The following is a 55,880-nucleotide window of genomic DNA, read 5'->3' as shown; positions in this document are numbered from 1 at the left end:
GCTGGTCCACGTGCAACATGTCGCGATTGCCGGACAGCAGCGCGTAGGCGCCCCACGGGCCGCGGGTCACGATGACCAGCGCGGGGCCGGCCGCGATCCACCGGCGCATCACGTCCTCGACGGGCTCGTCGGGGTGGAGCCACGCGATGTCCTCGTCGCTGGCCTTGACCACGTCGGCCAGGCCGATGAGCTCGGTGACGCGCGGGAGTACGTCCGACGGTGCGCCCATCAGCGCGGGCCGGATGTTGGGGTCGTAGGACACGGTGGCGTGTTCCCGGATCCGGCCGACCACGTCGCGCACCCCGTCGGCGCCCGGGGCCAGGGTCGCGGCGAAGCTCCCGGTGTGCAGGTGGCCGTACCGTTCGAGCTCGCGGACCTCCGGCACCTCCCAGGTGAGGTCGAACTCGTAGGTCGCGCGGCCCTCCGCGTCGAGCTGCGCGTAGGCGAGCGGGGTGTTGGGGGCGGCGTCCGTGCCGGGCACGACGTCGACGCCGGCGCGGGCCGCGGTCTCGGCGATCCGGGCGCCGCGCACGTCGCGGCCCCACCAGGACAGGATCGACGCCGGATCGCCGAGCGCGGACAGGCCGCACGCGACGTTGAACAGGCTGCCGCCGACGTGTTCGGTCGGATCGGCACCCTCGCGCAGGACGACGTCGACGAGAGCCTCGCCCAGGCAGAGGGTTCGATCGGTCATGTCAGTGTCCCTTCGCGGCCGGCGGATCGGAGACCGCGTCGTCCGGGTCCGAATCCAGCCCCAGCCTGTCCGCCATCTCCTCCAGCGGGATGCCCTTGGTCTCCGGCATAACCTTTATCACCCAGAGCAGCTGCAGCACCATGAACCCGAAGAAGATGGAGAACGCGACACCGCCGCCGAAGGCGCCGATGATCGGCGGGAACGCGAAACTGGTGATGGCGGCCCACACCCAGTGCGTGAGGCTGCCGAGCGATTGGCCCTGGCCGCGGATGCGGTTGGGGAAGATCTCCGAGAGGAACACCCAGATCACCGCGCCCTGACCGAAGGCGTGCGAGGCGATGAACACCATGAGGCCGAGCAGCACGAGGATCGACGAGGTGCTGTTGAACGAGCGGCCGTCGCTCTCGTAGTAGAACATCACCGAGGCCATGAACCCGAGGGAGATCAGGTAGCCCACCGAGCCCACGAGCATGAGCCTGCGCCGGCCCAGCCTGTCGATCACGGTGAGCGCCGCCATGGTGGCGATCAGGTTCATCACGCCGACCGCGACCGACATCAGGTACGCCGCGTTGGTGCTGGCCCCGGCGTCCTGCATCACCCGCGGCGCGTAGTAGAGGATCGCGTTGATGCCGGACATCTGGTTGAAGAACGCGATCGCGATCGCCAGCAGGATCACCTTGCGGTGGCCGCGGGTGTAGAACCGGGCCTTGCCGCGGCCGGATTCGGCGGCCAGGGACTCCTCGATCTCCTGCATCTGCTCGTCGGCCTCGGCCTGGGTCGAGCACAGGCGCTCCGATGTGGCGCGGGCCGCGGCGATGTCGCCGCTCGCGGCGAGCCAGCGCGGGGTCTCCGGCACCGTCGGCAGCATGACCAGGAACAGCGCCGCGGGCACCACCATGACCCCGAGCATCCAGCGCCACGCGTTCGGGTCGTCGCCCATCACGGTGCGGATGATCGCGTTCGACGCGTACGCGACGAGGATGCCGAGCACGATGTTGAACTGCACGAGTCCCACCAGGCGTCCGCGGTGTTTGGGCGGGGCGATCTCCGCGGTGTAGATCGGGGCGCACACGCTGGACGCGCCGATGCCCAGGCCGCCCAGGAACCGGAACAGCTGCAACAGTTCGACCGTCGACGTGGGCGCCAGGGCGCAGCCGACGGCGCTCACGACGTAGAGGACGCCGATCGTGTACAGGACCTTCTTGCGGCCGAACCGGTCCGCGAGCCGGCCGGTCACCAGCGCGCCGATGATCGTGCCGATCAGCGCGGTGGTCACGGTGAAGCCGAGCTGCGCGTCGGACAGCCCGTCCGGGCCGCCGAACTGCTCCTGGATCTGCTTCTCGGCCCCCGAGATCACGGCGGTGTCGAAGCCGAAGATGAGTCCGCCGGTCGCGGCGACGACGGCGCTCCGGATCACGAGTGCTTGCATGAACACGAAAGTAGGCCTCCTCCGCGTCGCCACGAGCGATAACGGATGAAACGCTCGCCAGCCCAAAGCGATCGGAAGTAAACGGAATAGAAGGGTCTGCGGGCGTGTCGCCGAGCGCAGGAGTTTGCCATGATGGAGCCCATGACGAAGCTCACCGAGAACGGCGGCAACCCTCGGATCGGCACGGCCCTGACGCCCGGCGCCACGAAGGTGCTCCTGCTGGGATCGGGCGAGTTGGGCAAGGAGGTCGTGATCGCCTTCCAGCGCCTCGGCGTGGAGACGATCGCCGTGGACCGGTACGAGAACGCGCCCGCCATGCAGGTGGCGCACCGCAGCCGCGTCATCGACATGACCGACGCCGAACAGGTGCGCACCGTCATCGAGGAGGAGAAGCCGCAGTACGTGGTTCCGGAGATCGAGGCGCTCGCCACCGACGCGCTGGTCGCCGTGGACGAGGACGGCCTCGCGGAGGTCATCCCCACCGCCCGCGCCGTCTCGCTGACCCTCGACCGGGAGGGCATCCGCCGGCTGGCCGCCGAGGAGCAGGGGCTGCCCTGTTCGCCGTACGCGTTCGCGTCCTCGCTCGAGGAGCTCCGGAAGGGCGCCCGCGAGGTGGGCTTCCCCTGCGTGGTGAAGCCCGTCATGTCCAGCTCGGGCAAGGGCCAGTCCGTGGTCCGCACGCCGGAGGAGCTCGACGGTGCCTGGGAGGCCGCCGTCACGGGCGCCAGGGTCCGCAACGAGCGGGTGATCGTCGAGGGCTTCGTGGACTTCGACTACGAGATCACGCTGCTCACCGTCCGGGTCTTCGACGCGGAGCGGGGCAAGGTCGTCACCCGGTTCTGCGAGCCCATCGGGCACCGGCAGCAGGACGGTGACTACGTCGAGTCCTGGCAGCCGCAGCCGATGAGCCAGGCGGCGTACGACGCGGCCACGTCGGTCGCGGGGCGCATCGCGACCGCCCTGGGCGACGGTGCCGCGGGCGGCCGCGGGGTGTTCGGCGTGGAGCTGTTCGTCAAGGGCGACGACGTGTACTTCTCCGAGGTCTCGCCGCGCCCGCACGACACCGGCCTCGTGACCCTGGGGTCGCAGCGGCTCTCGGAGTTCGAGCTGCACGCCCGTGCGATCCTCGGTCTGCCCGTGGACACCTCGCTCATGTCGCCGGCCGCGTCCGCCGTGATCTACGGAACCAAGGACAGCAGTTCCGTCGCGTTCGACAGCGTCTCCCGGGCGCTGCAGGTGCCGGAGACCGACATCCGGCTGTTCGGTAAGCCCGAGGGCTACGCCAAGCGGCGCCTCGGGGTCACGGTCGCGACCGCCGACACCGTCGAGGTCGCGCGCGCCAACGCCGCGGAGGCCGCGGGCCGGGTGTCCGTCGTGGACAGCGACGATCCCGTGGCGCCGGCCGCGCCCGCCACCGTCGCCGTGCCGATCCAGCGGCCGCAGCAGCAGGAGGACCTGTCCACCCGCGCGATCCCCACCCAGCAGGCCGCGGCGGAGCAGCAGCCGACCCCCGGCCAGGCGCCGGGACCGCAGATCCCCAAGCCCCCGACCGCGCCGCCTCCCGCCGCTCCGCCGTCCGCGCCCCCGACCTCCGCTTCGCCCGTCGTGCCGCCGAACGCACCGCCGCCGAACGCACCGCCGACTGCCGCGTCGCCCGTTGTGCCCCCGAGCGCTCCGCCGCCGAATGCTCCGCCGACTGCCGCGTCGCCGGTGGTGCCCCCCAATGCCCCGCCGACGGCTGCCGCTCCGGTCGTCGGGCCGAACGGGCCCAGGCCCCACGGCGCCTCGTCGCGGGTCATGCCGCCCGGGCGGCCCGCACCCGGGCCGCAGGGACAGGGGCAGGGCGACGGCGAGACACCGGCCACGGCAGTGCATCAGGCGACGGGTCGCCGTCCCACCGCACCCCGCCCGATCCAGCCGGCGCCGCGGCCCTCGGTGAGCCGGCCGTCGGACCCGGCGGGCACGCCTCCGCCGTCCGGCAAGGAGACCGACGAGTACGACCACAACCCGCCCACGTCGATGGGGATGGCCCCGAAGCGTCCGCAGCAGGGCGAGTGACCCAGCCCGGCTACGACGCCCTCGCAGCCACCTACGAGGAGACGTTCCCCGACCCGTTCTACTCGCCGCTGGAGCGGCGCGCCGTCGACGCGTTCGCCGATGCGGTGGGCGAACGGGACGGCGTGCCGCGGGTGATCGACGTGGGCTGCGGTACCGGCAACACCGCGCGTCATCTGAGCGAACGCGGCCTCACCGTCGACGGCGTCGACCCCAGCGTCGAGATGCTCGCCATCGCGCGGAACAAGCACGCGGGGATCACGTTCCACGACGGCGACCACCGGCTGGCCGGTGTGGACCTCGGCACCGTCGACGGGGTGCTGGCCCGGTTCAGCCTGATCCACGTGCGGCCCGAGGAGATCCCTCCCGTGCTCGCCGACTGGCGTCGCCGCCTGCCCGCCGGCGCGCTCCTGCTCGTCGCGGGGCAGGCGAACGACGAGGCCGGTGTGGTCGAATTCGATCACGCCGTCGCGCCGGCGTGGCGCTGGCATCCCGACTCGATGGCGGCGACCCTGGCAGCAGCGGGATTCGCCGAGGTGTGGCGCACGGTATCGAGACCCGATGCGACGCACCGATTCCCGGAGTACCACCTGCTCGCGCGCGCGGACTGAGCGTCATCCGAACCGGGTGAACGCGTCGGCCCAGTGCGCGGCGTCGAGATCGCGGGGGAGCGGGGTCCCGCGGAAGCCCTGTGCCGCCACCCATTTCCGCGCCGCACCGGCGTGCTGCGGAGCGACGCCGGCGAGTACCGCGGCGAGACCGTGGCCGCGCCCGGTGAAGACGGCGTGCACGAACGAGGAGTAGGCCCGGCGTCTCGCGACCGGCACGAGGGGGCTCGTCCGCCGGGTGATGGTGAGTAGGCCCGCGTCGACGGTGGGCCGAGGGGTGAACGCACCCGCGGGAATCCGCTGCCGGAGACGGAACTCGTACCAGGGCAGCCACTGCGCGGTCATCATCGTCGAGCCGCCGACTCCGGCGCGCCGCCGGGCCACCTCCCATTGGGTGATCAGCACCGCGTCCGTCCAGTGCGGCGCGTGCAGCACCTTGCGGAGGATGGCGGTGGTGAGGTGGAAGGGCAGGTTGCCGACCACGGTGTGCGGCTCGGGTGACAGTCGATGATCGAGGAAGTCTCGATGGATCACAGTGGTGCCGTGCAGTTCTCGGCGTAGCCGGCGGGCGTGCCGATCGTCGATCTCCACGGCGGTGAGGGGGCGACCGAGGCACGCCAGCGGCCGCGTCAGCGCCCCGCTGCCGGGGCCGATCTCGAGGATCGGTCCGTCGGTGTCCGCGACGAGGTTGACGACCGCCCTGACGGTCGCGCGGTCGGTGAGGAAGTTCTGGCCGTGCTCATGACGGCCGCCACGATACGTGGGCATGGGGAGTTCTCCGGGCTCGAGGATCGCCCGGGCAGCACGAAGCGCCGCCCAGCTGGAATGCACTGGGGCGGTGAAGCGTCGTCGGTGGAGGCTTCGCCGCCGCTACGGGCGGCCGCGCTCCACGACCGCCGCGGCCGCGGCCGCGGCTGCTGCTGCAGAACTCATGCGGGCACCATAGCCGCCGGGTGCGGCACGGTGCCATTCGTTTTCCCGGAGGGCTACCCGCGCTGGAGCCAGTAGGCCTGCGATTTGATTCGCTCCTTCGCCAGGCCGAAGTCCTTCTTCGCGACCTTGGCGATCTCCCGCGTGGCCTTGGTCTCCGCGGCGACGAACAGGAAAGCGCTGGACGGGATCCCGGCCGCGGTCACGGTGGATACCAGTGTGGCGCCGCGATCCTCGCGGGGCACCCAGGCCACGTCGTCGCCGCGGACCGCGAGCTCGCGCTCGTCCTCGTGCTGGTACTCCAGGAAGATCCGGCACGGCACCGTCGCCGCGGCGGTGAGCGAGTTGATCGCGGGGATCGACGCCGAATCGCCCACGAGCACGTACTCGGATGGTGCGGGCTCCTGCGGCACCGTCAGATCCGAGCCCATCATGGTCGCCGCGATCCGGTCGCCCGGCTGTGCGTCGAGCGCCCAGCGCGGGGCGGGCCCGTCGTGCATCGCGAACTCGATGGCGAACTCCGAGCCGTCCGGGTCGATGATCGTGTAGCCGCGCTGGACGAGCGTGCCATCGCCCTCGTCGGTCGTGGCCTCGCCGCTCTTCGGCACCCACAGCCGCACCCACATGGTGGGGAACCAGGGATTCTCCTGCAGGAACGAGCCACCGTCGAACCGGATGCGGTGGTAGTGCGCGTTGACCTTCTCCGTGGACAGCACGGTGAACACGTAGTCGTCGGCCCGCATCGCCTTGAGGATCAGGCCGGTCACTCCTCTACCCATGCAGCTGAGCCTAGCCTAATCAAATGTCGTTTGCGCTCATATGCCCCTGCGCTGGGGCGATGCGGGTTAAGCTTCCTCGATTTTTCGCTCGGTCCAGCAGAGGAGCCGCGGATGAAGATGTCCATCGATTGGAGTGCGGAGTGGGGCGCGAGTGGGTGGTGGCTGCTCAAGGCCGTCGCGATCACCGCGCCGATCTTCGTGATCGTGCTCGCCATCTGTTTCGTGAGTACCCGATGGGGGCGCCAATTCTGGCGGGTTTCCGGCGCCTACTTCACCGGACGCGATTCCTGGCGCGTCTACGCCCGCATCCTGCTGCTCCTGGTGTCGACGCTCGCGGCCGTCCGGCTGTCCGTGTTGTTCACATACTTCTACAACGACTCTCAGACGGCGCTGCAATACGCCGTGCAGGCGGTGTCCAAGGGTGATTCGCCCGCGCTGCAGGCCGCCGTGGACGGGTTCTGGCTCTCGATGCGCATCTTCGCGCTGCTCGCGGTGCTCTGGGTGGCCCGCGCGCTGATCGACCTCCTTGTGAACCAGTGGCTCGTCATCGACTGGCGCGTGTGGCTCACAGGCAGGGTGGTGGACGACTACCTCGATGGGGAGGCCTACTACCGCAACCGATTCATCGACGACACCATCGACAACCCGGACCAGCGGATCCAGTCGGACATCGCCGCGTTCGTCGGTACGTCGGTATCACTCTCCTTCGGCGCCGTCAGCGCCGTGGCCTCGATCATCTCGTTCACGAAGGTCCTGTGGGACCTCTCCGCGCCGATGACGGTGCTCGGCGTGACGATTCCCCGGGCGATGCTGTGGCTCGTGTTCGTGTACGTCCTGGTCAGTACGGTCATCGCGTTCTGGATCGGCCGACCCCTGATCAATCTCAACTTCCTCAACGAACGGCTCACCGCGGCGTACCGGTACGCCCTCGTCCGACTGCGGGACAACGCCGAGCGGGTGGCGTTCTACCACGGCGAACAGGTGGAGCGGCGCACGTTGCTGGGCCGCTTCGCCGCCGTCATCGCCAACACCTGGGCGATCGTGTTCCGCAGCCTGAAGTTCAACGGATGGAACCTCACGGTGAGCCAGACGGCGGAGGTGTTCCCCATGGCGATCCAGGCTCCCCGCGTGTTCTCCGGAGAACTCACCATCGGTGACGTCAGCCAGACCGGGAGCGCGTTCCGGCAGGTGCACGACTCACTGTCGTTCTTCCGCCTGTCCTACGACGACTTCGCGGAGTACCGCGCGGCCCTCATGCGCCTGGACGGCCTCCTCACGGCCGACGCGCAGTCCCGGGATCTGGCCCGTGTCGCGGGGACCGATGCGGACGGGGCTGTTCGGCTGGACGGTGTAGCGGTCCGCACGCCCGATGGGATCGTGTTGGTCGACGGTCTGCGACTGAGCCTGCGGAGCGGCGACACGATGGTCGTCAAGGGTGCCTCCGGTTCGGGCAAGACGACACTGCTGCGGGCGCTCGCCAGGATCTGGCCCTACTCGGAGGGGGAGGTGGCCCGTCCTGCAGGTGCCGAGACCCTGTTCCTGTCTCAGATGCCGTACCTGCCGCTCGGCGACCTCCGGACCGCGCTCAGCTACCCGGCGGAGCCGGGAATCCACGACGACGACGTGTTGCGGGAAGCGCTCGGCAAGGTCTTCCTGCCGCACCTCGCTGATCGACTCGATGATGAGGAGGACTGGGCCGCAGTGCTTTCTCCGGGGGAGCAGCAGCGCATCGCCTTCGCGCGCGTCATCCTCGCCAAGCCGCAAGCGGTGTTCCTCGACGAGGCCACCTCCGCAGTCGACGAGGGGCTCGAGCACTCGCTGTACACCCTGATCCGGACCGAAGTGCCCGATGCGATCCTCGTGAGCGTCGCCCACCGCAGCACCGTCGACCGGCACCACGCCCTGCGCCTCGAACTCAGCGGGACGGGTGCGTGGGAGTTCTCAGCGCTGTAGCTCCGCGACGAGGTCGCCGCCGCCGACGTAGGTGGTGTGGCCCGACGGGGTCTCCGCGTCGGCGGCAGCGGCGATCGCGGCGGCGAACTCGGTGACCGTGGGGAGCGGGCCGTGCGCACGGCGGGCCTCGACGGCGGCCGGGTCGCGCCGCTCCAGGAGCCGCACGATGATCGTCCCGTCGATCATGTCGCCGGAGACGACGCCGAGCCGAAGGTCCTCCTCCGCGGCGAGGTCGCGCAGGGCGAGCTCGCCCGCCAACTTGCTGGCGGCGATCGGCCCGTACCCGTCGGGCACGGGGCGCGTCCGGGAGAAGTGCGCCTGGTGGCTGGTGACGAACACGATCCGGCCGCCGGCCGTCATCGCACCCGCGGCGGCGCGTGCCATCGTCACCTGGGCGTCGCGGTTCAAGCGCATCGCGTACCCCTCGTCGGCGCCCAGCTCCAGGCCGCCGGAGGCGTTGAGCACCACCGCGTCCACGCGACCGAACCCGGCGATCGCGCCGTCGAGAAGGAGGCGCGGACCGTCGACGGCGGTGACGTCCGCCCCGATCGCGACGGCGCGCCCACCGGCTTCCCGGACCAGCTCGCAGACTTTCTCGGCGCGGCGGGCCTTCTCGCGATAGTTGACCACCACGTCGTGGCCACGGGCGCCCAGCGCCACCGCGGTCTCGGCCCCGACGCCACGCGACGCCCCCGTCACGACGATCACCTTGGACGCCATCGGACTACCTCCATGCTTCTAAAAAAGAACTGGCGCCCAGCATGGCGCTTCGAAATCAGAAGCGCAAGTAGGCTCTGCATGTGTCCGTCCGCGATGTGGTGTCCCAACGGCGCGAGGAGTCGGAGCCGGAAGTGCTCGCGACCATGGAGTTCCTCGGTCAGCGCTGGGTGATCCGCATCGTCTGGGAGCTCGAACCGGGCGCGCTCGGATTCCTCGAACTGCGCCGCCGCATGGGCAACTGCAGCTCCAGCGTGCTGGCGGCCCGCCTGGCGATGTTGGTGGAGAAGGGGGTCGTGCGGAAGCTCGCGGACAAGCAGTACGAGCTCACCTCGCGCGGCGAGGCGCTCGGGCGCGCTCTGTGGCCCGTCTGGGACTGGGCCCGCGAGAACTGACAATCCGATTCCTCCGGCGTTGTCGATCGCATACTCTTTCTGTCGACTGACGAAGGAGGGTGATGGGGGCGACGCGAATCGCGCGGCTCGCGGCCGTGGCGGTGGTGGCCGCCGGGATGGTGTTGCCGGGTGCCGGCGCAGCGGCTGTGCGTCCGGGAGCCTCGGGCGACGAATGCCGCATGTTCGAGACGAAGCCCGGCTACGAGTGCCGGTCGGGCGAGTGGCGCGTCGACCCCTCGCCGCCACGCAAGGGCAAGGCCTGCTCGTTCGGGGAGCGCGCGCCGGGGCGCGACCTGAAGTGCGTGGCCGGCCGATGGCGGGCGAACCCGACGCCGAAGGAGGGGGACCGTTGCACCGCCGTCGGGGCGAAGCGGGTCGGCGTCGGCGGGATGCTGACGTGCCGCCACGGGGTCCGCGGGCTCGCCTGGGAGTGAGGGCCGCGTTCGGAGAATCGGATTTCCGGCGCGTCCGCGGCGCGAATCAGCCGCGAACCACCGCAGAACCCGCATCCGGGAACGCGATTGGAATCATCGTGAGCGAAAGGCGCCGCCGTCCCGAAGAATCGGGACGGCGGCACCGTCGGATCTGAGCCGCGAGGGCTAGTTCTGCTCGACCTTGCTCGGCTCGGAGGCGGCCAGCATGTCGTCGCGCTCGACCACCTTCACGCGCTCGCGGCCCTCGGCCTCGCCCAGGCTGCGCTCGTGCTCGTCGAGCCGGTACCAGCCGTCCCACGTGGTGTACGGGGTCTCGTGCTCGTCCAGCCAGTTCGTGACGCCGTCGGAGGACGGGTCCGACGGGGCGTTCAGCCTGCCGGCGTGGAAGTCCTCCAGCAGGCAGGCGATCGTCTCGTTGGCGTCGCCCTTGGTGTGCCCGATGAGGCCGACGGGACCGCGCTTGATCCAGCCCGTGGTGTACACGCCCTGGATGTGCTGACCTGCGTCGACGACGCGGCCGGCTTCATTGGGGATCACGCCCGCCTGATCGTCGAAGGGGATCTCCGGCAGGTCGTTGGACAGGTAGCCGACGGCGCGGTAGACGGCGCCGAGCTCCCAATCGGTGAACTTCCCGGTGCCGCGCACGTTGCCCGTGCCGTCCAGCTCGGTGCGCTCGGTGCGCAGGCCGACCACCTTCCCGTCCTCGCCGAGGATCTCGACGGGCGACTCGAACAGGTGGATGTACAGCTTGTGCTGGCGGTTCGTGGGCTCGCGGATCGCGTAGTTCTCGAGGATCGTGGCCACCTGGTCGGTGATCTTCGACTCGCGGCGAGCCTTGGTGGAGCCCTCGTCGTAGTCGATGTCCTCGGGGTTGACGATGACCTCGATGGTGTCCGAGTGGTCGAGCTCCTTGAGCTCGAGCGGGGTAAACTTCACCTGCGCCGGGCCGCGGCGGCCGAACACGTGCACCTCGGTGGCCTTGTTCTGCTTGAGGCCCTCGTAGACGTTCGGCGGGATCTCCGTGGGGAGCAGCTCGTCGGCGGTCTTGGCGAGCACGCGGGCCACGTCGAGGCCCACGTTGCCGACGCCCAGCACGGCCACCTTCTCGGCCTCGAGCGGCCACTCGCGGGAGAAGTCCGGATGGCCGTCGTACCAGGCCACGAACTCGGCGGCGCCGAAGCTGCCGTCCAGGTCGATGCCGGGGACGTCGAGGTTCCGGTCGGCGACGGCACCGGTCGAGAAGATGACGGCGTCGTAGTGACGTCGCACGTCCTCGAGCGAGAAGTCCTTGCCGAAGTCGAGGTTGCCCAGCAGGCGCACCTGCGGCTTGTCGAGCACCTTGTGCAGGGCGGTGATGATGCCCTTGATGCGCGGGTGATCGGGCGCGACGCCGTATCGGATCAGGCCGAACGGCGCGGGCATCTTCTCGAACAGGTCGATGCTGACGCCCGGGTCCTTCGCCTCGTCGGACTTCATGAGTGCGTCCGCCGCGTAGATGCCGGCGGGGCCTGCGCCCACGATCGCTACGCGCAACGGGCGGTTCTGTTCGGTCATAGAGAGTCGGCTACCTTTGTCTGCAAACCAGCGGTTCTGTCCCCACCAGGTTAGTGCGGACTAATGGAGCGTTCCTAGTGCGGGTGTCCGATCACACCCCGTCACCAAGTGGAACGTGTTCTAGTTACAGAGGGTAGAGACAAGCATGAGCGCAGACAAGGGCACCCCCGGCGAACCCGCGGCGCGCGGCACCACCGCCACCCCGTTCCTGATCGCGCTGGTGATCGCCGTCATCGCCGTCGGAGGCATCCTGACCTGGAACTTCATCCGCCCCGCCGATACGCGGGTCAACGATTCCGGGCAGATCGCGAAGACCGTCGGCCAGTACTACGGCGCGCTGAACAAGGGCCGCTACGCCGATCTCGTCGCCAACACCTGCGCCAAGGATCGCGCCGCCGCCGACTTCCCGCAGGAGGCCGGGTACGCCGACGCCCGCAAGGCCGTCGTCGAGCGCGAGGGCGAGGTGACCCTGGACGAGAACGGCATCAAGGACGTGCAGGTCAACGGCGATTCCGCGACCGCGCAGCTGACCCTGAAGTACGAGAAGGCCGGCGAACGCAAGGAGCCGGCCACGTTCGTGCGCGAGGACGACAAGTGGAAGAAGTGCTCGTGACCTACACCGGCGACCTCACCCCGCAGGAGACCTGGCAGCTGCTCCAGGACGATCCGCAGGCCGTCCTCGTGGACTGCCGCACCGAGGCCGAGTGGAACTACGTCGGCATCCCCGAACTCTCGCAGGTCGGGCGCACCGTCGTCCTGGTGGAGTGGCAGACCTATCCCGACGGTGCGCGCAATCCCCGGTTCGTCGCCGACCTCCGGCGCAAGGGCGTCACCGACGAGACGCCGGTCGCGTTCATCTGCCGGTCCGGGCACCGCTCGATCGGAGCGGCCGAGGCGGCCACCGCGGCGGGCGTCCAGCGGGCCTACAACGTTCTCGAGGGCTTCGAGGGAGGCCTCGACGCATTCGGACACCGCGGCGTCGCGGGCTGGCGCGCCGAGGGCCTGCCCTGGCGGCAGTTCTAGTCTTGACTCCATGACGGAGTTCAATCGCCTTCCCGACGGTGTGCGGTCCGAGACTCTCGGGGTGCGCGGCGGCCTGCTGCGGAGCAACTACGAGGAGACGTCCGAGGCGCTGTACCTCAATTCGGGGTACACCTACGAGAACGCCGAGGCCGCCGAGGCCGCGTTCAACGGTGACATCGACCGGTTCGTGTACTCCCGCTACGGCAACCCGACGGTGGCGATGTTCCAGGAGCGGCTGCGCCTGATGGAGGGCGCCGAGGCGTGCTTCGCGACCGCCTCCGGCATGTCCGCGGTGTTCACCTCGCTCGGCGCTCTGCTGCAGGCGGGCGACCGGCTCGTGGCCGCCCGCTCGCTGTTCGGATCCTGCTACGTCGTGTGCAACGAGATCCTTCCGCGCTGGGGCATCGAGACCGTGTTCGTGGACGGCGAGGACCTCGACCAGTGGCGCGAGGCGCTGAGCACGCCCGCGCAGGCGGTGTTCTTCGAGACGCCGGCCAACCCCATGCAGGGCCTCGTCGACGTACGAGCGGTCTCCGAGCTCGCGCACGCCGCGGGCGCACAGGTCGTGCTCGACGCGGGGTTCACCCCCGTCGGGTACCAGGACTCGTTCGGGATGGGCGCCGACGTGGTGGTGCACTCCTCGACCAAGACCATGGACGGGCAGGGGCGCGTCATGGGCGGCGCGATCCTGGGCCGCGAGGACTACATCGACGGGCCGGTGAAGCAGCTGATGCGGCACACGGGCCCGGCCATGGCGCCGTTCAACGCCTGGGTGCTGCTCAAGGCGCTGGAGACGCTGGACCTGCGCGCCGAGCGGGTGAGCGCCAACACGCAGAGGGTGGCGGAGTTCCTCGAAGCCGATCCGCGGGTGTCGAAGGTGCTGTTCCCGTTCCTGCCCTCGCACCCGCAGCACGAGCTCGCGAAGGCGCAGATGAAAGCGGGCGGCACCGTGATCACCGTGGAACTGGCCGATTCCGCCGACGCGACCGGCAAGGACCGCGCCTTCCAGTTCCTCAACCGCTTACAGGTGATCGACATCTCCAACAATTTCGGCGACGCCAAGTCGCTCATCACCCACCCCGCCACCACGACGCATCGTGCGACGGGGCCCGAGGGGCGAGCGAAGATCGGCCTCACCGATTCGATGCTGCGCCTGTCGGTCGGCCTGGAGAACGTCGACGACCTGATCGCCGACCTCGATCGCGCCCTCGGCTGAGCCCGCTGCCGCGAGTGCGGTCGGTTTCCTGCGCTATCGGTGGGTTTCCGACCGCCTCAGAGCGTCTGGTCGTCGATGGCGGCCCGCCACGTCCTGACCGCCGCCGCCGATACGGGCGACTCCCAGCCGTGCGGCCGCGCTGCGCTGCCGATGTGGAAGGCGTCGATCCCCGCCGCCGTGAGTCGCGGCAGGTGATCCAGGCGCAGGCCGCCCCCGACGAGTGTGCGATGGGGACAGTCGGTTTCGGCGATGAGGATGTCGATGCCGTCCTCCACGCCGGTCGGCGCGCCGGCGGTGAGGATCGTGTCGAGCCCGGACAGTCCGCTGAGCTCCCGCCGCAGTGCGCCCCGATCCGCGCACCGATCGATCGCGCGGTGGAACGTCCATGGGGCGCCGCCGATCGCGTCCACGATGCGCGTGACCGCCGGCAGGTCGACCGCCCCGCCAGGCGTGAGGAAGCCGAGCACGAACTCCTCCGCCCCTGCGCTCGCCAGGTCGATCGCGCGCCGCGCCAGCCCGTCGAGGTCTCCGGACGCGAAACCGTCGGTGAGCCGGAGCATCACGCGCACGGGGACGTCCACGGCCGCGCGGACGGAGGCGACAGTGGCGGGAGAGGGGCTCAGCCCGTCGGCGTCCATGTCGGCGACCAGCTCCACCCGGTCCGCCCCGCCCTCCTGCGCCGCCACGGCGTCCCGCGCGTCCATGGCGATGACTTCCAGCAGTGTCATGCGATCACCTGTGTCAGATCGTCAACGTGAAGGGGCAGTAGGGAGAACGCGGTCGAGATGGTACCTCGCCACGTCGACCGCGCGCTCGGGTGTGTGGTGTCCGATCACCACGGCGGTGCTCAGGCCGTTGCACAGGGCGATGAGGCCGTCGGCCTCCGCGTCGGGGTCGGCGCCGGGAGCGAGCTGATCGAGGCCGGCAGCCTCGTGGAAGGCGGCGGCGACGCTCTCGCGCAGCCGGGCGACTCCCCCTGCGAGCGGCTCCGCCGCGAGGGCCGGCTCGGTCGACGCGAGCCCGCTGAACGCGGCTGACACCATGTAGAAGTCCCGGCTCGGGGCATCCGTCGGCAGCGCTTCATCGATGAAGGCCGCCAGTATCTCCCGCGGTACGGGGGATCTCCCGATCTCCGCGAGCCGCGTGCGCCAGCGGTCGTTCGACTGCTCCTCCATGCGGCGCAGCGCGCCGACGAGCAGCTGTTGCTTGTTCGTGAAGTAGTACTGGACGAGCCGGAGGGAGACGCCCGCCTCTGCGGCGACGGATCGCATCGACACCGCGTGGAGTCCCTCGCGCGCTGCGACCCGCGCGAGCGCATCCGACAGCTGCGCCCTGCGTTCGTCGTGATCGACGGTCCGGGGCATGTCCACCTCCTTCTTGATACAGTCGTATCACAGTTGTTGTGATACAGGTGACGAAGAACGAAGGGGTCGGTGACCGGATGCGCACATCTCCGCAGGTCCTTGCGGCGGCGTGCCTCGCGCAGCTGATGGTCACCCTCGACGTGTCGGTGGTCAACATCGCGCTCCCGAGCATTCGCGACGACTTCGGACTCGGTGTCGTGGGGCAACAGTGGATCGTTACCGCGTACGCATTGCCGTTCGCCGGATTCCTGCTGCTCGGCGGCCGCGTCGCCGATGTGGTGGGGGTGCGCCGGGTGTTTCTGGCGGGTACGAGCGCGTTCGTGGCCGCGAGCCTGATCGCGGGTGTCGCGCCGGGGCCGGAAGTGCTCCTCGCCGGTCGCGCGGCGCAGGGACTCGCGGCTGCGGTGCTCGCGCCCGCGACACTCACCGCGATCACCGGAACGTTCCCCGAGGGTGACCCGCGGACCCGGGCGATGGCGTGGTGGACTGCGACGAGCATCGCTGGAGGGGCCGCGGGAAACCTCAGTGGTGGCGTGCTCACCGAATTCCTCGGCTGGCGCTCCACGCTCCTGGTCAACGTGCCGCTCGGCGTGCTCGCGCTCGTACTCGCGGCGCGTGTGTTGCCGGCCGCACGCCGTGAAGGAGGGCGGATCGACACCCTTCCCGCGCTGCTTGTGACGGCCGGACTCCTCGTGCTCGCATACGGGTTGAGCACGATCGGCGGCCGCCGATGGGCTCCGGGTGTGATGGCGGTGTTCCTGGCGTCGGCTCTGTTCGCGGCGTTCGTCCGGCGCGATGGAACCGCACGGAACCCGCTGCTTCCCAGGGCCCTTCTCGCGATCCGCTCCGTTCGGCTCGGTAACGCCGGGCTCCTGCTCGCGGGTACCGCGCTGGTCCCGATGTGGTTCTTTCTCACGCTGCAGCTGCAGGTGGTGCTGGGCTACTCGCCGCTCATGTCGGGTCTGGCGTTCCTGCCGCACACACTGATTCAGCTCGGCGTCGGGTTGTGGCTCACCCCGCGCCTTCTCCGGCGTGCTCCGGCCGCACGTCTGGTGCTCGTCGGCGGCGCCCTCCTGGCCGCGGGATTCGCGTGGCAGAGCACGCTCACCGCCGGATCGACCTATGTGTCGGCGGTGCTGCTCCCGGCGGTTCTCATCGCAGGGGGAGCGGGTCTGCTCACCCTTCCGCTGTCCGTCGCCACGGTCGCGGGCGTCGCTGAGACTGACCGAGGTGCTGCCTCGGGGATCATGAACTCCGCCAAACAGATCGGTGGGGGAGTCGGCCTCGCTGCGGTCGTCGGTGCCACCTCCGCCGCTACGCAACCCGCCCAGGCTTACCAGGCGGCGTTCACCATCATGGCCGCGGTGGCGGTGGTGATCGCCGTGGGGGCCGCAGCCGTGGCCAGGGCGGGCCCGTGAATCAGCGGGGGAACGGGTCCTGGGTGCTGCCGACGAGGTCGGCGACGGAGTCGAGTACGCGGGTGGGCCGGTAGGGGTAGAGCGTCACCGACTGCTCCGTCGAGATGCCCGTGAGTACCAGGATCGTGCGGAGGCCCGCCTCGAGACCGCACACGATGTCGGTGTCCATCCGGTCGCCGATCATCAGCGTGTCCTCGGAGTGGGCGCCGAGCGCGCGGATGGCGGACCGCATCATCAGCGAGTTCGGCTTGCCCACGTAATAGGGGGAGCGGCCCGTCGCCTCCCGGATCAGCGCCGCCACCGCGCCGGTCGCGGGGAGCGAACCGTCCTTGGAGGGCCCCGTCGGGTCGGGGTTGGTGGCGATGAACCGCGATCCGCGCTCGATCAGCCGGATCGCGGTGGTGATGGCCTCGAACGAATAGGTGCGCGTCTCCCCGAGCACCACGTAATCGGGATCGTTCTCCGTGAGCACGTAACCCACGTCGTGCAGCGCCGTGGTGAGCCCGGATTCGCCCACGACGTACGCGCTGCCGTTGGGGCGCTGGTCCTGCAGGAACTTCGCGGTGGCCAGCGCCGACGTCCAGATCCGGCTCTCCGGGATGTCCAGTCCCGAGGCGAGCAGCCTGGCCCGGAGATCCCGGGGAGTCCGGATCGAGTTGTTGGTGAGCACCATGTAGGGCGTCTGCGCCTCGGCCAGTTCCGCGATGAACGCGTCCGCGCCGGGGATCAGGTGCTCCTCGTGGATGAGCACGCCGTCCATGTCCATCAGGTAGTGCCATGTGGTCATGGAACGACACTTTACGCTGGTCAGGCCTGCTGCGCCTGCCACATCCAGTGCAGCTGCTCCAGGCGTGCGGTGATCGAGATCAGCAGGTCCTGCGTGACGGGATCGGCGGATTCGGTGTCGGCGATCCGGCCGCGCAGCGCCGCCACCACGGCGGCGAGGTTCGCCACGACCGCGCCCACCACGTCGCCGTCCGGCCGCCATCCCGCCTCGAAACCGACGGTCGCGGCGGTCTTCGCCACGGTCTCCGCGCGGCCGTCCGGGCTCACGCCGATCGCGGCGGCGCGCTCGGCCACCTCGTCGACGAAGCCGCGCGAGTCGGCGACGAGCTCGTCGAGCTGGAGGTGCACCGACCGGAACTGCGATCCGACGACGTTCCAGTGCGCCTGCTTGGCGATGAGGCTCAGGTCGAGCAGGTCGACGAGGGAGCCCTGCAGGGCGTCTCCGGCGACCTTCCGGGCCTCGTCGGACAGGGTGCTGGTGATGGGGTTCGACATCGTTACCTCCTTGGTGGGGAATGGATCTCGGCGGGTAGGGCGCCCGATGACCACAACTCTAGCCGCATTTCTGGAACGATTCCAGAAAAGGTGAGGGGGCTCACCCGGGTTTCCGCGCGCCGTGATTCGAACCTTGACCGGCGCCCCGCCGGCAGGGCATCCTGGCTCCAGGTCATGAGTGCCAGCGCCAAGCCCCGGCTCGCTGGTCGGCAACCCTCCTCCGCGGTGGGGTGCTCCGGGTGACGACCTGGCCGCACCGAACGCGTGCGGCAAGCGCGGATTCGCCGACCCCTTCCCCGGTGCGGCGGGTCCTTACCGACAGAAGGACTGAGAAATGACTGTCACCATCGACCGCACCGTCTGCGTCAACCCCACCGTGCGCAGCGCACCGTCGTCGCCCGTGGCCCTCGGGCCCATCGCGGCCGTGACCGGGGCCGACGAATACGCGCCGCTCGCCGACGGGGCCACCGTGCGGTACGCCAACTTCGACTACGCGGCGAGCGCGCCGGCGCTGGAGGCGGTGAGGGACGCCGTCACGGAGGCGCTCGCCGAGTACGCGAGCGTGCACCGCGGCGCCGGCCACCTCTCGCAGCGCTCCACCGCCCGCTACGAGCAGGCCCGCGACGTGGTCGCCGAGTTCGTGGGCGCGCGCCCCGACGACCACGTGATCTTCACCGGCAACACCACCGATTCGATCAACCTGCTGGCGGCCTGCGTGCCCGGCGAGGTGGTGGTGCTCGATTGCGAGCATCACGCGAACCTGCTGCCCTGGAGGCGGATCGGCGCCCGCGTGGTGTCCGCGCCGCTCTCGGTGGCGGGCACGCTGGAGGCCATCGAGAAGGAGCTCTCCCGGCGTCCCGCCGCGCTGCTCACCGTGACCGGCGCGTCCAACGTCACGGGCGAGGTGCTGCCCATCCGCACGCTCGCCGCGCTCGCGCACCGCTACGGCGCCAGGATCGCCGTCGACGGGGCGCAGCTCGTCCCGCATCGCCGGATCTCGCTGCGCGACAGCGGTGTCGACTATCTCGCCTTCTCCGGGCACAAGCTGTACGCGCCCTTCGGTTCCGGGGTGCTCGTGGGCCGCGCCGACTGGTTCGACGAGGCCGAGCCCTTCCGGTGCGGCGGCGGCGCGAGCTACCAGGTGATCGGCACCCCCGCCACGAAGTCGGTCGAGGTGGCCTGGCACACCGGCCCCGCCCGGCACGAGGCCGGATCGCCGAACGTGCTGGGCGCCGTGGCCATCGCGGCCGCCTGCCGCGAGCTCACCCGGATCGGCGAGGACGCGATCGCCCGCCACGAGCGCTTCCTCACCGACCTCCTCGTCGGCGCGCTCGGGGAGCTCGACGGGGTACGCACCCTGAAGATCTGGGCCGACTCCACCGAACGCGTCGGCATCGTCGCGTTCACCGTCGACGGCCGCACCCCGCGCGAGGTGGCCGAGTACCTCTCGAACGATCACGGGATCGGCGTGCGCGACGGGAAGTTCTGCGCCCACCCCGTCGTGGACCGGCTCGGCTGCCCCGGCGGCGCCGTCCGCGCCAGCCTGGGCCTCGGGACCGGCGAGCACGACGTACACCGGCTCGTCCGCGCCCTCGAAGACCTGACCGCACGAACCAACTGACACGGAAAGCACAGAACCGGAGGAACCATGACCGCGACCCTCTCCCGCCCCGCGCTGGTGGTCACCGTCGACGGCGAGCCCGCCGCGGAGGCGCTGACCCGGGTCCGCGCCGCCGATCTGCGCCTCGCGCAGAAGCAGCGGGGCTACCTGCGCGCCCAGGCGGAGCTCGACGGCCGCGAGCCCGGCGCGGTGGCGCTGGAGGTGGACGTGGTCATCGACGAGCGCGCCGCCCAGGCGCGGGCCAGCTACGCCGGCCTCGGCGCCGCGCGCGACGGGGTCACCTACGTGGGTACCCCGTCGGGCCTGCGTTCCCTGATCGAGGACGTGTACGCGGCCGAGGTCGCCGACGCGGTCGTGCTGCGCCCCGTGGGTGGCGAGCGGACCACCGAGCTGATCGCCACGCTGCTGGCGGCCTGATCCCGCGCGGCATACTGATCGGCGTGACCGAGCAGTTCTCCGCCCGTACCGAGACCGTCCGCGCGGCGCTGGCCGCATCGGGCCACCCCGACACCGTCCGGCTGGTGCCCGACGGTGCCAGGACGGCCGCCGAGGCCGCGGCCGCGCTGGGCTGCGAGGTGGGCGCGATCGCCAACAGCCTGGTCTTCCTCGCCGACGGTGCGCCGCTGCTCGTGCTGTCCAGCGGCCGGCACCGGGTGGACACCGCCGGGCTGGCGGAGCGGCTGGGGTACGCGACGATCTCGCGCGCCACCGCGGACGACGTGGCCGCGGCCACCGGCCAGGTGATCGGCGGGGTCTCGCCCGTCGGGCACCCCGCGCCGCTGGTCACCGTGCTCGACGACTCGCTGCGCGACTATCCGGACCTGTACGCCGCGGCGGGCACGCACGACACGATCTTCCGCACGGATTTCGCCGCCCTCGCGGCCTTGACCGGCGCCCGGATCGTCCGGACATCGGCGTGACCTTCCGTTCCGCCCGAATCGACTAGAGGATCTAGTAGTTGTAGGCTGCACGCAGTTTGTCCGACTCCGGGCCCGCCGTGGCGCCCGGATCTCGACGGAGGCGTGATGACCGACGATGAACGTGCCCAGCGGATCGAGGATCTGGTCCGGGTGATCGCTGAGCTCACCCGGCTCAAGGAGCGGCATGCGGCGATGACCCGGCACGCCGTCGCGCCCGACGGCGTGGAACTGGCCGCCTACACCGCACTGTTCGCGCTCGTCAACGACGGCCCCATGCGGTCCTCGGTGCTCGCGGAGACGATCCACACCGATCCCTCCACCGCCAGCCGGTACGTCACGACGCTCACCACGCTCGGCTACGCCGAGCGCAGCCCCGACCCGTCCGACCGTCGTGCGGCCCTCGTGGCCGCCACCGATGCGGGACGCGAGAAGTTCGAGTTCATCCGGGAACAGCGCAACCTGCGCCTGCGGCCGCTCCTGGAGCAGTGGACCGACGAGGAGATCGACCAGTTCGTGACCCTGGGCAACCGGGCCCTCGGCCAGTTCGAGCAGGCCCTCCGGCTGATGCGCGAGGCCTGATGTCCGCCACCGCCACCCGCCCGGAGCCGGCCGGGCCCGCCGAGGCCGCGCCGCTGCTGACGCACAAGCAGATCCTCTACATCCTGTCCGGGCTCATGACCGGCATGTTCCTCGCGGCGCTGGACCAGACCATCGTGTCGACGGCGATCCGCACGATCGCCGACGATCTGCACGGCTACTCGCAGCAGGCGTGGGTCACCACCGCGTATCTCATCACGTCGACGATCGTGACGCCGCTGTACGGCAAGCTGTCCGACATCTACGGCCGCAAGCCCTTCTTCATGTTCGCCATCACGGTGTTCGTCATCGGCTCGCTGTTGTGCAGCACGTCCACGTCGATGTACGAGCTGGCGGGTTTCCGTGCCGTGCAGGGGATCGGTGCGGGCGGGCTGATGTCGCTGGCGCTCACCATCATCGGCGATATCGTGCCGCCCCGCGAGCGCGCCAAGTACCAGGGCTACTTCCTCGCGGTGTTCGGCACCAGCTCGGTGCTGGGCCCGGTGCTGGGCGGCCTGTTCTCGGGGGCGGACCAGATCCTCGGGATCTCCGGCTGGCGCTGGGTGTTCCTGGTCAACGTGCCGATCGGGATGATCGCCCTGGCCGTCGTCTTCCGGGTGCTGCGGCTCCCGCACACCCGCCGCGAGGGCGTGCGCATCGACTGGTTCGGCGCCGTGGCGCTCGCGGTGGGCCTCGTGCCGCTGCTCATCGTCGCCGAACAGGGCCAGGAATGGGGATGGGGCGCGTCGAAGTCCCTGATCTGCTACGCCGTCGGCGCCGTGGGGGTCGTCGCGTTCGTGGTGATCGAGAAGATCATGGGTGAGGACGCGATCATCCCGCTGCGCATCTTCGCGAACCGGATCTTCGCGCAGGGCGTCCTCATCTCCGTGGTCGTCGGCGCCGCGATGTTCGGCGGAATCTCGCTGCTGCCCCAGTACTTCCAGGTGGTGCGCGGCGCCAGCCCCACCGAATCGGGTTTCCTCATGCTGCCGATGGTCGCGGGCCTCATGCTGGGCTCGATCCTGGCCGGGCAGATGATCTCCCGCACCGGCAGATACCGGATCTACCCGGTGATCGGCGCCGTCCTGCTCACCGCCGGCATGTTCGGCCTGCACTACGTGAGCGCCGATGTGCGCATCGGCTACGTCATGGCGGGTGCCGCCGTGGTCGGCTTCGGCCTCGGCAACCTGATGCAGCCGCTGACCCTGGCGATGCAGAACATCCTGCCGCCGCGCGACATGGGCGTCTCCACGGCCGCCGCCACCTTCTTCCGGCAGATCGGCGGCACCCTCGGCGTGGCCGTGTTCCTCTCCGTGCTGTTCGCCCAGATGCCGGGCAAGATGTCCGGCCGCCTCACCGACGCCGCCAACGACCCCGAGTACACCGGCGCCGTCCAGCGTGCGGCCGCCGGGCACGACGGTGCCGAGGCGCAGGCGTTCGCCACCCAGCTGGTGCACGGCGATTCCGGCGCCGTCAGCGACGTCATGTCCGACACCTCGGCGCTGGAGAAGCTCCCCGGCACGCTGGTGCATCCGCTCAAGGCGGGCTTCGCGGACTCCATGGACGTGGTGTTCCTCGCCGTCACCGTGCTGTCCGCGATCGGCCTGGTGCTGGTGCTGTTCTGGAAGTCGGTGCCGCTGCGCACCGCCGCGGGGATCGAGGCCAACGGCGACGAGGCCGCCGCGGCGGGTGCGACGGCGGATCTCGCCGCGACGGCGCCTATTGTTGCTGTGACACCGCCGCAGGAAAGGACCGAGCCCATCACCGCCGCCGATCCCGCCCGATCCGATCCCGCCCGATCCGAGCCCGCCCGGACCGAGCCCGCCCGGACCGAGCGCGTGGTGCCCGATCCCGCGCGGTCCGAGATCGCCGAGCTCCGCGCGGAGAACGACGCGCTCGCCGCGGAGCTCGCCGAGCTGCGCACCGGCTACCGCGCCATCGCCGGGCACACCCGGTTGCGCGCCGCCGGCATCACCGAATCGACGTCCTTCCGCGTCGAGGCCGACGGCCCGGACAACGCCCGCGCCGGCGTGCTCACCACCCCGCGCGGCGAGATCGCCACCCCCGCCTACGTTCCCGTTGCCGGGCGCGGCGCGATCGCCGGGATCACGCCGGACGAGATGATCCGGCTCGGCGCCCGCGCGCTCACCGTGGACCTGCACGAGATGTACCTGCAGCCCGGCCCCGAGGTGATCGAGGGCCTCGGCGGCATCGGCGCCGCGATGGCCTGGCCCGCACCCGTGTTCGGCGACACCGGTGTCGGCGCGATCGGGCGGCAGAAGCGCACCCGCGTCACCGACGAGGGGATCGCCTTCCGCGGCAGGCTCGACGGATCCCCGCACGATTGGGACCCCGAGCGCGCCGTGCGGATCGCCCATCGGATGGGCGTCGACGTGGCCTTCGCCCTCGCCGACCCCGTCGACCCCGCCAAGCCCCGCTCCGCGCAGCAGGCGGGCGTCGGCCGTACCGGCGCCTGGGCGCGGCGCGCGCTCATCGAGCACGCGTGGCAGACCGCGGACCGGCACAATTCGGTCTCCCTGTGGGCCACCGTCACCGGAGGCGCCGATCCCGACCTCCGCCGCGCCGCCGCGGTCGCCCTGCGGACCGCGTCGGAGCACGACCGCCAGGAGGGCGGACTCGGGTTCGGCGGCTACCGGATCGAGGGCGCCGACGGGGCCGCGCGGGCCCATCTCCTGCGCGCCGCCGTCGGTGAGCTCGAGGCCGACCGGCCCCGCTACCTTGCCGGGGTCTCGGACCCCGCGGACCTGTTCGCCGCGATCGACGCCGGGATCGATCTCATCGACGGGACCGGCCCCGCCGTCGCCGGGGCCGCGGGCACCGTGTTCACCACCCGGGGGATCGTCGACCTCACGGACCCGGTGCACCGGACCGACTTCCGGCCGCTGGACCCCGACGCGCGGTGGCAGGGTGTGCCCAACCGCGCGGACGAGTTCACCCGCGCCTACGTCCACCACCTGTTCGCCGCGAACGAGGGCCTGGCGGTCACCCTGTGCACGCTGCACAACGAGCACTTCTTCGTCGCCCTGGCGGCGGCCGCCCGGCGCGCGATGGCACACGGGGGTTACCCTGGTTTCGCTACATCATTCCTGCGCGGATTCGGTACCGTCTAACCGGCTCGGAGCGCACGATCGGTAGGAGAAGCCGTTGCGTCCCAGTCAGTCGGTCCGTTCCCTCGGCGCAGCAGCGTCCGTCCTGGCGGTGGGGCTCGTCCTCGCCGCGTGCGGCGGAGGCGAGGACGCCGCACGCCCCAGCACGGCCCCGTCGAACGACGCGGCCCTCGGCAAGTCCCTGACCCAGGCCGACGTGGCGCCGGGGCAGACCGTCATGACCGTGCCGTCGGACGACGCGTTCCAGGCGGCCATGACCTCCGTGCAGGGTGTGGAGTCCGCGGACATCCGGCCCGCGGAGTGCAAGCAGCGCAACGTCGCCGCACAGCAGGAGCTGATGGAGACCGTGAAGTCAGGTGTGCAGCAGAACATCATGAAGGACGGCCGGGTGCTCTACGGGATCAACTTCCTCCCGGACTCCGCGAAGCTCTCCGTGTTCGAGGCAGCCGGCACCGGCCCCTGCGCCGAGGTGCAGATCGGCGGCGCGAAGCAGACCACCGTGAGGAAGGCCCTGCCGGACGGCACCGGAGCCGAGGGTTTCGTACTCGAGATCACCCGCGTCTCCGGCGAACAGACGACGCGCGCCGCCTCGGCCTATTTCACCGGGGCCGGAGTCACCGCACTCGTCAACGCCAACCCCGGCGCGGACGGGAAGGTGGACACCAAGGCCTTCGACGGGGTCGTGAAGACGGTGGCCGCCAAGCTCTGACGGCGCCGGAAAACGCGGAACGCGGCGGCGAGGATCGCTCCTCGCCGCCGCGTTCGCGAGTGGCCCGGGTGGGTCCTCAGTGCTCTTCCGCGGCGGTCTCCGCGCGGGTGATCGACCGGGCGATCTCCTCCTCGGCCTCCTTCTTGCCGACCCAGGTGGAGCCCTTGACGAACTTGCCCGGCTCCAGGTCCTTGTAGTGGACGAAGAAGTGCTCGATGGCGTCCAGCTCGAACTTCACCACGTCGGCGAGGTCCTGGACCGCGTCCCACCGCGGATCCCCGGCCGGGACGACGAGGACCTTGTCGTCCCCGCCCTTCTCGTCCTCCATCTTGAACATGCCGATGGCGCGGCAGTCCACCAACGAGCCGGGGATCACCGACTCCTGCAGAAGGACCAGAGCGTCGAGCGGATCGCCGTCCTCGCCCAGGGTGTTCTCGATGTAGCCGTAATCGGTGGGGTAGCCGAACGACGTGTAGAGGTAGCGGTCCAGCTTGAGGCGGCCGGTCCTGTGGTCGACCTCGTACTTGTTCCGCGAGCCCTTGGCGATCTCGACGGTGACCTCGAATTCCACGCTCTGATTCCCTTCGCTGCGCGTCAACCTGCACGCCGAGGATACCCTTTGCAGCCGCGCCGCGACCCGCTCACTCCGCTCGTGGTCTCCGGGTGCCGTTAGGGTGGTGCGGTGCCTCGCTCGCGGATCCGTCGAACCCTCGTGCGCCTCTCGATCACCGTGATCGTGCTGGCGCTGGTCGTCGTCGGCGCGGTCGCCGCGACCCTCGGATACGGCGTGTACCGCGACCGGCAGGAGCTCGCGGACAACGTTCCGCCCCGGCCCGCCGAGGCCGCGTACACCCCGGCGATGCAGTCCGCGCAGTCCGCGGGCTCGCCCACTCCCGCGGGCGTCGTCGCCCAGATCGCCGCCGCGCTCCGCAATCCCGACCTCGGCGACTTCACCGGCACCATCGTCGACGCCGCCTCCGGCCAGGCCCTGTGGCAGCGCGGCGCCGATCAGCCCCGCACCCCCGCGTCCACCACCAAGCTGCTCACCGCCGCGGCCGCGCTCCTGACGCTGCAGGCCGACAAGCGGATCAGCACCACCGTGGTCGAGGGGGCCGCCCCCGGCGATGTGGTGCTGGTGGGCGCCGGCGACCCCACGCTGCGCGCCGGATCCGACTCGCTGTTCACCGGCGCCCCCAAGATCTCGGACCTGGTGGCGCAGATCCGCGCCAAGGGCACCCGCGTGTCCCGCGTGCTCGTCGACACCTCGCTGTTCACCGGCCCCGACTTCGCCCGCGGCTGGGACCGCGCCGACATCGCCGGGGGCGACGTCACGCCGATCCAATCGCTCATCGCCGACTCCGGGCGGATCCGCCCCGGGGAGGACTACTCGCCGCGCGTGCCCGATCCGGCCCTCGCCGCGGGCCGCACCCTGGCCGCCGGCCTCGGCCTCCCCGCGACCGCCGTCGCCGCCGGGACCGCGCCGACCGGCGCCGCGCAGCTCGCCTCCGTGCACAGCGCACCGCTCAGCGTGCGACTGCAGGAGGCCCTCGTGCACTCCGACAACGTGCTCGCCGAGAGCATCGGCCGCGAGATCGCGGCCGCCACCGGCCAGCCCCTCTCCTTCGACGGATCCACCCGCGCGGTCACCTCCGCGCTGCGCTCCGCGGGGTTCGACCTCACCGGCGTCGAGCTGTCCGACGTCGACGGGCTCTCCACGCAGAACCGCATCCCCGCCACGGTGCTCGACGAGATCGTCACCGCCGCCGCGGGCCCCTCGAAGCCGCAACTGCGGCCGCTGCTCGACATGCTGCCCGTGGCGGCCGCCACCGGCACCCTCGCCGACCGCTACGTCACCGTGAACCGCCCGGGAGCCGGCTACGTCCGCGCCAAGACGGGCAGCCTCTCCGGTGTCAGCACCCTCGCCGGGTACGTCGTGGACCGCCAGGGCGCCGTCATCACCTTCACGCTCATGTCCGCCGGGACGCCGGTCGACGTGGCGCGCCCCGCGATGGACGCCGTCACCGCCGCGCTCCGCGGCTGCGGGTGCCGCTGATCGTCATGGCCGGCAGGGATCGGGCACGCGCGCAGGTCGACTGGTCGACCGCCGCCGCCGCGGGCCGACGCATCGTCGCCGTCACCGGGAACTGGCCCGCCAGTACCGATTACACGCGCCGCCGCGCCGAGGAGCAGCTCGCCCGGTTCGCCGTGGACGCGGAGGCCCACGTCCGCGACGTGACGGGCCTGGCGACCGGAACCGAGGTGCCCGCGGCGCGCACCGTGGACCGCCGGGAGTGGGTCGACGCCGCCGCCCGGTCCATGGCCGGGCTGGTGGACGGCGAGGCGGCCGGGCGGCCGGGGATCAGCGCCCGGATCGCCGGGGTGCAGGCCGGCGGGATGCTCGGTCTGGTGTCGGGATCGGTTCTGGGGCAGTACGACCCGTTCGGAGTCGACGGGGGAGTGCTGCTGCTCGTGGTGCCCAACGTGCTGCAGGTGGAGCGGGCGCTCGCCCTCGATCCCGACGACTTCCGGATGTGGGTGTGCCTGCACGAGGTCACCCACCGCGTGCAGTTCGCCGCGAACCCGTGGCTGCGGGACTACATGCGCGAGAACGTCGCCGCCCTCACCGGCGCCGACGGTGCCGGATCGCTGGGCGAGCTCCTCGAGCGGGTGACCCGCGCGCTGTCCGGCGGACAGCGGCACACCGGCGTCATCGGACTGCTCGAGATCGCCTCCCCCGCAGAGCAGTTCGCCGCCGTCGAGCGTCTGCTCATGCTCGGGACGCTGCTGGAGGGGCACGCCGACCACGTCATGGACGCCGTCGGCCCCACCGTGATCCCCACCGTCGGAACCATCCGCGCCGCGTTCGACCGGCGCCGGTCGGCACCGTCGAACCCGCTGCAACGCCTGCTCCGCGCCCTGCTCGGGATGGACGCCAAGATCGCGCAGTACGTGCGCGGCAAGAAGTTCGTCGACGCCGTCGTCGCGCAGGTCGGCATGGACCGGTTCAACGCCGTGTGGACGGGGCCCGAGACCCTGCCCCTGCCCGACGAGCTCGACGAACCGCAGCGCTGGATCGACCGGGTCCTGGGCGGGCCGACGCCGTGACCGGCCGCCCCGGCCCCGCCGCGCTGCGGGTACGGCGCGCCGTCGAGGCCTGGCACCGGGACCGCGGCGCGCCGCCGCGGGTCGCGGTCGCCCTCTCCGGCGGCGCGGATTCGCTCGCGCTCCTCGCCGGCGCGCTGGCCGCGGGGCTCGAGACCACCGCGCTCGTCGTGGATCACGGACTGCAGGACGGCTCCCGGGACGTCGCCGAGTCCGCGGCCGCCACCGCCCGCCGGCTGGGTGCGGGCGCGCGGGTGCTGCCCGTCGCCGTCGACGGTGCCGGCGGTCCCGAGGCGGCCGCCCGCTCCGCGCGCTACGCCGCGCTCGACGCCGCCCGGGACGGCGCGCCCGTCCTCCTCGGCCACACCCTCGACGACCAGGCCGAGACCGTGCTCCTCGGGCTGGGTCGTGGTTCCGGCGCCCGGTCGCTGGCCGGGATGGCGGCATGGGCCGAGCCCTACGGCCGGCCGCTGCTGGGCGTGCGGCGCACCGAGACCCGCGCGGGCTGCGCCGAGCTCGGCCTCGTGCCGTGGGACGACCCGCACAACGCCGATCCCCGCTACACCCGGGTGCGGCTGCGCACCGAGGTGCTGCCGCTGCTGGAGGACGTCCTCGGCGGCGGCGTCGCCGAGGCCCTGGCCCGCACCGCGGCACAACTGCGCGACGACAACGATGCGCTCGACGCGCTCGCGCCGGCACCGTCGGGGGAGGAGCTCGCGGTCGCCGACATCGCGGGCCTGCCACCCGCGCTGCGCCGAAGGGTGCTGCGCGCCTGGCTCGCCGGGCGCGGCGCCCGCGCGCTCACCGCCGGTCACCTGGCCGCCGTGGACGCGCTGGTCAGCGACTGGCACGGCCAGGGGCCGACCGCCGTACCGGGCGGAACATCGGGGCGGCGCCTGCAGGTGTCGAGGGCAGGTGGCATTCTGAGTGCGTGGTGAACGGCACGGGTGAGTTGTACGCGGGAGACATCGCCGGAGTGGTGCTCTCCGAGGACCGGATCAAGCAGCGGACCGCCGAACTGGCGGAGCAGATCGCCGAGGAGTACGGCGCCCGGGACGGTGAGACCGACCTCCTCCTGATCACCGTGCTCAAGGGCGCCGTCATGTTCGTGACCGACCTCGCCCGCGCGCTCCCGGTGCCGACGCAGCTCGAGTTCATGGCGGTGTCCAGCTACGGCTCGTCCACTTCCAGCTCCGGCGTCGTGCGGATCCTCAAGGACCTCGACCGCGACATCTCCGACCGCGATGTGCTCATCGTCGAGGACATCATCGACTCCGGCCTCACGCTGAGCTGGCTCATGCGCAACCTGGCCAGCCGCCAGCCCCGCTCGCTCGAGATCGTCACCCTGCTCCGCAAGCCCGACGCGGTGCGCGTGGACATCGACGTGAAGTGGGTCGGCTTCGACATCCCCAACGAGTTCGTCGTGGGCTACGGCCTGGACTACGCCGAGCGGTACCGCGACCTGCCGTACATCGGCATCCTCGATCCCAAGGTCTACAGCGAGTAGCGCCATGACCCTGCTGACCGCCGCGGCCACCGCGGACCGGGTGCGCTCCGGGAGCGTCACCGCCGTCGAGGCGACCCGGGACGCCCTGCAGCGCATCGGCCCCGATGCGGTGAACGGCTGGCGGGTGCTGCGCCCCGACGCCGCTCTGGAGGAGGCCGCGGCCGTCGACGCCCGCCCCGACCGGTACTCGCTGCCGCTGGCGGGGGTGCCGATCGCGATCAAGGACAACGTGGCCGTCTCCGGTCACCGGATGCTCGACGGGGTCTCCGCCTCCTGCGGCGCGGGCCTTCCGGTGGAGCAGTCCGACCACCCCGTCGTGAAGCGGCTGCGCGCCGCGGGTGCGGTGGTCGTGGGCCTCACCCGCGTGCCCGAGCTGTGCCTGTGGGCCATGACCGACGACGCCGAGGCGGTCACCGCGAACCCGCACCGGCCCGGGCGGACCGCCGGCGGCAGCTCCGGGGGCAGCGCCGCCGTGGTGGCGGCCGGCCACGTCGCGCTCGCCCACGGCAACGACGGCCTCGGCTCATTGCGTGGGCCCGCCGCCGCCTGCGGCGTCGTCACCATCAAGCCCGGCCGGGGCGTGGTGCCCGCGCAGCTCGGCCCCACCGACTGGTTCGGGATGGCCGAGAACGGCCCGCTCACGCGGACCGTCGAGGACGCGGCCCTCGCCCTGTCCGTGATGGCCGGGCGGCCCGAGCTCGCCGAGATCGGCGACGGTGCCGGGCTCCGCATCGGCCTCGGCCTCAACCGCCCGACGCCGGTCACCTTCACCGCACGGGCCATCGTCGACGCCGTGCGCGGTGCCGCGGGCACGCTCTCGGGCCGCGGTCATTCGGTGCGCGACGTCAAGGTCCCGTACCCGGCCACGCCGCTGCCGCTGCTCGCGCGGTGGGCCGCGGCGGCGGCCGCCGACGCCGACGACATCGTGGCCCGCGGTGCGAATCCCGCTCTGCTGCAGTCCCGTACGCGGCGCCACGTGGCGCTGGGGCGGACCGTCGAGCGGCGGAACCTGGTGCGGCCCGCCGACGCCGCCGGGATCGAATCCGCGCTGGAGCGGTTCTTCGCCGTCCAGCGCATCGACGTCCTCGTCACCCCGGCGCTGGCCCGCCGCCCCGCCGAGGCGCGCGCCTACAACGCCCTGCCGTGGGCGGCCAGCGCCGTGCCGAGCCTCGCGTACGCGCCGTATCCGAGCCTGTGGAACCTCGTCGGGTGGCCGGCGATGACGGTGCCCTACCGCGGCGAGGGCGTGCAGTTGATCGCCCGCCCCGGCGGCGAGGCCGACCTGCTCGCCGTGGCCGCCGAACTCGAGGTGTAGCCCGCCGCACCACTACAGGGCGTTCATGCCCTCGAACGGGTTCCAGGACCGGCTGCTGCGGGTCACGTGCAGGAAGTACGCCCAGTTCGCGGTGGTCATGTACACCGCGGCGACCGCGAAGCCGAAGCCGCGGAACACCAGATCGGGGAGCGGGAAGAAGCTCAGCACCACGATCACTGCCAGCGAGGAGCCGAGGATCGTGAGGCCCTTGCGCCACATGCCCTTGATCGCGAAGTAGATCGGGCCGAACAGGAACGCGAGGATGTTCGAGCCCAGCCGGGCGCGCTGCAGGAACGACAGCCGCCGGAACGCCGCCTTGGACTCGGGGGACGACGCCGGCTGACCGTAGTGAGCGAAGAACTCGAACCTGCTCTGCCAAGCGGGGGGAAGGGGCCTGAACCTGTGGCGCCTGATCAGAAGGTGAGTGCATCGGCTCTTGCGGAAACTGAGGATCGGTCATGGATGGAGGGTAGCGCCCGCCGGTGAACGCGCGGTGTTCGCCGTCGGCGCAAACCGCGCCCGGCGACCCCGGCGCACCGCACGGTAACCTGGGAAGTCGACCCTGCGCGGCGACCCGCGCGTGCCGCTGAAGAAGGACTGACGAGCCGCAAGGCGAAGCGATATGAAACGCAAATCTCTCATCCGCACCCTGGCGATCATCGCCGGTTTCGTGCTGCTGGTCTGGGCATTCACCATGGTCGGCGGCGGCGGGAACCGCGATTACAAGGGCGTGCCCACGTCGCTGGTCGTCGCGCAGTTGAAGGCGAACAACGTCACCGACGTCCAGATCGACGACCGGGAGCAGACCCTGCGGGTCACGCTCGGCAAGGCGGTCGAGGGCACCGAGGACTCCACCAAGGTGTTCGCCAAGTACCCCGCGGGCACGTCCCGCGACATCCTCGCCGACGTGCAGGACGCGAAGACTCCGGACGGCAAGGACGTCGGCTACACGACGAACGTGAGTTCCGACTCGCCGATCCTGTCGATGCTGCTCTTCACGCTGCTGCCGATCCTGCTCCTCGTGGGCCTGTTCATGTTCCTCATGAACCGCATGCAGGGCGGCGGCCGCGGCGGCGTCATGGGCTTCGGCAAGAGCAAGGCCAAGCAGCTCACCAAGGACATGCCGAAGACCACGTTCTCGGACGTCGCGGGCGCCGACGAGGCGGTCGAGGAGCTGTACGAGATCAAGGACTTCCTGCAGAACCCGGCCCGTTACCAGGCCCTCGGCGCGAAGATCCCCAAGGGCGTGCTGCTGTTCGGCCCTCCCGGCACCGGTAAGACGCTGCTCGCGCGCGCCGTCGCGGGCGAGGCCGGCGTGCCCTTCTTCACCATCTCCGGCTCCGACTTCGTCGAGATGTTCGTCGGCGTCGGCGCCTCCCGCGTGCGCGACCTGTTCGAGCAGGCCAAGGAGAACAGCCCCTGCATCATCTTCGTCGACGAGATCGACGCGGTCGGCCGCCAGCGCGGCGCCGGCCTCGGCGGCGGCCACGACGAGCGGGAGCAGACCCTCAACCAGCTGCTGGTGGAGATGGACGGCTTCGGCGACCGGCAGGGCATCATCCTGATCGCCGCCACCAACCGCCCGGACATCCTGGACCCCGCACTGCTCCGTCCGGGCCGCTTCGACCGGCAGATCCCCGTCTCCAACCCGGACATCGCCGGCCGCAAGGCGATCCTCAACGTGCACGCCCAGGGCAAGCCGCTCGCCCAGGACGTCGACCTGGAGGGCCTCGCCAAGCGCACCCCGGGCATGTCCGGCGCCGACCTGGCGAACGTGATCAACGAGTCCGCGCTGCTCACCGCCCGCGAGAACGGATCGCTCATCACCGCGGCCACCCTCGAGGAGGCCGTGGACCGCGTGGTCGGCGGCCCCCGCCGCAAGAGCCGGATCATCTCCGAACACGAGAAGAAGGTCACCGCGTACCACGAGGGCGGCCACACCCTGGCCGCGTGGGCCACCGACGGCCTGGACCCCGTCTACAAGGTCACGGTGCTCGCCCGCGGCCGCACCGGCGGCCACGCGCTGGCCGTGCCCGAGGACGACAAGGGCATGTACACCCGCAACGAGATGATCGCCCGCCTCGTGTTCGCCATGGGCGGCCGCGCCGCGGAGGAGCTCGTCTTCGCCGCGCCCACGACGGGGGCGTCCAGCGACATCGACCACGCCACCAAGGTCGCCCGCGCCATGGTCATGGAGTACGGCATGAGCTCGCGCCTGGGCGCCGTGAAGTACGGCCAGGACGAGGGCGACCCGTTCCTCGGCCGCGGCATGGGCGGCGGCGCGCAGTACTCGAACACCGTGGCCGCGCAGATCGACGAGGAGGTGCGCTCGCTGATCGAGGCGGCGCACACCGAGGCGTGGTCCATCCTCAACGAGTACCGCGACGTCCTCGACGTACTCGCCGGCGAGCTGCTGGAGAAGGAGACGCTGGTCCGCAAGGACCTCGAGCGGATCTTCGAGAGCGTCGAGAAGCGTCCCCGGATCACCCAGTTCGACGATTTCGGGCACCGCACGCCGTCGAACAAGCCCCCGATCAAGACCCCCAAGGAGATCGCCATCGAGAACGGCGATCCCTGGCCCCCGGTCGACGAGGAGGCCGAGCGCAAGAAGGCCGAACAGGAGCAGGCCGAGCGCGACCGGGCGGCGGCGCTCGCCGCGGCCGGCCCGAACGGACCGAACGGCCAGGGTGGGCAGTACGGCTACGGCCAGTACGGCCAGGCGGGCCCGAACGGCCAGGCCAACGGGCAGGCACCCGCGCCGTGGCCCGCGCCCGGCGCACCGTCGGGCTACGGCCAGCCGCAGCAGCCGCAGCCCGCGTACGGCCAGCCCGGCTACCAGTGGGGCGGCCAGCAGGCCTACCCCGGACCGCAGTACCCCGCGCCCGGCCCCTACACGCAGCCCGGCGTCCAGCAGCCCGGCGGCCAGTACGGCCAGCCCGGCCAGCCCGGCCAGCAGGGCAGCCGTCCCGATTACGGCGCCCCCGCCGGATGGTCGGCGCCCGGGTGGCCGCCGCAGGACGCGCCCCAGCAGGACCGGGGCGGGCAGGGCGGCCGACAGCCCCAGCAGGGCCAGGAGCCCGGCTCGGATCGCCCGAGCGACAACTGATGGCGGCGGGAGACGGGGCGGCCGTGGCGCCGTTCGATCACGCGCGCGCCGTCGCCGCGGTCCGTGAACTGCTCGTGGCCGTCGGTGAGGACCCGCAGCGCTCCGGGCTGCAGGACACCCCGGAGCGGGTGGCCCGGGCGTTCGCCGAGATGTTCGCGGGCCTGCACACCGACCCGGACGCGGTGCTGGACACCACCTTCGAGGAGAACCACGACGAGCTGGTGCTGGTCAAGGACATCCCGATGTACTCGACGTGCGAGCACCACCTGGTGTCGTTCCACGGCGTGGCCCACGTGGGCTACCTGCCGGGGGAATCGGGGCGGGTCACGGGCCTGAGCAAGCTGGCGCGGGTCGTGGATCTCTACGCCAAGCGCCCCCAGGTGCAGGAACGGCTCACCGCCCAGATCGCCGACGCGGTGGTGCGCAAGCTCGATCCTCGCGGCGTGATCGTGGTGATCGAGGCCGAGCACCTGTGCATGGCGATGCGCGGCATCCGCAAGCCGGGCGCCAGCACCACCACCTCCGCGGTCCGCGGCGCGTTCAAGGAGAGCGCCACCTCGCGCGCCGAAGCACTCGAGCTGATCCTGCGGCGGTGACCGTGCCCACCGGACCCGCCCGAGACGACCGCGCCGCCGGCGAGCGGCCCGACGCGGCCACCCTGGTGATGGGCGTGGTCAACGTGACCGCGAATTCGTTCTCCGACGGCGGCCGCTACCTCGACACCGGCGCGGCCGTCGCCAAGGCCCGCGAGCTCGTCGCCGACGGCGCCGCGATCATCGACGTGGGCGGCGAATCCACCCGGCCGGGGGCGCACCGCGTGCCCGCCGATGTGGAGCGCGATCGCGTCGTGCCCGTGATCGCCGCGCTCGCCGCCGACGGGATCGCCGTCTCCGTCGACACCATGCGCGCCTCGGTCGCCGAGGCCGCGCTGGAGGCCGGGGTCGCCATCGTCAACGACGTCTCCGGCGGCCGCGCCGACCCCGGTATGGCCCGCGTCGTCGCCGCCTCGGACGTCCCCTGGATCCTCATGCACTGGCGCCCATCGCCCGGCGCCCCGGGCGCCGACACGTGGGCGGCCATCCACCACGGCGTCACCGACTACGACGACGTGGTGACCGAGGTCCGTGACGAGCTTCTGCACCAGGCCGATGCGGCGATCGCCGCGGGCATCGCGCCCGACCGCATCGTGCTCGACCCCGGCCTCGGCTTCGCCAAGGACGCCGACCACAACTGGGCGCTGTTGCACGGCCTGGACACGTTGCAGGACACCGGTTTCCGCGTGCTCGTCGGCGCCTCCCGCAAACGCTTCCTCGGTGAGCTGCTGGGCGGCCGCCCACCCGCGGGCCGCGAGGTGGCCACGGCGGCCGTCTCCGCGCTCAGCGCGCAGGCCGGGGTATGGGGCGTGCGCGTCCACGACGTCCGCTCGTCGGTCGACGCCGTCGCGGTGTCGACGGCGTGGCGCAGAGGGGCGGCCGCATCGGCCGCCCGGCAGAGAGGCAGGGCCTGACATGGCCGACCGGATCGAGCTGCGCGGCCTGCGGGTCCGCGGGCACCACGGCGTCTTCGAGCACGAGCGGCGCGACGGCCAGGAGTTCGTGATCGACCTGGTGCTGTGGGTCGACTCCCGGCCCGCCGCCGCGTCCGACGACCTGGCCGACACCGTCGACTACGGCGCGCTCGCGCAACGCGCCCACGACATCGTGGCGGGGGAGCCCCGGAACCTCATCGAGACCGTCGCCGCGGAGATCGCCGAGGCGGTCGCCGCCGACGAGAAGGTGTACGCCGTCGAGGTGACGGTGCACAAGCCCTCCGCGCCGATCCCGCTGACCTTCGAGGACGTGGCCGTCGTGGCCCGTCGTTCCCGGTCCGGGGCCCGGGCGGTGCAGGGGTGACCCGCGCCGTGCTCTCGATCGGCGCGAACCTCGGCGCCGCGGAGGCGACGGTCCGCGGCGCCGTCGACGCCCTCGGCCCCGCGCTGGTGCGCTCCTCGCCGCTCTACCGCACGCCCCCGTGGGGCGGCGTCGAGCAGGACGACTTCGTCAACGCGACGGTGATCGCGGACGATCCGGCGCGCGACGCCGCCGGGTGGCTCGACTTCGCCCGCGAGCAGGAGGCCGCAGCGGCGCGGGTCCGCGACGTGCGGTGGGGCCCGCGCACGCTCGACGTCGACGTCGTCGCCGTCTGGGACGGCGTCGAGCCGGTGCTCTCCGACGACCCCGAGCTCACCCTCCCGCACCCGCGCGCACGGCTGCGGGCGTTCGTGCTCGTGCCCTGGCTGGCGGCCGACCCGGCCGCCGTACTGCCCGGGCAGGGCACCGTCGAGGCCCTGATCGCCGCGCTGCCGGCCGGCGAGGTCGCGGAGGTGACGCCGCTGTGACCGCGCCGTCGCCGAAGAAGTCCGGTGATCCCGATGAGCCCGGTGGGCCCACCGTCCGCTCCACCACCTGGGTGGAGCTCGCCGTCATCGTCGTCGGCGTCGCGGGCGGCACCTACGTGCTGGTGCGCGACCTGGTGCCGCCGATCCCGGTGTGGGCGGGCGCCCTGCTCTACGGCATCGCCGCCGCCGACCTGTACATCGCGCAGCTCATCCGAGGGCGGGTCGGCCGCGGCGAGGTGGGCCTGGGCCCCGGCCGGATCCACCCGATCGCCGTCGCGCGGGCCGTGGCGCTCGCCAAGGCCTCCGCGTACCTCGGCGCCGTCGCGTCCGGCTTCTTCGGCGGGGTCCTCGTGTTCCTCCTCACGGAGGGCGATCGCCTCGCCGCGACGCACGCGGACCGGCCGGGCGCCTGGATCGGGCTCCTCGGCGCAGCCGTGCTGCTCGGGGCGGCGCTGTGGCTGGAGCGGTGCTGCCGCACGCCCGACGACCCCGAGGACCAGTCCGCCGACACGTCCCCGGCCTGAACCTCAGCTTGAGCCGCATACTGGCCGGTGAACGGTAGGGTCACGATCATGACGGATCCCGCGAGCCCGCCCATCCGCAAGCGCACATCGCGCCGTTCCTCAGGTGGCGCCGGGCAGTGGATGCTCGGGATCGTGATCGGCCTCGCCGTGCTGGGCACCGGGCTGTGGGTGTTCTCCGACGACAAACGCTGGGGACTCGTCGCCCTGATCATGCTGATCTGGGGCCTTGTCATCGCCGCCTTCCTCATCGCCCGCTACACCCGCGACCTGCGGGCCGCGGAATCCAAGGAGAGCGGCCTCAAATCGGTCTACGAGCTGCAACTCGAGCGCGAGATCAGCGCCCGGCGCGAGTACGAGCTCCGCCTCGAACACGACATCCGCGCCGAGATGCGGGAGGAGTCGAACGAGGAGCTCACCGCGCTCAAGGCCGAGGTGCTCGCGCTGCGCGCGAACCTCGAGGAGCTCTTGGGCCGCGACCTGGGACCGTCGTACTCCGAGCTGTACGCCGCCGCCGAGCAGCGGGCCATCGCCGCCCAGCAGGCCAAGTCCGTGTTCGAGGACGACGACCGGTTCCGCGCCCAGCAGGACTTCGCCGGCGTCCCCGTGCCCGACGCCGCCGCACCGGGCGCCCCGGGGGCCGCCGCCTCGGCCTCCGCTGCGGTCGACGACTACTACGGGGCGACGTCCGTCACCGAGCCCGCTCCCGCGCCGCCCGCCGGCCGCCCGGGCGAGGACGCGCCCACCACCGTGTTCCAGACCGTCACCGACGACGCGCCGCCCGAGCAGCAGGGGCCGGGGCACGTGCCGCCGCACGCCGAACCCCAGGCGCCCGCGGCGACGCAGACGTTCCCGCAGGCCGAGGGGTTCCCGCAGACCGAGGCCGAGCCGCCCGTCGACGTGGAGCACGTCGAGCACGTCGAGCACACCACCGACGAGCCGTTCGTGCCGCTCGCGCCGCAGTCCGGGTACCGGCCCCCGTTCCCGCCCCGCCGCTTCGCCCCGGCGCCCGAGGAGACCCCGGAGCAGCAGTGGGTGCCCGAGCGCCCGTGGCAGGAGGAGAACCCGACCCGCGTCGAGCAGGCCGTCGACCCCGAGGCCGGCGCCGCGCAGCCCGAGCGGGCCGAGCCCGATCACACGCAGGGCCAGCACACCTCGGGCAGCACCGTCGCCGAGCTCATCGCCCGGATGAACGCCGACACCGAGCGCAGCGGCGGCCGGCGGCGCAAGCCCGAGTGATCCGCCACCCATGAACTAGCTCACACAGCATTGCCCGGGCATCGCGCCCGGGCATAGCCTTCTACCGACCGTCTGGTACCCGCGCTGCGGGACTGGAACGACCTTTGGAGGCGCATCCCGTATGCCCGAATTCCCGCCCGGATCACCGGGTCGCCCCGACACGGGGGACGACCGGTTGTCGGGCATCCCCAATCCCCCCACGCCCGCGCGGCTCTCCGTCGGCGTGATCTCCGCCGGCCGCGTCGGCACCGCTCTCGGCGCGGCCCTGGAGCAGGTCGGTCACGTCGTCACCGCCGTCTCGGCGCCCTCCGCCCGTTCGCGCGCCCGCGCCGCCCGCCGCCTCCCCGAGGCGCGGATCGCGGCACCGTCGGACATGGCCGCCACCGCGGAGCTCCTGATCCTGGCCGTCCCGGACACCGAGCTCGAGGCGCTCGTGGCCGAGCTGGCGCCCCGGATCAACCCGTCGGCGATCGTGCTGCACACCTCCGGAGCGCTCGGCGTGGGCGTCCTCGCGCCGCTGGCCCGCCTGGGGTGCACCACCATCGCCTTCCACCCCGCCATGACCTTCGTCGGCGACGAGGAGGACACCGCCCGCCTGCGCGCCTGCTGCGTCGGCGTCACCGCCGCCGACGAGGTGGGCCACGCCGTGGGACAGGCCCTCGCGCTGGAACTGGGCGCCGAGCCCGTCCGCGTCCCCGAGGCCGCCCGCCCGCTGTACCACGCCGCCCTCGCACACGGCGCGAACCACCTGGTCGCGCTCGTCGACGACGCCGTGACCGCGCTCGCCGGGGCGCTCGCGGGCGGCGCCGGCCTGGACACCGTGGGCGGCCCGACCGAGGGCCTGCCCGAGCGGGTCCTCGCCCCACTGGCCCGCGCCGCCCTCGACAACGCCCTGCGCAGTGGCCCCGCCGCCCTCACCGGACCCGCCGCGCGCGGGGACGCCGCGGCCGTCGCCCGCCACCTCGACGCGCTGGACGCGCTCGACCCCACCACCGGCCCCCTCATCGCCGACGCCTACCGCGCCCAGTCCCGCCGCGCGGCGGCCCAGTCCCGCACGTCCGCCGCCATCGACCCCGTCCTGGCACACCGAACCGAGGAAGCATCATGAGTGCACCCACCCGCCCGTACACGCCCGGCCAGCTGACCGTGCACCACGACCCCGCGCAGCTGACCAAGGTGACCTCGGCGCTCAAGGCGACGGGGCGGCGGATCGCGTTCGTGCCCACCATGGGCGCGCTGCACGCCGGCCACTTGGAGCTGGTGCACGCCGCCAAGCTGAACGGCGCCGTGGTCGTGGTGTCGATCTTCGTGAACCCGCTGCAGTTCGGCGAGGGGGAGGACCTGGACGCCTACCCCCGCACCCTGGACAGCGACGTGGAGAAGCTGCGCGCCGCGGGCGTGGAGCTGGTGTTCGCGCCGTCGGCGGCCGACATGTACCCCAAGGGGCCCCGCACCACGATCCACCCCGGCCCCGCCGGCGCGCAGTTGGAGGGCGACAGCCGGCCCACCCATTTCGCGGGCATGCTCACCGTGGTCAACAAGCTGCTCAACATCGTCCGGCCGCACACCACCTTCTTCGGCGAGAAGGACTACCAGCAGCTGGTGCTGGTCCGGCAGATGGTCACGGACCTGAACATGGACGTGACCATCGTCGGGGTCCCGACGGTCCGCGAGCACGACGGCCTGGCGCTCAGCTCGCGCAACGTGTACCTCGAGCCCGAGCAGCGGGAGGCCGCGACCGCGCTCTCCGCGGCCCTGCTGGCCGGCGCGTACGCCGCCCAGGGCGGCGAGCCGGCGATCCTCGCCGCCGCTCGCGAGGTGCTCGCCGAGAAGCAGGAGCTGCAGGTCGAGTACCTCGCCCTGCGTGCGCCCGACCTGGGCCCCGCCCCCGAGACCGGCGACGGGCGCCTGCTGGTCGCGGCCCGGCTCGGGAACACCCGCCTGATCGACAACGTGGGCGTCGCCATCGGCACCGGCTTCCTCGCGGCGCCGGAATCGGAGTCCGCGGGCCGCATCGGCGAGGAGGTCGAATAGCCGTGCTGCGCACCATGATGACGTCCAAGATCCACCGCGCCACGGTGACCGAGGCCAACCTGCACTACGTGGGCTCGGTGACCATCGACCAGGACCTGCTCGACGCCGCGGACCTGCTCGAGGGTGAGCAGGTGGCCATCGTCGACGTGACCAACGGCGCTCGCCTCGAGACCTACGCCATCGCCGGCGAGCGCGGCAGCGGAATCATCGGGATCAACGGCGCCGCAGCGCATCTGGTGAACCCCGGCGATATCGTGATCATCATCGCCTACGGCGTGCTCGACGAGGCGGAGCTGAAGGAGTACGCGCCGAACGTGGTGTTCGTGGACGGCGACAACCGGGCCGTGGAACTCACCGCCGACGCCGCGCACGTGCCCGACGGCTACGGCCTGGTGACGGGCAGGCTCTGATGCTCCTGGCGATCGACGCCGGGAACACCTCGGTCACCGTCGGGCTGTTCGCCGACGCCGCTTCCGAGGAGTTGCTCGGCACGTGGCGGCTGCGCAGCGACCCGCGCATGACCTCCGACGAGCTCGCGCTGATCATCCGCGGGTTCCTCGCCGGTGGGGGCTTCGAACCCGCCGCCGTCACCGGGCTCACCGCGTGCTCGACGGTGCCCGAGATCCTGCACTCCCTGCGCGCCATGGCGTCCCGCTACTACGGCGCCGCGCAGCAGGTGATCCTGCAGCCCGGCGTGAAGACGGGGGTACCGCTGCACGTCGACAACCCGCGCGAGGTGGGCGCCGACCGCGTGGCCAACGCCGCCGGCGCCTTCGAGGTGCACGGCCGCGACGCCGGAACCCCGTGCATCGTGGTCGATTTCGGCACCTCCACCCGCGTCGACGTGGTCAGCGCCAAGGGCGAGTTCCTCGGCGGCGCCATCGCCGCCGGCGTGGGCAGCGCCCTCGACGCGCTCGCCGACCGCACCGTCGCGCTGCGGCGGGTGGAGCTCACCCCGCCCCGGTCGGTGGTCGGCAAGAACACCGTGGAGGCGCTGCAGGCGGGCATCCTGTACGGCTTCGCGGGGATGGTCGACGCGCTCGTGGGCCGGGCGCTGCACGTGGTCCCCGGCGCCGCGGTGATCGCCACCGGCGGCTACGACGACGGCGTTGCGGGCGAGTGCGCGACGGTCACGCACCGCCGCGCCGACCTGACGCTGCAGGGCCTGCGGGCGGTGTACCTGCGGGAGAGCGCGAACCGGGCCCAGCGCGAGCGCCGCGCCCGGGATTGACGTCACAGGTGATTCCAACCCTTGCCCGGCGCGGAGCCGGGGTGCTAACTTCGCTTCCATGAGCCAGGTGCGCAGCTGCATGGAGTGTTGTCGGGTCCGCTAGGAACCCGGCCCCTTCCCGCTGCCCGGACGCCGCCTCGTCTCGAGAGCCGAGCGTCCGCCTCCCTCCTGGAGATCCCGATGCACCCCGTGCACTACACCCCCGCCGACGATGCGATCGTCGTGGACCTGCGCGACCAGTCCGACCGCAGCCGCGACGGCATCCTGACCGGCGCCATCGCCCTCGACGCCGCGGCCGTCGCCGCCCGCCTCGTGCCCGGCCTCCCCACCAGCCTCGCCGCCGCCGCGGCGGACACCCGGTGGGTTCTGGTCAGCAACAACGGTGCCACCGCCTCCGCGATCGCCACCCGGCTGCGGGACCGCGGGGTGCGCGCCACCTCCGTCGACGGGGGCTTCCGCGCCCTGGCCCTGGGCGTCGCGCCCGGCGGAGCGGCCCGGCCGGAGTCGGCCGCGTACCGTCGGGCGGTCGCGGCGTTCGCCGCCCACGAGGCCTGAGCGGGCGCCCGGTACGCCTCCGCCCGTCGTCGCCGACCGCTGTCGGTACGATTGCGGGCTGTGAGTGAAGCCCCGCAGAACGCGCCCCTGGACGACTGGGTCACCCGACTGGCCGACGAGGCGGTCGCCTTCGCGGAGAAGAACGACACCCCCGTCAAAGTCGCCTCCGGGATCTCGCCGTCCGGTCCGATCCACCTCGGCAACCTGCGCGAGGTGATGGTGCCGCACCTGGTGGCCGACGAGCTGCGCCGTCGCGGCCGCACCGTCGAGCACATCATCTCCTGGGACGATTTCGACCGGTTCCGGAAGGTCCCCAAGGTCGAGGGCGTCGATTCCTCGTGGGATCAGCACATCGGTAAACCACTGACGCGGGTTCCCGCGCCGCACGGATCGGACGCGGAGAACTGGGCCGAGCATTTCCGGCGCGAATTGGAGGGCGCGCTGGCTGATCTGGGCGTCGAGTACACCGGAATCAGCCAGACCCGGATGTATACCTCTGGCGCGTATATCGACCGGGTTCTGCACGCGATGGCGGAGCGAAACCGCATCGACCGGATCCTGGAGCGGTACCGCACCCTGGATCGCGGTGAATCCGCGCCCGAGGAGAATTCCCAGGAAGCGCAGGACGCCTCGGACGCCACGTCCGGCGCCGCGGAGGACGCCGACGGTTCGGGCGATTCCGGTTACTACCCGTACAAGCCCTACTGCTCGGCGTGCGGAACGGATTTCACCACCGTCACCGCGTACGACGACGCGTCCACCGAACTGCGGTACACATGTCGATGTGGACACGAAGAAACCGTTCTGCTGCGCGAGCACGTGAACGGCAAGTTGGTGTGGAAGGTCGATTGGCCCATGCGATGGGCATTCGAGAAAGTCACCTTCGAGCCTTCGGGCGTCGATCATCAGTCGCCCGGTTCCTCGTTCGCCGTGGGCAAGGACGTGGCGCCGATCTTCGGCTGGCGTCGCCCGCTGGGACCGATGTACGCCTTCGTCGGGATCCGCGGCATGGCGAAGATGTCGTCCTCCAAGGGCGGGGTCCCGACGGCCGCGATCGCCCTGCGCTACCTGGAGCCGCCGCTGCTGCGCTGGCTCTACGGGCGCAAGAAGCCGAACCAGTCGTTCGACGTGGCGCTCGACGGTGAACTGCCCCGCACCTACGACGAGTGGGACGCCCTCACCCGCAAGGTGGGCGGCGAGAAGGCGCAGCCGGGCGACATCGCCGCCCGCGCCCGCGCCGCATCGGTGCTGGACACGGCCACCGGGACGGTCCGTGAGCTGCCGCTCACGCCGCGCACCATGCCGTATCGCACGCTGGCCTCCGTCGTCGACATCACGACGGGCGACGACGAGCAGACCCTGCGCATCCTGGGCGCCCTGGAGCCCGACGACGAGCTCGCCGGACTCGACCCGCTGCGCCCGCGGCTGGACCGCGCCACCGCCTGGGTGAACGAGCAGATGCCGGCGGAGGAGCGCACCGTCGTGCGCGCGGAGCCCGACATCGAGCTCCTCGCCTCGCTCGGCGATTTCGAGCGGGAGGGCCTGCGGTTGCTGCTGGACGGCTCCGGGACGCCGGCACCGGAGGGGCTCGGCCGCCTCGAGGACGATTGGACCCTGGCCGGGATCACCCATCAGGTGTACGGCGTGGCCAAGGTGCAGCGCGGGCTCGGCGCCGATCAGATCGTCAAGGGCGATAAGGAGCTCGGCGCCGCGCAGCGCGCATTCTTCGTTCTGCTCTATCGGCTTCTGGTGGGCAGCGATACCGGTCCGCGGCTTCCCACGTTGCTGCTCGCCGTGGGCGCCGAACGTGTACGCGCACTCGTGGAACCGGGCGCGTAGCAGCCGATATTCGGAGAAACTCCGCGAATCGTCCGCACTGCGACCACTGAATTCGAACCGTTACACAATCGGGACATTGAATTCGCACGTGAATTGAGGGCGTCCGGAATTCCGTGTATACAGTGGTTGAGACATTAGCCGGATTTCACTGGGATAGGGGACGCACTTATGGCGCGCAAGGTCACCGTGACACTTGTCGATGATGTGGACGATACGCAGACCGCGGACGAGACCGTCGAATTCGGTCTGGACGGCGTGACCTATGAGATCGACCTTTCGGCGAAGAACGCGGCGCAGCTGCGTGAATCGCTGGACAGCTGGGTCGCCAGCGCGCGCCGCAGCGGCGGCCGCAAGCGCGGCGGCCGCGCCCTCTCGGCGCCCCGCGGCCGCACGCCGATCGACCGCTCGCAGAGCGCCGCGATCCGCGACTGGGCCCGCAAGGCCGGCATGAAGGTCAACGACCGCGGCCGCATCAGCCAGGACGTCATCGACGCCTACAACGAGGCCAACTGAGGTCGAGCGACGAGGCCGACCGAGGTCGAGCGCGCGTTCTCTTCCGCCGCCCCGGTGCGCATCGCGCACCGGGGCGGCGTGCGTCTCGGGGCCCCGCCGGTCGGTCCGCCCGATTCCGTGCCCTGTTTCGCTCACGGCGGAACGGGGATCAAATCCCGGCCGGGCCGCGTTTGACCTGGTGTATCAGGAACGGAAGGCGACGAGACCCGGCACCGGGGCCCCGCCCGCGGGGCACTGCCGACACCGCCGCTGACCGGTCCGAACTACAGTGGGAAGACGTTGATTGCAGACGGCTATCTGCGGGCCCGGCATCGCCGGTCCCCGAAGTAACCGGGATGTGAGGAAAATGGCCATGTTCGAGAGGTTCACCGACCGCGCTCGCCGCGTCGTCGTCCTGGCGCAAGAAGAAGCCAGGATGCTCAATCACAACTACATCGGCACCGAGCACATCCTCCTGGGCCTGATCCACGAGGGTGAGGGTGTGGCCGCCAAGGCCCTCGAGTCGCTCGGCATCTCCCTGGAGGGCGTGCGCAGCCAGGTCGAGGAGATCATCGGCCAGGGCCAGCAGGCCCCGTCCGGTCACATCCCCTTCACGCCGCGTGCCAAGAAGGTCCTGGAGCTGTCGCTGCGCGAGGCGCTGCAGCTCGGGCACAACTACATCGGCACCGAGCACATCCTGCTCGGCCTGATCCGCGAGGGCGAAGGCGTCGCCGCCCAGGTCCTGGTGAAGCTGGGCGCCGATCTCAACCGCGTGCGCCAGCAGGTGATCCAGCTGCTGTCGGGCTACCAGGGCAAGGAGGGCGGCGAGCCCGCCGGCGCCGGGGCCCGGGCCAGCGGCGGGGGCGAGGCCGGCACACCGTCGACCTCCCTGGTCCTCGACCAGTTCGGTAGAAACCTGACCGCTGCCGCCGCGCAGGGCAAGCTGGACCCGGTCATCGGCCGGTCCAAGGAGATCGAGCGCATCATGCAGGTGCTCTCGCGGCGTACCAAGAACAACCCGGTGCTGATCGGCGAGCCCGGCGTGGGTAAGACGGCCGTCGTCGAGGGCCTCGCGCAGGCCATCGTCAACGGCAACGTGCCGGAGACGCTCAAGGACAAGCAGCTGTACACCCTGGACCTCGGGTCCCTGGTGGCCGGTTCGCGCTACCGCGGTGACTTCGAGGAGCGCCTGCGCAAGGTCCTCAAGGAGATCGACACCCGCGGCGACATCATCCTGTTCATCGACGAGCTGCACACGCTCGTCGGCGCGGGTGCCGCCGAGGGCGCGATCGACGCGGCCAGCATCCTCAAGCCGAAGCTGGCCCGCGGTGAGCTGCAGACCATCGGCGCCACCACCCTCGACGAGTACCGCAAGTACATCGAGAAGGACGCCGCCCTGGAGCGCCGGTTCCAGCCCGTCCAGGTGGGCGAGCCGAGCGTCGAGCACGCCATCGAGATCCTCAAGGGCCTGCGGGACCGGTACGAGGCGCACCACCGGATCTCCATCACCGACGGTGCCCTGGTCGCGGCCGCCACCCTGGCGGACCGGTACATCAACGACCGGTTCCTGCCGGACAAGGCGATCGACCTCATCGACGAGGCGGGCGCGCGGATGCGCATCCGCCGGATGACCGCGCCGCCGGACCTGCGTGCGTTCGACGACAAGATCGCCGACGCCCGCCGCGAGAAGGAATCGGCGATCGACGAGCAGGACTTCGAGAAGGCCGCGTCGCTCCGCGACAAGGAGAAGCAGCTCATCGCCGAGCGCACCGAGCGCGAGAAGCAGTGGCGCGCCGGTGATCTCGACGTCGTGGCCGAGGTCGACGAGGAGCAGATCGCCGAGGTTCTGGGCAACTGGACCGGCATCCCGGTGTTCAAGCTCACCGAGGAGGAGACCACGCGTCTGCTCCGCATGGAGGACGAGCTGCACAAGCGGATCATCGGCCAGGAGGACGCCGTCAAGGCGGTCTCGAAGGCGATCCGCCGCACCCGTGCCGGCCTGAAGGATCCGAAGCGCCCCTCGGGCTCGTTCATCTTCGCCGGCCCGTCCGGTGTCGGTAAGACCGAGCTGTCGAAGGCGCTCGCGAACTTCCTGTTCGGCGAGGACGACGCGCTCATCCAGATCGACATGGGCGAGTTCCACGACCGCTTCACCGCCTCGCGCCTGTTCGGTGCCCCTCCCGGGTACGTGGGCTACGAGGAGGGCGGCCAGCTCACCGAGAAGGTGCGCCGGAAGCCGTTCTCGGTGGTGCTGTTCGACGAGATCGAGAAGGCGCACAGCGAGATCTACAACACGCTGCTGCAGGTGCTGGAGGACGGTCGCCTGACCGACGGCCAGGGCCGCACCGTCGACTTCAAGAACACGGTGCTGATCTTCACGTCGAACCTCGGTACCGGCGACATCTCCAAGGCGGTGGGCCTCGGCTTCACCTCCGGCGATTCCGACGGTGCGAACTACGAGCGGATGAAGCTCAAGGTCAACGACGAGCTGAAGAAGCACTTCCGCCCCGAGTTCCTCAATCGCATCGACGACATCGTCGTCTTCCACCAGCTGACGCAGGACGAGATCATCGAGATGGTCGACCTGATGCTCAAGCGGGTGGGCGCGGCCCTGAAGAACAAGGACATGGAGATCGAGGTCACCGACCAGGCGAAGTCGCTGCTCGCGAAGCGCGGTTTCGACCCGGTGCTCGGCGCCCGTCCGCTGCGCCGCACCATCCAGCGGGAGATCGAGGACGCGCTGTCCGAGAAGATCCTGTTCGGCGAGGTCGGCCCGGGCCAGATCATCGAGGTCGACGTCGAGGGCTGGGACGGCAAGAGCAAGGGCGAGGACGCGAAGTTCGTCTTCGCGGGCAAGCCCAAGCCGGCGTCCTCGGAGGACTCCTCCGACGACGATGCGGTGCCCGCCCTGGCCGGCGAGAAGTCGCCGGGCGACACCGCCTAACGGAAGATCGACGAGAGGGCCGCCGTCCGGGACACCGGGCGGCGGCCCTCTCATCGTGGGGTGGTTCGGGAATCGGCCGGCCTGTCGTTATCCGCCGACGGTGCCGGAGCGGTGATAGCGATGTGCAACGGGTCAGCGATGGAAGAACAAGCCTTTGCCCACCACCGGTTCGGTTTCCCGGTCGTTGAGGTCCTCGCCGCATTCAGAGCAGACCACGCGGCCCCGCATCCGGTGACCGCACGGCTTGTGCAACAGGTCGATCGGAGGTGCTGCAAGGCCGGTCCACTTGTTGCCCCACTCCATCAGGGCCACATAGGCGGGGAATAGATCGTGGCCCTTGTCGGTCAGCCGGTACTCCTGGTGCTTCCCTTCGGGCTGGGAGGCCCGCCGCTCGAGGATGCCCTGTTCCACAAGGAGGTTCAGCCGATCGGTGAGGATGTTGCGGGCGAGGCCGATTCCTCGCTGGAACTCCTCGAAGCGCCGTGCGCCGTTGAAGGCCTGCCTGAGGATCGGCCACACCCAGCGTTCGCCGAGTACTGCCGATGAACGCGCGATGGCGCAGTTCTCGTCCAGCAGGTCTTCGTGCTTCATATCGTCAGTGTACGGGTGTCAGTTGCGATCTGCTATCGATGCCGAGTCGGCACCGAGGGCGACCGCAGCGTCGCAGTCATCCGTCTCGCAAGAGGGAGTCACGCAGCTCGGCACGGGCGATCTTGCCGGTCGCGGTTCGAGGGAACTCGGACGTGAAGAAGTACCGTCTGGGCGTCTTGTACGCGGCGAGGTTGGTGCTCGCATGTCGTCGGAGTTCGTCCTCGGTGATCGGCGCGCCGGTGCCGAGGACGAACGCGGCGATCTCCTCGCCCACCCGCGCATCGGGTACGCCGACCACGACTGCGGCGGCGACGGCAGGATGTTCACTGAGCACGGTCTCGATCTCGCGGGGGTAGACGTTGTACCCCGCTCGGATGATGATTTGTTTGAGCCGGTCGACGACATAGAGGTAACCGTCTGCGTCGACGCGGCCGACGTCGCCGGTGGCGAGCCAGCCGTTCCGAACGGTCTCGGAGGTTGCGCGGGGCTGGTTCCAGTACCCCTTCATCACGTTGGGGCCGCGCACGTGAATGTGGCCGAGTGAGCCGGGCTCGGCCGGGTCTCCGTTCGGGTCCACGATCTGAACGTCTACGCCCGGAACGGGTCGGCCCACCGAGCCCGGGCGGATCTCGGTGTCCGCGCGGTTGTACGCCACGGTCGGGGATGCCTCGGTGAGGCCGTACCCCTCGATGACCGATGTTCCGAGTCGTGCTTTTACCCACTCGGAGATGGAAGCAGGCAGTTCTGACCCGGCTGTGGAGACTCGACGCAGAGGCGCGGGAAGTGACAGGTCGTCGGATGCGGCCATGATCATCTGTAGGTGAGTCGGCACTCCGGAGAGTATCGAGATCTTCCCCCCGTCAATGAGTTCCGCGATCCGGCGCCCGTCGAATTTCTCGATCGGCCACATAGCGGCGCCGCACAAGAGGGTGACGTTGAGGACGGTCAGGCCCATCGTGTGGAACAGGGGCAGGATGCCGGCGACCACGTCGCCCGGCGACGGGCCGATGATGGCGGGGTCGGATAGAGCGGTCGCGTTGAACACCAGGTTGTCGTGCGTCAGCTCCGCCCCCTTCGGCACGCCGGTCGTTCCCGATGTGTAAAGGAGGACCGCCGTCGTGTCGGGGGCGACCGCGGCGACCTCGCGGCGCCCGCCGGGCCCCTGTAACCCTTCCGGCCCGATGGTGCGCAATCCCTTCGATCCGGCCCACTCGGCACCGGGCCGGCGGACGAGTACGACCGCGCCCGAATCCTCGAGGTAGAAGCTGGCCTCCCTAGGGGTCAGGGCGGGGTTCACCGGCACGGCGACGGCCCCTACTCCGAGCGTGGCGTAGAAGGCGACTGCGAACTCCGGTGCCGAGGCCAGGCTGATGGCCACACGGTCTCCGGGGCGGACTCCTGTGTCCCGCAACGCCGCGCGGGCCGCAGCGATCCGTTCTGTCAGGTCCGCGTAGGTGATGGCGAAGTCGTCGCCGACGAAAGCGGGGCGCGCGGCGTCGGTCGCGGCGATCGTGTCGGCGAGCGTTGCGAGTGCGTTCTCCACTGGTTGAACTCCTTTCGGGGAGGGCGAGGGCTGTGTTCAGTCGGCGGTGAGGCCGCCGTCGAGCGGATCGTCGCTCCCGTCATGTAGCCCGCCGCTGGGCAGGCAAGGAACGCGACCGTGGCCGCCAGTTCCTCCGGGGTGCCGAAGCGAACAGGGCGAGCACGCTCACTGCTTCTCCATTAGGTAGTGATCTGCAACTAGTGATAGCACGGCTCAAGCCGTGTGTGTGAAAAATGCCAGTAATAGTCGATGTTCTAGCGGGGCTTGTTCGTCCGAGTTAGGTGAAAGCGCTAGCCAGAACAGTAGTGATATGCAACTATCGAATCTGTTGACCAGATCGTCTCGTACCGAGAGGTGGACCATGACCACATCGAATCCCTCACCGTCCCAGGCGGAGCAGCCGCCTGCGGTCACCGTCGAACAGCGCGGCCATGTGCTTCTCATAGGTCTCAACCGCCCCGAGAAGCGCAACGCGTTCACCCTCGAACTGATCGAACAACTCGCGCAGGCCTATCACCGGCTCGAGGAGGACCCGGAGATTCGCTGCGGCGTGCTGTTCGCCCGAGGGGAGCACTTCACGGGAGGCCTCGATCTCGCCGAGGTCGGCCCCCGGATCGAAGAGGGCATCCTGGACTACGGCAAGCCCGGTCTGCGTGATCCCTGGCGCAGAGACGGGATCTGGACCACCCCGCTGGTGATGGCGGTGCAGGGCTGGGTCATGACGCTGGCCATCGAGCTCATGCTCGCCGCCGACATCCGTGTCGCCGCCTCGGACGCGCGCTTCTCGCAGATGGAGATCAACCGCGGAATCTATGCCTTCGGCGGTGCGACTGTTCGGCTTCCTCGCGAAGCCGGTTGGGGAAACGCGATGAGGTGGCTGCTCACCGGCGAGCCGTACGACGCCCACGAGGCACTACGGATCGGCCTCGCGCAAGAGGTGGTCCAGCCCGGCCGCCAACTCGACCGCGCAATCGAGATCGCCGAGTACATCAGCGAGAAGGCCGGCCCGCTCGGGGTCAAGACCACGCTTGAATCGGCCCACCGCGCACGCCTCGAAGGAGAGGGCGCCGCATTCGCTCGATTGGACGCCGACATGTCCGCGCTGCTCCATACCGACGACGGCCGGGAGGGCATGCGGTCGTTCATCGAGCGGCGCGACGCCCGCTTCACCGGAAAGTAGGTCCGAATGAAACAGAATCTCAAGGCCGGCGCCGCCATCCTGAATCCGCGCGACCTCGACTTCCTCCTCTACGAGTGGCTGGACGTGGAGTCCTTGTGTGCCCGTGACCGGTTCGGAGACCACTCGAGGGACACCTTCGACGCGGTGCTCGACTTGTCGGCGGACCTCGCGATCGACAGGTTCGCCCCGCACAACAAGACGGCCGATGTCCACGAACCCCATGTCGATGAGCGGGGACGCGTGGTCACCGCACCAGGGGTGCAGGAAGCGCTCGAAGCCCTCCGCGACGCAGGCTTCTTCGCCGGCGAATTCAGCTCCGAACTGGGCGGCATGCAACTTCCCTATGTTGTATCGAAAGCCGCGAACTGCTGGTTCCAGGCGGCGAACGTGAGCACCGTCTCGTACGCCCTGCTCACGATTGCCAACGCGCATCTGCTCGAGGCCTACGGCACTCCCGACCAGGTCGAGCGCTGGGTGCGTCCCATGATCGCCGGCCGCTTCTTCGGCACGATGTGCCTGTCGGAGCCCGAAGCGGGTTCATCGCTCGCCGACATCACCACGCGCGCCGTCCGTGAGGACGACGGGACCTACCGCCTCACCGGTAGCAAGATGTGGATCACCGGCGGCGACCATGAGATGAGCGAGAACATCGTTCACCTCACCCTGGCGAAACTTCCAGACAGCCCACCCGGGGTGGGAGGGATCTCCCTGTTCATCGTTCCCAAGTTCCTCCTCGACGAGAACGGTGACCCCGCTGAACGGAACGATGTCGTCCTCACCGGCCTCAATCACAAGATGGGCAACCACGGAACCACCAACGCCCTGCTGACCCTCGGCGGCGGCACGCATCGGCCCGGAGGCAGCCCCGGAGCAGTCGGCCATCTCGTCGGGCAGGAGAACCGGGGCCTGCACCAGATGTTCCACATGATGAACGAAGCCCGCATCGGCGTCGGTCTCGCCGCCGCCTCACTCGGGTACACGGGCTTCCTCAAATCCGTCGAGTACGCCCGAACCCGAATCCAGGGCCGGCCACTCTCCGGCAACAGCGCCGACCAGGTGCCGATCATCGGCCATCCGGACGTCCGCCGGATGCTCGTCGCGCAGAAGTCGTACGCCGAGGGATCTCTCGCGCTGGGTCTGTACTGCGCCAAACTCGTCGACGAGGCGGCCACCGCCGACGATGTCGAGAGTCGTGAACGCGCGGGTCTCCTCCTCGAGCTCCTCACTCCCATCGTCAAGAGCTGGCCCGCGCAATGGTCGCTCGAGGCGAACAGCCTCGCCATCCAGGTGCACGGCGGCGCCGGGTACGCCCGGGACTACGACGTCGAGCAGTTGTATCGAGACAATCGCCTGAACGCGATCCACGAGGGAACGCACGCGATTCACGGCCTGGACCTGCTCGGCAGAAAGGTGCGCATGGGCGACGGTGCGGCCCTCCGGTTGCTCCTCGACGAGATGGACGACACGAGCGCTCGCGCGAGCCGGCTCGGTGGCGAGGTCGAGGTGTGGGGAGAAGCGCTCCGGCGCTCCCGGAATCGTATCGAGAGCGTCACCGAACACCTGTGGCGCGAGGGCGATCCGGAGGCCGCGCTCGCCAATGCCAGCATCTACCTCGAAGCGGTGGGTCACTGCGTCGTGGCGTGGATCTGGCTGGAACAAGCACTCGTATCGGACGGGAGGCCGGGCGACTTCTACGAGGGGAAGCGGCTGACCGCGCGCTACTTCTTCGCCCATGAACTCCCCAAGACCGGGTGCCAGTTCGATCTGCTCCTTCGGAACGATCGCACGACGCTCGACTTGTCCGACTCATGGTTCTGACCATCCGCGGGCTTCGAATCGGGGCACGGGACATGCATCGATCGACCGCTCGTAGTATCCGCTCATCGACCGTAGGCAGATATCGAAAATGATCGCAGTCCTCGCAGAAATCCACGTCAAAGCCGGCGAAGAGGCCGAGTTCGAGGAGGCGGTGCGCGTGTTCGCCGCCCATGTCAGGGACAACGAACCCGGCAACCGCCAATACCGGCTGGGTAAGTCCCGACGCACGCCGCGGCTGTACACGATGATCGAATCCTATTCCGATGCAGAGGCGTTGGAGGCTCACGCGAAATCAGAGCACTTCCGCGCGTTCTCCACAACGATCGGCAGTCTCCTGGAGCAGGCGCCGCGCATCGAATACCTCGACGTGGTGTGCTAGCCGCGGGCTCAACAGATGCGTGTGACGGACGCCGCGAATCCGCGGGCGGCGCCTGTGGAGCACCGGTAAATCGGTGGCGCAGGTGCGCACGGGGTGGAACGGTCGGGGCATGCCGATGGACGACGAACTGACCGACGACGACGTGGAGGCGTTCGTCCGCGACGGGTTCGTCGCCCTGCGGGGCGCGTTCGACGCCGGGACCGCCGCCGCGGGTCGCGACGTCCTGTGGGAGGAACTGGAACGGTCGGGTGTCCGTCGCGACGACCCGTCGACCTGGGAGCGGCCGGTGGTCCGCCTGGGCGACCACGGGGAGGAGCCCTTCCGGGCCGCGGCGCGGGCCCCGGCGGTGGTGTCAGCCGCGGATCGCCTGGTGGGGGCGGGGCGCTGGCTGCGGCGCGTCTCGCTGGGCACCTTCCCCGTGCGGTTCCCGTCGGACGAGGACCCCGTCGACGACGGGTGGCACGTGGACGCGGGCTTCCCGGGCGAGGACCCCACGAACTTCCTGCGCTGGCGGGTGAACTTCCGCAGCGACGGCCGCGCACTGCTCCTGTTGTACCTGTTCTCCGACACCGGTCCCGGCGACGCCCCGACCCGGATCCGGGTCGGCTCGCACCGTCGGATCGCGGCGTCGCTGCGCCGCTACGGCGACGAGGGCGTCGAGGTGTTCGGGATGACCGGCGAGTACGCGGAGACCGACGGGCTGCCCGAGGTGCTCGCCACCGGCGAGGCGGGCGACGTGTTCGTGTGCCATCCGTTCCTGGTGCACGCGGCGCAGGCCATGCGCCCCGCCGCCGGCCGCGCGCCGCGGTTCCTGGCCCAGCCGCCGCTGTTGCCCACCGGCCGGATCGAGCTGGGCCGCCCGGTCGCGGAGCTCTCCCCGGTCGCGCGCGCCATCGTCGAGGGCGCCGGCGCCTGACGGACGGGCGCCGCGGTACCCCGTTACGGGGCGGTGCGCCGGTCCGGCTCGGCCCGGGCGGCCTCGGTGAGCGCGGCGATCTCCTCGCGCAGCGCGCGCACCTCTGCCGTGAGCTCGTCGACCTCGCGGTCGGTGCGCCGCGCGCTCGCGTCCACGCTCTTGACCTGGTCCACCACCCAGCTGGTGGCGGTGCCGATCGCGAAGCTGATGAGGCCGATGCCGAAGGCCATCAGCACGATGCTCACCACGCGGCCCTCGACGGTGACGGGGTAGACGTCGCCGTAGCCGACGGTCGTCACCGTGACGGCGGCCCACCACAGCGCGTCGCCGTAGTCGGTCACCTTGGTGTCCGGGGCGCCGCGCTCGGCGTCGAGGAACGCGAGGCTGCACAGGAACACCACCAGCAGGCTCGTCGAGCCGACGAACACCGCCAGCCGGGCCCGGGTCAGGCGGGCACGATGCAGGCCGCTGATGAGCATCGGGGCGGCGCGCAGGGCCCGCAGCGGCCGGAACGGGGGCAGGAGGATGGCGACGAGGTCGAGCGGATGGGTGCGGACGAACCGCCAGCGGTCCGTCGAGAGCCGCACGCGGATAGCGTAATCGGCCACGAAGGTCGCCCAGATCGCGATGTCCGCCCAGGCGATGAGGTGCTGCACGAGGGGAGTGGGCGCCACGTCGAGCACCTGCACCGCGTACACGCCGAGGAAGCCGACCGCGAGCGCGATCATGGCCGGGTTGGTCCGGCGTTCCCACTGCTGTCTGCGCGTCACCGGCGCAATCTATCGCGCGCCCGCGGAGGCGACTTCCCGAATTTGCGATGACATAGTCAGCGCAGGCTGTGTTTCGGGGGTAGCCTATGGATCATTCCGATTGGATTCAGGTGAGGTGGAGGTGCACGCCTTGAAGAACCGAACTCTCCGACAGTCCGTGTGGTACTACCTGCGTCTTTCCCTGTCGCTGTGCGCGGTCACGGTACCCGCCACGGCGATCGGTTTCGTCGTCGCGGACTGAGGGCGCCTGCGGCCTCCGGTCGGTGCGAGGGCCGGGAGTAGGTTGGCAGCATGACCGAAACCGGCGCCCCTGAATCCGGCACGTTCGATCAGCGCACGTTCCGGCACGTGATGGGCCAATTCTGTACTGGCGTCACCATCATCGCCACGTCGAACGACGAGGGGAAGCCCGTCGGTTTCGCGTGCCAGTCGTTCGCGGCGCTGTCGCTGGAGCCCCCGCTGGTGCTGTTCTGCCCGATGAAGACGTCGCGCACGTGGAGGCACGTCGAGGCGTCGGGCAGGTTCGCGGTATCGGTGCTGGGGCAGTCGCAGGAATCGGTGAGCGCGGCCTTCGGCCGGTCCGTGGACGACAAGTTCGAGGGATTGGACTGGACCCCGTCGCCGCTGGGCAATCCCACCATCGACGACTCTCTGACGTGGATCGACTGCACCCTCGAGAACGTGCTGGACGGCGGCGATCACCACATCGCGATCGGCCGGGTGCACGCGCTCGGCGATGTGAACGACGGGAAGCCGCTGCTGTTCTACCGCGGCGCGTACCTGTCCACGAACCACCCGCAGCAGCACCCGGCCTCGAGTCTGGAGTCCTTCCTCACCTGGGACGCGGGCGCCTGGCTCTGACCGCTGCGCGGTCGCCCGGCCGGGCTGGGCGGCTCACGGCCGCAGCTCGGTGAACGCCCGGACCTGCAGCCGCTGGTACTCGTCGTCCTCGTCCTCGGCGTCGGCAGAGCGTGATGCCGCCGTCGCCCTGTCGTAGGCGATCTCGTCGCGGACGCGTGCCCGGATCAGTTGACGCAGTGCCGTGTCGTCGAGGCGGTCGGCGGTTCCGCCCGCGGCGGCGTAGTCGTCGACGAACCGCCTCGCGGGCGTGAGGTCCAGGCTCTCCCTGCAGCGGCCCCATTCCCAGGCGGCGCCCGCCAGCTCCTTCTCGGCGGAGCCGAATGCGGCCTCGTCCCAGTCGATCAGGGCGATGACGGTGCCGCGGTCGTCGGTGATCACGTTGTCCGCGTAGAAGTCTCCATGGATCAACTGGGGCGTGGGCTCGCCGTATTCTTCGAGCCATGTGTCGAGGGCCGGGTCGTGCAGATCCGGGACGGGTGCCGCGGGCATCCGCCGGCGGGGTGTGACCGCCACGGTGACGCCCGCGAGCGCCGCGTGCACGCGGGCCAGAAGGTGCGCCGCCCGGCGCCTCTGGTTCGGGTCGGCGTCGTCACCCGGAAGCCCGGGAACGAAGGGCCACAGCGAAACCGGTCTCCCGGACACCCCCGCAGCCAGTCGGCCGTCCGCGGTCGGCATGGGCGCGATCGCCTCAGGTACGCGGCGCGCGACGGCGGCGGCGACGGCGCTGCACCACGCGACGTCGCCGACGTCGCGGAA

Annotated in this window: 55 protein-coding genes, 2 pseudogenes and 1 riboswitch (2 of these 58 running past the window's edge); of the genes and pseudogenes, 41 read left to right on the top strand and 16 right to left on the bottom strand. The window is 70.9% G+C overall.

What is annotated here, in order from left to right; genetic code table 11:
• A protein-coding gene (locus BN39_RS04085) for a carbohydrate kinase family protein (protein WP_019201087.1) crosses the window boundary here: on the bottom strand, positions 1 to 694 show its 5' portion. Its footprint begins 257 nt before the window's first position; 694 of the gene's 951 nt are visible here — the first part of the coding sequence; its start codon is at positions 692 to 694; its stop codon lies beyond the left edge, outside the window.
• A gap of 1 nt (position 695) precedes the next feature.
• Complete coding sequence (locus BN39_RS04080) at positions 696 to 2,123, bottom strand: sugar porter family MFS transporter (RefSeq protein ID WP_040766544.1); 1,428 nt, start codon at positions 2,121 to 2,123, stop codon at positions 696 to 698.
• A 141-nt stretch (positions 2,124 to 2,264) separates the two neighbouring features.
• Here BN39_RS04080 and purT point away from each other — a divergent pair, with 141 nt between their 5' ends.
• Both purT and BN39_RS04070 read left to right on the top strand, forming a co-directional pair.
• Positions 2,265 to 4,181: a formate-dependent phosphoribosylglycinamide formyltransferase gene (purT, locus tag BN39_RS22040; protein ID WP_237741621.1), complete on the top strand. Its 1,917-nt coding sequence runs from the start codon at positions 2,265 to 2,267 to the stop codon at positions 4,179 to 4,181.
• Entirely contained in the window at positions 4,178 to 4,789 is a 612-nt protein-coding gene (locus BN39_RS04070) for a class I SAM-dependent methyltransferase (RefSeq protein ID WP_019201084.1), read from the top strand. Before purT ends, BN39_RS04070 begins: the two co-directional genes overlap by 4 nt.
• Positions 4,790 to 4,792: 3 nt before the next feature.
• Here the strand turns inward: BN39_RS04070 and erm are convergent, their stop codons facing one another.
• Both erm and BN39_RS04060 read right to left on the bottom strand, forming a co-directional pair.
• Positions 4,793 to 5,554, bottom strand: coding sequence for a 23S ribosomal RNA methyltransferase Erm (gene erm / locus BN39_RS04065; RefSeq protein WP_019201083.1), 762 nt, complete (start codon positions 5,552 to 5,554; stop codon positions 4,793 to 4,795).
• Positions 5,555 to 5,772: 218 nt separating this feature from the next.
• Positions 5,773 to 6,495, bottom strand: coding sequence for a siderophore-interacting protein (locus tag BN39_RS04060; protein WP_040765834.1), 723 nt, complete (start codon positions 6,493 to 6,495; stop codon positions 5,773 to 5,775).
• Between the two features lie 111 nt (positions 6,496 to 6,606).
• On the opposite strand from BN39_RS04060, the gene BN39_RS04055 reads away from it, so the two are divergent.
• Positions 6,607 to 8,448 carry an ABC transporter ATP-binding protein/permease gene (locus tag BN39_RS04055; RefSeq protein ID WP_019201081.1) on the top strand — a complete coding sequence of 614 codons (1,842 nt, stop codon included), beginning with the start codon at positions 6,607 to 6,609 and terminating at the stop codon, positions 8,446 to 8,448.
• Here BN39_RS04055 and BN39_RS04050 read toward each other — a convergent pair.
• Positions 8,437 to 9,168, bottom strand: coding sequence for an SDR family oxidoreductase (locus BN39_RS04050; RefSeq protein WP_019201080.1), 732 nt, complete (start codon positions 9,166 to 9,168; stop codon positions 8,437 to 8,439). The genes BN39_RS04055 and BN39_RS04050 overlap by 12 nt on opposite strands.
• An 80-nt stretch (positions 9,169 to 9,248) precedes the next feature.
• Here BN39_RS04050 and BN39_RS04045 point away from each other — a divergent pair, with 80 nt between their 5' ends.
• Together BN39_RS04045 and BN39_RS04040 are read left to right on the top strand one after the other, a co-directional pair.
• Positions 9,249 to 9,560, top strand: coding sequence for a helix-turn-helix domain-containing protein (locus tag BN39_RS04045; RefSeq protein ID WP_019201079.1), 312 nt, complete (start codon positions 9,249 to 9,251; stop codon positions 9,558 to 9,560).
• 62 nt (positions 9,561 to 9,622) lie between these two features.
• Entirely contained in the window at positions 9,623 to 9,994 is a 372-nt protein-coding gene (locus BN39_RS04040) for a hypothetical protein (RefSeq protein ID WP_019201078.1), read from the top strand.
• Between the two features lie 165 nt (positions 9,995 to 10,159).
• On the opposite strand, the gene BN39_RS04035 is transcribed toward BN39_RS04040, so the two are convergent.
• Positions 10,160 to 11,548 carry an FAD-dependent oxidoreductase gene (locus tag BN39_RS04035; protein WP_019201077.1) on the bottom strand — a complete coding sequence of 463 codons (1,389 nt, stop codon included), beginning with the start codon at positions 11,546 to 11,548 and terminating at the stop codon, positions 10,160 to 10,162.
• A gap of 145 nt (positions 11,549 to 11,693) precedes the next feature.
• Between BN39_RS04035 and BN39_RS04030 the strand changes: the two genes are divergently transcribed.
• From BN39_RS04030 to BN39_RS04020, 3 genes are read left to right on the top strand one after another with little or no spacing between them, the layout of a single operon-like run.
• A complete protein-coding gene (locus tag BN39_RS04030) occupies positions 11,694 to 12,161 on the top strand; it encodes a hypothetical protein (RefSeq protein WP_019201076.1) in 468 nt (155 codons plus the stop codon).
• Positions 12,158 to 12,571, top strand: coding sequence for a rhodanese-like domain-containing protein (locus BN39_RS04025; protein ID WP_040766538.1), 414 nt, complete (start codon positions 12,158 to 12,160; stop codon positions 12,569 to 12,571). Before BN39_RS04030 ends, BN39_RS04025 begins: the two co-directional genes overlap by 4 nt.
• A gap of 10 nt (positions 12,572 to 12,581) precedes the next feature.
• Positions 12,582 to 13,787, top strand: a complete 1,206-nt coding sequence (locus BN39_RS04020) for an O-succinylhomoserine sulfhydrylase (RefSeq protein ID WP_019201074.1) — start codon at positions 12,582 to 12,584, stop codon at positions 13,785 to 13,787.
• A gap of 56 nt (positions 13,788 to 13,843) precedes the next feature.
• On the opposite strand, the gene BN39_RS04015 is transcribed toward BN39_RS04020, so the two are convergent.
• A complete protein-coding gene (locus BN39_RS04015; RefSeq protein WP_019201073.1) occupies positions 13,844 to 14,515 on the bottom strand; it encodes a copper homeostasis protein CutC in 672 nt (223 codons plus the stop codon).
• A 21-nt stretch (positions 14,516 to 14,536) separates the two neighbouring features.
• Positions 14,537 to 15,151, bottom strand: a complete 615-nt coding sequence (locus BN39_RS04010) for a TetR/AcrR family transcriptional regulator (protein WP_019201072.1) — start codon at positions 15,149 to 15,151, stop codon at positions 14,537 to 14,539.
• 47 nt (positions 15,152 to 15,198) lie between these two features.
• On the opposite strand from BN39_RS04010, the gene BN39_RS04005 reads away from it, so the two are divergent.
• Entirely contained in the window at positions 15,199 to 16,569 is a 1,371-nt protein-coding gene (locus BN39_RS04005; RefSeq protein WP_202803283.1) for an MFS transporter, read from the top strand.
• A gap of 1 nt (position 16,570) precedes the next feature.
• On the opposite strand, the gene BN39_RS04000 is transcribed toward BN39_RS04005, so the two are convergent.
• Positions 16,571 to 17,356, bottom strand: a complete 786-nt coding sequence (locus BN39_RS04000; protein ID WP_019201070.1) for an HAD-IIA family hydrolase — start codon at positions 17,354 to 17,356, stop codon at positions 16,571 to 16,573.
• 20 nt (positions 17,357 to 17,376) lie between these two features.
• Positions 17,377 to 17,850, bottom strand: coding sequence for a Dps family protein (locus BN39_RS03995; RefSeq protein WP_019201069.1), 474 nt, complete (start codon positions 17,848 to 17,850; stop codon positions 17,377 to 17,379).
• Between the two features lie 170 nt (positions 17,851 to 18,020).
• A riboswitch (SAM riboswitch) is annotated at positions 18,021 to 18,132 on the top strand.
• 52 nt (positions 18,133 to 18,184) lie between these two features.
• On the opposite strand from BN39_RS03995, the gene BN39_RS03990 reads away from it, so the two are divergent.
• The 7 genes and pseudogenes from BN39_RS03990 to BN39_RS03965 all read left to right on the top strand — a co-directional run bounded on the left by BN39_RS03990 (position 18,185) and on the right by BN39_RS03965 (position 24,804).
• Entirely contained in the window at positions 18,185 to 19,471 is a 1,287-nt protein-coding gene (locus tag BN39_RS03990) for an aminotransferase class V-fold PLP-dependent enzyme (RefSeq protein ID WP_019201068.1), read from the top strand.
• A gap of 27 nt (positions 19,472 to 19,498) precedes the next feature.
• Positions 19,499 to 19,888, top strand: a complete 390-nt coding sequence (locus BN39_RS03985) for a hypothetical protein (RefSeq protein WP_019201067.1) — start codon at positions 19,499 to 19,501, stop codon at positions 19,886 to 19,888.
• Positions 19,889 to 19,911: 23 nt separating this feature from the next.
• Complete coding sequence (locus BN39_RS03980; RefSeq protein ID WP_019201066.1) at positions 19,912 to 20,391, top strand: YbaK/EbsC family protein; 480 nt, start codon at positions 19,912 to 19,914, stop codon at positions 20,389 to 20,391.
• 105 nt (positions 20,392 to 20,496) lie between these two features.
• Positions 20,497 to 20,970, top strand: a complete 474-nt coding sequence (locus BN39_RS03975; RefSeq protein ID WP_019201065.1) for a MarR family winged helix-turn-helix transcriptional regulator — start codon at positions 20,497 to 20,499, stop codon at positions 20,968 to 20,970.
• Positions 20,970 to 22,631: pseudogene (locus BN39_RS23815) on the top strand (MDR family MFS transporter); the annotation flags it as partial. The gene BN39_RS03975 and the pseudogene BN39_RS23815, both read left to right, overlap by 1 nt.
• Positions 22,632 to 22,697: 66 nt before the next feature.
• Positions 22,698 to 24,098: a tRNA-guanine transglycosylase gene (locus BN39_RS23805; RefSeq protein WP_371190624.1), complete on the top strand. Its 1,401-nt coding sequence runs from the start codon at positions 22,698 to 22,700 to the stop codon at positions 24,096 to 24,098.
• Between the two features lie 34 nt (positions 24,099 to 24,132).
• Entirely contained in the window at positions 24,133 to 24,804 is a 672-nt protein-coding gene (locus BN39_RS03965; RefSeq protein WP_148281408.1) for a hypothetical protein, read from the top strand.
• A 76-nt stretch (positions 24,805 to 24,880) separates the two neighbouring features.
• Here BN39_RS03965 and BN39_RS03960 read toward each other — a convergent pair whose 3' ends face one another.
• Entirely contained in the window at positions 24,881 to 25,375 is a 495-nt protein-coding gene (locus BN39_RS03960) for an inorganic diphosphatase (RefSeq protein WP_019201062.1), read from the bottom strand.
• 111 nt (positions 25,376 to 25,486) lie between these two features.
• Between BN39_RS03960 and dacB the strand changes: the two genes are divergently transcribed.
• The 5 genes from dacB to BN39_RS03935 are packed head-to-tail and all read left to right on the top strand — an operon-like array spanning position 25,487 to position 30,728.
• Complete coding sequence (gene dacB / locus BN39_RS03955; RefSeq protein WP_040765831.1) at positions 25,487 to 26,857, top strand: D-alanyl-D-alanine carboxypeptidase/D-alanyl-D-alanine-endopeptidase; 1,371 nt, start codon at positions 25,487 to 25,489, stop codon at positions 26,855 to 26,857.
• Positions 26,858 to 26,862: 5 nt separating this feature from the next.
• The gene (locus tag BN39_RS03950) at positions 26,863 to 27,909 is read left to right on the top strand and encodes a zinc-dependent metalloprotease (RefSeq protein ID WP_040766531.1); all 1,047 of its coding nucleotides are present in this window, start codon (positions 26,863 to 26,865) and stop codon (positions 27,907 to 27,909) included.
• Positions 27,906 to 28,844 carry a tRNA lysidine(34) synthetase TilS gene (tilS, locus tag BN39_RS03945; RefSeq protein ID WP_019201059.1) on the top strand — a complete coding sequence of 313 codons (939 nt, stop codon included), beginning with the start codon at positions 27,906 to 27,908 and terminating at the stop codon, positions 28,842 to 28,844. Before BN39_RS03950 ends, tilS begins: the two co-directional genes overlap by 4 nt.
• Positions 28,841 to 29,413 (top strand): hypoxanthine phosphoribosyltransferase, encoded by a 573-nt coding sequence (gene hpt, locus BN39_RS03940; protein WP_371190623.1) that lies wholly within the window; start codon positions 28,841 to 28,843, stop codon positions 29,411 to 29,413. The genes tilS and hpt overlap by 4 nt, the downstream gene beginning before the upstream one ends.
• Before the next feature lie 4 nt (positions 29,414 to 29,417).
• The gene (locus BN39_RS03935; RefSeq protein WP_019201057.1) at positions 29,418 to 30,728 is read left to right on the top strand and encodes an amidase; all 1,311 of its coding nucleotides are present in this window, start codon (positions 29,418 to 29,420) and stop codon (positions 30,726 to 30,728) included.
• Between the two features lie 12 nt (positions 30,729 to 30,740).
• On the opposite strand, the gene BN39_RS03930 is transcribed toward BN39_RS03935, so the two are convergent.
• On the bottom strand, positions 30,741 to 31,145 hold the full coding sequence (locus tag BN39_RS03930) for a DUF2628 domain-containing protein (protein WP_051158818.1): 405 nt from the start codon (positions 31,143 to 31,145) through the stop codon (positions 30,741 to 30,743).
• Between the two features lie 205 nt (positions 31,146 to 31,350).
• Here BN39_RS03930 and ftsH point away from each other — a divergent pair, with 205 nt between their 5' ends.
• From ftsH to BN39_RS03855, 15 genes are all read left to right on the top strand, one after another.
• A complete protein-coding gene (gene ftsH / locus BN39_RS03925; RefSeq protein ID WP_019201055.1) occupies positions 31,351 to 33,834 on the top strand; it encodes an ATP-dependent zinc metalloprotease FtsH in 2,484 nt (827 codons plus the stop codon).
• Positions 33,834 to 34,430, top strand: coding sequence for a GTP cyclohydrolase I FolE (gene folE / locus BN39_RS03920; protein ID WP_019201054.1), 597 nt, complete (start codon positions 33,834 to 33,836; stop codon positions 34,428 to 34,430). The genes ftsH and folE overlap by 1 nt, the downstream gene beginning before the upstream one ends.
• Before the next feature lie 68 nt (positions 34,431 to 34,498).
• Positions 34,499 to 35,341 (top strand): dihydropteroate synthase, encoded by an 843-nt coding sequence (gene folP / locus BN39_RS03915; protein ID WP_040766527.1) that lies wholly within the window; start codon positions 34,499 to 34,501, stop codon positions 35,339 to 35,341.
• A gap of 1 nt (position 35,342) precedes the next feature.
• Positions 35,343 to 35,726 carry a dihydroneopterin aldolase gene (gene folB / locus BN39_RS03910; protein ID WP_019201052.1) on the top strand — a complete coding sequence of 128 codons (384 nt, stop codon included), beginning with the start codon at positions 35,343 to 35,345 and terminating at the stop codon, positions 35,724 to 35,726.
• Complete coding sequence (folK, locus tag BN39_RS03905; RefSeq protein ID WP_019201051.1) at positions 35,723 to 36,211, top strand: 2-amino-4-hydroxy-6-hydroxymethyldihydropteridine diphosphokinase; 489 nt, start codon at positions 35,723 to 35,725, stop codon at positions 36,209 to 36,211. The genes folB and folK overlap by 4 nt, the downstream gene beginning before the upstream one ends.
• Positions 36,208 to 36,735: a DUF3180 domain-containing protein gene (locus tag BN39_RS03900; protein WP_019201050.1), complete on the top strand. Its 528-nt coding sequence runs from the start codon at positions 36,208 to 36,210 to the stop codon at positions 36,733 to 36,735. The genes folK and BN39_RS03900 overlap by 4 nt, the downstream gene beginning before the upstream one ends.
• 48 nt (positions 36,736 to 36,783) lie before the next feature.
• Positions 36,784 to 37,971: a DUF6779 domain-containing protein gene (locus tag BN39_RS22035; RefSeq protein WP_148281407.1), complete on the top strand. Its 1,188-nt coding sequence runs from the start codon at positions 36,784 to 36,786 to the stop codon at positions 37,969 to 37,971.
• A gap of 121 nt (positions 37,972 to 38,092) precedes the next feature.
• Entirely contained in the window at positions 38,093 to 39,079 is a 987-nt protein-coding gene (locus BN39_RS03890; RefSeq protein ID WP_019201048.1) for a Rossmann-like and DUF2520 domain-containing protein, read from the top strand.
• Positions 39,076 to 40,005 carry a pantoate--beta-alanine ligase gene (gene panC, locus BN39_RS03885; RefSeq protein WP_019201047.1) on the top strand — a complete coding sequence of 310 codons (930 nt, stop codon included), beginning with the start codon at positions 39,076 to 39,078 and terminating at the stop codon, positions 40,003 to 40,005. The genes BN39_RS03890 and panC overlap by 4 nt, the downstream gene beginning before the upstream one ends.
• Positions 40,006 to 40,007: 2 nt before the next feature.
• A complete protein-coding gene (gene panD / locus BN39_RS03880; protein WP_019201046.1) occupies positions 40,008 to 40,415 on the top strand; it encodes an aspartate 1-decarboxylase in 408 nt (135 codons plus the stop codon).
• The gene (locus BN39_RS03875; protein WP_019201045.1) at positions 40,415 to 41,236 is read left to right on the top strand and encodes a type III pantothenate kinase; all 822 of its coding nucleotides are present in this window, start codon (positions 40,415 to 40,417) and stop codon (positions 41,234 to 41,236) included. Before panD ends, BN39_RS03875 begins: the two co-directional genes overlap by 1 nt.
• 180 nt (positions 41,237 to 41,416) lie before the next feature.
• Positions 41,417 to 41,791 carry a rhodanese-like domain-containing protein gene (locus BN39_RS22030; RefSeq protein WP_019201044.1) on the top strand — a complete coding sequence of 125 codons (375 nt, stop codon included), beginning with the start codon at positions 41,417 to 41,419 and terminating at the stop codon, positions 41,789 to 41,791.
• A 60-nt stretch (positions 41,792 to 41,851) separates the two neighbouring features.
• Entirely contained in the window at positions 41,852 to 43,630 is a 1,779-nt protein-coding gene (lysS, locus tag BN39_RS03865) for a lysine--tRNA ligase (protein WP_019201043.1), read from the top strand.
• Between the two features lie 168 nt (positions 43,631 to 43,798).
• Positions 43,799 to 44,143 carry an Lsr2 family protein gene (locus BN39_RS03860; RefSeq protein WP_019201042.1) on the top strand — a complete coding sequence of 115 codons (345 nt, stop codon included), beginning with the start codon at positions 43,799 to 43,801 and terminating at the stop codon, positions 44,141 to 44,143.
• A 352-nt stretch (positions 44,144 to 44,495) separates the two neighbouring features.
• Positions 44,496 to 47,066 (top strand): ATP-dependent Clp protease ATP-binding subunit, encoded by a 2,571-nt coding sequence (locus BN39_RS03855; protein WP_040766523.1) that lies wholly within the window; start codon positions 44,496 to 44,498, stop codon positions 47,064 to 47,066.
• Between the two features lie 132 nt (positions 47,067 to 47,198).
• On the opposite strand, the gene BN39_RS03850 is transcribed toward BN39_RS03855, so the two are convergent.
• Entirely contained in the window at positions 47,199 to 47,657 is a 459-nt protein-coding gene (locus BN39_RS03850) for a helix-turn-helix domain-containing protein (RefSeq protein ID WP_019201040.1), read from the bottom strand.
• A 76-nt stretch (positions 47,658 to 47,733) separates the two neighbouring features.
• Complete coding sequence (locus tag BN39_RS03845; protein WP_019201039.1) at positions 47,734 to 49,200, bottom strand: AMP-binding protein; 1,467 nt, start codon at positions 49,198 to 49,200, stop codon at positions 47,734 to 47,736.
• Positions 49,201 to 49,561: 361 nt separating this feature from the next.
• Here BN39_RS03845 and BN39_RS03840 point away from each other — a divergent pair, with 361 nt between their 5' ends.
• The 4 genes from BN39_RS03840 (at position 49,562) to BN39_RS03825 (ending at position 53,493) form a co-directional block, all read left to right on the top strand.
• Entirely contained in the window at positions 49,562 to 50,380 is an 819-nt protein-coding gene (locus tag BN39_RS03840; protein ID WP_040765828.1) for a crotonase/enoyl-CoA hydratase family protein, read from the top strand.
• Positions 50,381 to 50,386: 6 nt separating this feature from the next.
• The gene (locus BN39_RS03835; RefSeq protein WP_019201037.1) at positions 50,387 to 52,198 is read left to right on the top strand and encodes an acyl-CoA dehydrogenase; all 1,812 of its coding nucleotides are present in this window, start codon (positions 50,387 to 50,389) and stop codon (positions 52,196 to 52,198) included.
• Between the two features lie 88 nt (positions 52,199 to 52,286).
• On the top strand, positions 52,287 to 52,577 hold the full coding sequence (locus BN39_RS03830; RefSeq protein ID WP_019201036.1) for a putative quinol monooxygenase: 291 nt from the start codon (positions 52,287 to 52,289) through the stop codon (positions 52,575 to 52,577).
• 109 nt (positions 52,578 to 52,686) lie between these two features.
• Positions 52,687 to 53,493 (top strand): phytanoyl-CoA dioxygenase family protein, encoded by an 807-nt coding sequence (locus BN39_RS03825; RefSeq protein ID WP_019201035.1) that lies wholly within the window; start codon positions 52,687 to 52,689, stop codon positions 53,491 to 53,493.
• Positions 53,494 to 53,516: 23 nt separating this feature from the next.
• Here BN39_RS03825 and BN39_RS03820 read toward each other — a convergent pair whose 3' ends face one another.
• A complete protein-coding gene (locus BN39_RS03820; protein WP_237741620.1) occupies positions 53,517 to 54,263 on the bottom strand; it encodes a potassium channel family protein in 747 nt (248 codons plus the stop codon).
• Between the two features lie 291 nt (positions 54,264 to 54,554).
• Here BN39_RS03820 and hsaB point away from each other — a divergent pair, with 291 nt between their 5' ends.
• The gene (gene hsaB / locus BN39_RS03815; protein WP_019201032.1) at positions 54,555 to 55,124 is read left to right on the top strand and encodes a 3-hydroxy-9,10-secoandrosta-1,3,5(10)-triene-9,17-dione monooxygenase reductase subunit; all 570 of its coding nucleotides are present in this window, start codon (positions 54,555 to 54,557) and stop codon (positions 55,122 to 55,124) included.
• Positions 55,125 to 55,157: 33 nt separating this feature from the next.
• Here hsaB and BN39_RS03810 read toward each other — a convergent pair.
• Positions 55,158 to 55,880 (bottom strand): annotated as a pseudogene (locus tag BN39_RS03810) (phosphotransferase enzyme family protein); its annotated part runs 51 nt beyond the window's last position; the annotation flags it as partial.

The sequence above is a fragment of the Tsukamurella sp. 1534 genome (assembly GCF_000312385.1).
In the GTDB taxonomy this organism is placed as follows: Bacteria; Actinomycetota; Actinomycetes; order Mycobacteriales; family Mycobacteriaceae; genus Tsukamurella.
This window is presented reverse-complemented; position numbering and strand designations above follow the sequence as displayed.

Bases quoted from the DNA above. Each gene is read 5' to 3' on its own strand.
- BN39_RS22035 (WP_148281407.1), top strand. From the start codon at position 36,784: ATGACGGATCCCGCGAGCCCGCCCATCCGCAAGCGCACATCGCGCCGT.
- BN39_RS04015 (WP_019201073.1), bottom strand. From the start codon at position 14,515: ATGACACTGCTGGAAGTCATCGCCATGGACGCGCGGGACGCCGTGGCG.
- hsaB (WP_019201032.1), top strand. From the start codon at position 54,555: ATGACCGAAACCGGCGCCCCTGAATCCGGCACGTTCGATCAGCGCACG.
- BN39_RS03855 (WP_040766523.1), top strand. From the start codon at position 44,496: ATGTTCGAGAGGTTCACCGACCGCGCTCGCCGCGTCGTCGTCCTGGCG.
- folB (WP_019201052.1), top strand. From the start codon at position 35,343: ATGGCCGACCGGATCGAGCTGCGCGGCCTGCGGGTCCGCGGGCACCAC.
- erm (WP_019201083.1), bottom strand. From the start codon at position 5,554: ATGCCCACGTATCGTGGCGGCCGTCATGAGCACGGCCAGAACTTCCTC.
- BN39_RS04040 (WP_019201078.1), top strand. From the start codon at position 9,623: ATGGGGGCGACGCGAATCGCGCGGCTCGCGGCCGTGGCGGTGGTGGCC.
- BN39_RS03875 (WP_019201045.1), top strand. From the start codon at position 40,415: ATGCTCCTGGCGATCGACGCCGGGAACACCTCGGTCACCGTCGGGCTG.
- BN39_RS04010 (WP_019201072.1), bottom strand. From the start codon at position 15,151: ATGCCCCGGACCGTCGATCACGACGAACGCAGGGCGCAGCTGTCGGAT.
- BN39_RS04035 (WP_019201077.1), bottom strand. From the start codon at position 11,548: ATGACCGAACAGAACCGCCCGTTGCGCGTAGCGATCGTGGGCGCAGGC.
- BN39_RS03850 (WP_019201040.1), bottom strand. From the start codon at position 47,657: ATGAAGCACGAAGACCTGCTGGACGAGAACTGCGCCATCGCGCGTTCA.
- BN39_RS03975 (WP_019201065.1), top strand. From the start codon at position 20,497: ATGACCGACGATGAACGTGCCCAGCGGATCGAGGATCTGGTCCGGGTG.
- BN39_RS04060 (WP_040765834.1), bottom strand. From the start codon at position 6,495: ATGGGTAGAGGAGTGACCGGCCTGATCCTCAAGGCGATGCGGGCCGAC.
- BN39_RS03835 (WP_019201037.1), top strand. From the start codon at position 50,387: ATGAAACAGAATCTCAAGGCCGGCGCCGCCATCCTGAATCCGCGCGAC.
- BN39_RS04000 (WP_019201070.1), bottom strand. From the start codon at position 17,356: ATGACCACATGGCACTACCTGATGGACATGGACGGCGTGCTCATCCAC.
- BN39_RS03890 (WP_019201048.1), top strand. From the start codon at position 38,093: ATGCCCGAATTCCCGCCCGGATCACCGGGTCGCCCCGACACGGGGGAC.
- BN39_RS03860 (WP_019201042.1), top strand. From the start codon at position 43,799: ATGGCGCGCAAGGTCACCGTGACACTTGTCGATGATGTGGACGATACG.
- BN39_RS04050 (WP_019201080.1), bottom strand. From the start codon at position 9,168: ATGGCGTCCAAGGTGATCGTCGTGACGGGGGCGTCGCGTGGCGTCGGG.
- BN39_RS03950 (WP_040766531.1), top strand. From the start codon at position 26,863: ATGGCCGGCAGGGATCGGGCACGCGCGCAGGTCGACTGGTCGACCGCC.
- BN39_RS03935 (WP_019201057.1), top strand. From the start codon at position 29,418: ATGACCCTGCTGACCGCCGCGGCCACCGCGGACCGGGTGCGCTCCGGG.
- ftsH (WP_019201055.1), top strand. From the start codon at position 31,351: ATGAAACGCAAATCTCTCATCCGCACCCTGGCGATCATCGCCGGTTTC.
- folP (WP_040766527.1), top strand. From the start codon at position 34,499: ATGGGCGTGGTCAACGTGACCGCGAATTCGTTCTCCGACGGCGGCCGC.
- BN39_RS03825 (WP_019201035.1), top strand. From the start codon at position 52,687: ATGCCGATGGACGACGAACTGACCGACGACGACGTGGAGGCGTTCGTC.
- purT (WP_237741621.1), top strand. From the start codon at position 2,265: ATGACGAAGCTCACCGAGAACGGCGGCAACCCTCGGATCGGCACGGCC.
- BN39_RS03830 (WP_019201036.1), top strand. From the start codon at position 52,287: ATGATCGCAGTCCTCGCAGAAATCCACGTCAAAGCCGGCGAAGAGGCC.
- BN39_RS03995 (WP_019201069.1), bottom strand. From the start codon at position 17,850: ATGTCGAACCCCATCACCAGCACCCTGTCCGACGAGGCCCGGAAGGTC.
- BN39_RS04080 (WP_040766544.1), bottom strand. From the start codon at position 2,123: ATGCAAGCACTCGTGATCCGGAGCGCCGTCGTCGCCGCGACCGGCGGA.
- folE (WP_019201054.1), top strand. From the start codon at position 33,834: ATGGCGGCGGGAGACGGGGCGGCCGTGGCGCCGTTCGATCACGCGCGC.
- BN39_RS03990 (WP_019201068.1), top strand. From the start codon at position 18,185: ATGACTGTCACCATCGACCGCACCGTCTGCGTCAACCCCACCGTGCGC.
- BN39_RS04020 (WP_019201074.1), top strand. From the start codon at position 12,582: ATGACGGAGTTCAATCGCCTTCCCGACGGTGTGCGGTCCGAGACTCTC.
- BN39_RS22030 (WP_019201044.1), top strand. From the start codon at position 41,417: ATGCACCCCGTGCACTACACCCCCGCCGACGATGCGATCGTCGTGGAC.
- BN39_RS04055 (WP_019201081.1), top strand. From the start codon at position 6,607: ATGAAGATGTCCATCGATTGGAGTGCGGAGTGGGGCGCGAGTGGGTGG.
- BN39_RS03840 (WP_040765828.1), top strand. From the start codon at position 49,562: ATGACCACATCGAATCCCTCACCGTCCCAGGCGGAGCAGCCGCCTGCG.
- BN39_RS03985 (WP_019201067.1), top strand. From the start codon at position 19,499: ATGACCGCGACCCTCTCCCGCCCCGCGCTGGTGGTCACCGTCGACGGC.
- BN39_RS04030 (WP_019201076.1), top strand. From the start codon at position 11,694: ATGAGCGCAGACAAGGGCACCCCCGGCGAACCCGCGGCGCGCGGCACC.
- panC (WP_019201047.1), top strand. From the start codon at position 39,076: ATGAGTGCACCCACCCGCCCGTACACGCCCGGCCAGCTGACCGTGCAC.